Annotated in this window: 70 protein-coding genes, 1 tRNA gene and 1 pseudogene; 7 read left to right on the top strand and 65 right to left on the bottom strand. The window is 33.4% G+C overall.

Annotated features, from left to right (window positions below):
* The 24 genes from QZZ51_RS04815 to QZZ51_RS04700 form a co-directional block, all read right to left on the bottom strand.
* The coding region (locus QZZ51_RS04815) for a hypothetical protein (protein ID WP_291866676.1) at positions 1 to 215 on the bottom strand (215 nt) is incomplete at its 3' end.
* A complete protein-coding gene (locus tag QZZ51_RS04810) occupies positions 212 to 580 on the bottom strand; it encodes a hypothetical protein (RefSeq protein WP_291866674.1) in 369 nt (122 codons plus the stop codon). The genes QZZ51_RS04810 and QZZ51_RS04815, both read right to left, overlap by 4 nt.
* Positions 565 to 1182 (bottom strand): hypothetical protein, encoded by a 618-nt coding sequence (locus QZZ51_RS04805; RefSeq protein WP_291866673.1) that lies wholly within the window; start codon positions 1180 to 1182, stop codon positions 565 to 567. Before QZZ51_RS04805 ends, QZZ51_RS04810 begins: the two co-directional genes overlap by 16 nt.
* A complete protein-coding gene (locus QZZ51_RS04800) occupies positions 1182 to 1829 on the bottom strand; it encodes a peptidoglycan-binding protein (protein WP_291866672.1) in 648 nt (215 codons plus the stop codon). The genes QZZ51_RS04805 and QZZ51_RS04800 overlap by 1 nt, the downstream gene beginning before the upstream one ends.
* 52 nt (positions 1830 to 1881) lie before the next feature.
* Complete coding sequence (locus tag QZZ51_RS04795; protein ID WP_291866671.1) at positions 1882 to 2064, bottom strand: hypothetical protein; 183 nt, start codon at positions 2062 to 2064, stop codon at positions 1882 to 1884.
* Positions 2065 to 2102: 38 nt separating this feature from the next.
* Positions 2103 to 2540, bottom strand: a complete 438-nt coding sequence (locus QZZ51_RS04790; protein ID WP_291866670.1) for a hypothetical protein — start codon at positions 2538 to 2540, stop codon at positions 2103 to 2105.
* A gap of 3 nt (positions 2541 to 2543) precedes the next feature.
* Complete coding sequence (locus tag QZZ51_RS04785) at positions 2544 to 5450, bottom strand: hypothetical protein (RefSeq protein WP_291866669.1); 2907 nt, start codon at positions 5448 to 5450, stop codon at positions 2544 to 2546.
* Between the two features lies 1 nt (position 5451).
* Complete coding sequence (locus tag QZZ51_RS04780) at positions 5452 to 6714, bottom strand: hypothetical protein (RefSeq protein WP_291866668.1); 1263 nt, start codon at positions 6712 to 6714, stop codon at positions 5452 to 5454.
* 5 nt (positions 6715 to 6719) lie between these two features.
* Complete coding sequence (locus tag QZZ51_RS04775) at positions 6720 to 7931, bottom strand: hypothetical protein (RefSeq protein WP_291866667.1); 1212 nt, start codon at positions 7929 to 7931, stop codon at positions 6720 to 6722.
* Between the two features lie 4 nt (positions 7932 to 7935).
* On the bottom strand, positions 7936 to 8187 hold the full coding sequence (locus QZZ51_RS04770; protein WP_291866666.1) for a hypothetical protein: 252 nt from the start codon (positions 8185 to 8187) through the stop codon (positions 7936 to 7938).
* 2 nt (positions 8188 to 8189) lie between these two features.
* Positions 8190 to 8768 (bottom strand): carboxypeptidase-like regulatory domain-containing protein, encoded by a 579-nt coding sequence (locus QZZ51_RS04765; protein WP_291866665.1) that lies wholly within the window; start codon positions 8766 to 8768, stop codon positions 8190 to 8192.
* A 7-nt stretch (positions 8769 to 8775) separates the two neighbouring features.
* Positions 8776 to 9177 carry a hypothetical protein gene (locus tag QZZ51_RS04760; RefSeq protein WP_291866664.1) on the bottom strand — a complete coding sequence of 134 codons (402 nt, stop codon included), beginning with the start codon at positions 9175 to 9177 and terminating at the stop codon, positions 8776 to 8778.
* 4 nt (positions 9178 to 9181) lie between these two features.
* The gene (locus QZZ51_RS04755) at positions 9182 to 9568 is read right to left on the bottom strand and encodes a hypothetical protein (protein ID WP_291866663.1); all 387 of its coding nucleotides are present in this window, start codon (positions 9566 to 9568) and stop codon (positions 9182 to 9184) included.
* Positions 9569 to 9572: 4 nt separating this feature from the next.
* Positions 9573 to 9926, bottom strand: coding sequence for a carboxypeptidase-like regulatory domain-containing protein (locus QZZ51_RS04750; RefSeq protein WP_291866662.1), 354 nt, complete (start codon positions 9924 to 9926; stop codon positions 9573 to 9575).
* Positions 9927 to 9929: 3 nt separating this feature from the next.
* Complete coding sequence (locus QZZ51_RS04745) at positions 9930 to 10415, bottom strand: hypothetical protein (protein ID WP_291866661.1); 486 nt, start codon at positions 10413 to 10415, stop codon at positions 9930 to 9932.
* A 1-nt stretch (position 10416) separates the two neighbouring features.
* Positions 10417 to 11130: a hypothetical protein gene (locus tag QZZ51_RS04740; protein ID WP_291866660.1), complete on the bottom strand. Its 714-nt coding sequence runs from the start codon at positions 11128 to 11130 to the stop codon at positions 10417 to 10419.
* Positions 11131 to 11132: 2 nt separating this feature from the next.
* Entirely contained in the window at positions 11133 to 11630 is a 498-nt protein-coding gene (locus QZZ51_RS04735) for a hypothetical protein (RefSeq protein WP_291866657.1), read from the bottom strand.
* Between the two features lie 3 nt (positions 11631 to 11633).
* The gene (locus QZZ51_RS04730; protein ID WP_291866655.1) at positions 11634 to 11825 is read right to left on the bottom strand and encodes a hypothetical protein; all 192 of its coding nucleotides are present in this window, start codon (positions 11823 to 11825) and stop codon (positions 11634 to 11636) included.
* Complete coding sequence (locus QZZ51_RS04725; RefSeq protein WP_291866653.1) at positions 11800 to 12813, bottom strand: hypothetical protein; 1014 nt, start codon at positions 12811 to 12813, stop codon at positions 11800 to 11802. The genes QZZ51_RS04730 and QZZ51_RS04725 overlap by 26 nt, the downstream gene beginning before the upstream one ends.
* A gap of 14 nt (positions 12814 to 12827) precedes the next feature.
* Entirely contained in the window at positions 12828 to 13184 is a 357-nt protein-coding gene (locus QZZ51_RS04720) for a hypothetical protein (protein WP_291866651.1), read from the bottom strand.
* A 22-nt stretch (positions 13185 to 13206) separates the two neighbouring features.
* Complete coding sequence (locus QZZ51_RS04715; protein WP_291866649.1) at positions 13207 to 13554, bottom strand: hypothetical protein; 348 nt, start codon at positions 13552 to 13554, stop codon at positions 13207 to 13209.
* A gap of 80 nt (positions 13555 to 13634) precedes the next feature.
* Positions 13635 to 14234: a hypothetical protein gene (locus tag QZZ51_RS04710; protein WP_291866647.1), complete on the bottom strand. Its 600-nt coding sequence runs from the start codon at positions 14232 to 14234 to the stop codon at positions 13635 to 13637.
* Between the two features lie 79 nt (positions 14235 to 14313).
* The gene (locus tag QZZ51_RS04705) at positions 14314 to 14763 is read right to left on the bottom strand and encodes a hypothetical protein (protein ID WP_291866644.1); all 450 of its coding nucleotides are present in this window, start codon (positions 14761 to 14763) and stop codon (positions 14314 to 14316) included.
* A 23-nt stretch (positions 14764 to 14786) separates the two neighbouring features.
* The gene (locus QZZ51_RS04700) at positions 14787 to 16490 is read right to left on the bottom strand and encodes a hypothetical protein (protein WP_291866643.1); all 1704 of its coding nucleotides are present in this window, start codon (positions 16488 to 16490) and stop codon (positions 14787 to 14789) included.
* A gap of 299 nt (positions 16491 to 16789) precedes the next feature.
* On the opposite strand from QZZ51_RS04700, the gene QZZ51_RS04695 reads away from it, so the two are divergent.
* A complete protein-coding gene (locus QZZ51_RS04695; protein ID WP_291866641.1) occupies positions 16790 to 17212 on the top strand; it encodes a hypothetical protein in 423 nt (140 codons plus the stop codon).
* Positions 17213 to 17245: 33 nt separating this feature from the next.
* On the opposite strand, the gene QZZ51_RS04690 is transcribed toward QZZ51_RS04695, so the two are convergent.
* The 14 genes from QZZ51_RS04690 to QZZ51_RS04625 all read right to left on the bottom strand — a co-directional run bounded on the left by QZZ51_RS04690 (position 17246) and on the right by QZZ51_RS04625 (position 22900).
* On the bottom strand, positions 17246 to 18109 hold the full coding sequence (locus tag QZZ51_RS04690; RefSeq protein WP_291866638.1) for a tyrosine-type recombinase/integrase: 864 nt from the start codon (positions 18107 to 18109) through the stop codon (positions 17246 to 17248).
* A 299-nt stretch (positions 18110 to 18408) separates the two neighbouring features.
* On the bottom strand, positions 18409 to 18642 hold the full coding sequence (locus tag QZZ51_RS04685) for a hypothetical protein (RefSeq protein WP_291866636.1): 234 nt from the start codon (positions 18640 to 18642) through the stop codon (positions 18409 to 18411).
* A 38-nt stretch (positions 18643 to 18680) separates the two neighbouring features.
* A complete protein-coding gene (locus QZZ51_RS04680) occupies positions 18681 to 18950 on the bottom strand; it encodes a hypothetical protein (protein ID WP_291866633.1) in 270 nt (89 codons plus the stop codon).
* Positions 18951 to 18975: 25 nt separating this feature from the next.
* Positions 18976 to 19140: a hypothetical protein gene (locus QZZ51_RS04675; RefSeq protein WP_291866631.1), complete on the bottom strand. Its 165-nt coding sequence runs from the start codon at positions 19138 to 19140 to the stop codon at positions 18976 to 18978.
* 60 nt (positions 19141 to 19200) lie between these two features.
* On the bottom strand, positions 19201 to 19476 hold the full coding sequence (locus QZZ51_RS04670; protein ID WP_291866628.1) for a hypothetical protein: 276 nt from the start codon (positions 19474 to 19476) through the stop codon (positions 19201 to 19203).
* 187 nt (positions 19477 to 19663) lie between these two features.
* The gene (locus tag QZZ51_RS04665) at positions 19664 to 19918 is read right to left on the bottom strand and encodes a hypothetical protein (RefSeq protein ID WP_291866626.1); all 255 of its coding nucleotides are present in this window, start codon (positions 19916 to 19918) and stop codon (positions 19664 to 19666) included.
* Between the two features lie 2 nt (positions 19919 to 19920).
* Positions 19921 to 20115: a hypothetical protein gene (locus tag QZZ51_RS04660; protein WP_291866623.1), complete on the bottom strand. Its 195-nt coding sequence runs from the start codon at positions 20113 to 20115 to the stop codon at positions 19921 to 19923.
* Between the two features lie 16 nt (positions 20116 to 20131).
* A complete protein-coding gene (locus QZZ51_RS04655; protein ID WP_291866621.1) occupies positions 20132 to 20419 on the bottom strand; it encodes a hypothetical protein in 288 nt (95 codons plus the stop codon).
* Between the two features lie 237 nt (positions 20420 to 20656).
* A complete protein-coding gene (locus QZZ51_RS04650) occupies positions 20657 to 21085 on the bottom strand; it encodes a hypothetical protein (protein ID WP_291866619.1) in 429 nt (142 codons plus the stop codon).
* A gap of 6 nt (positions 21086 to 21091) precedes the next feature.
* Positions 21092 to 21349 (bottom strand): hypothetical protein, encoded by a 258-nt coding sequence (locus tag QZZ51_RS04645; protein ID WP_291866616.1) that lies wholly within the window; start codon positions 21347 to 21349, stop codon positions 21092 to 21094.
* 269 nt (positions 21350 to 21618) lie between these two features.
* The gene (locus QZZ51_RS04640; RefSeq protein WP_291866613.1) at positions 21619 to 21801 is read right to left on the bottom strand and encodes a hypothetical protein; all 183 of its coding nucleotides are present in this window, start codon (positions 21799 to 21801) and stop codon (positions 21619 to 21621) included.
* Between the two features lie 302 nt (positions 21802 to 22103).
* Complete coding sequence (locus QZZ51_RS04635) at positions 22104 to 22259, bottom strand: hypothetical protein (RefSeq protein ID WP_291866602.1); 156 nt, start codon at positions 22257 to 22259, stop codon at positions 22104 to 22106.
* A gap of 285 nt (positions 22260 to 22544) precedes the next feature.
* A complete protein-coding gene (locus QZZ51_RS04630; protein WP_291866610.1) occupies positions 22545 to 22748 on the bottom strand; it encodes a hypothetical protein in 204 nt (67 codons plus the stop codon).
* A gap of 2 nt (positions 22749 to 22750) precedes the next feature.
* Positions 22751 to 22900: a hypothetical protein gene (locus tag QZZ51_RS04625; protein ID WP_291866608.1), complete on the bottom strand. Its 150-nt coding sequence runs from the start codon at positions 22898 to 22900 to the stop codon at positions 22751 to 22753.
* Between the two features lie 112 nt (positions 22901 to 23012).
* Here QZZ51_RS04625 and QZZ51_RS04620 point away from each other — a divergent pair, with 112 nt between their 5' ends.
* Positions 23013 to 23498, top strand: a complete 486-nt coding sequence (locus tag QZZ51_RS04620) for a hypothetical protein (protein ID WP_291866605.1) — start codon at positions 23013 to 23015, stop codon at positions 23496 to 23498.
* A 245-nt stretch (positions 23499 to 23743) separates the two neighbouring features.
* Here the strand turns inward: QZZ51_RS04620 and QZZ51_RS04615 are convergent, their stop codons facing one another.
* The 7 genes from QZZ51_RS04615 to QZZ51_RS04585 form a co-directional block, all read right to left on the bottom strand.
* Positions 23744 to 23986 carry a hypothetical protein gene (locus tag QZZ51_RS04615; RefSeq protein WP_291866604.1) on the bottom strand — a complete coding sequence of 81 codons (243 nt, stop codon included), beginning with the start codon at positions 23984 to 23986 and terminating at the stop codon, positions 23744 to 23746.
* A 266-nt stretch (positions 23987 to 24252) separates the two neighbouring features.
* Positions 24253 to 24408 carry a hypothetical protein gene (locus QZZ51_RS04610; RefSeq protein WP_291866602.1) on the bottom strand — a complete coding sequence of 52 codons (156 nt, stop codon included), beginning with the start codon at positions 24406 to 24408 and terminating at the stop codon, positions 24253 to 24255.
* Positions 24409 to 24688: 280 nt separating this feature from the next.
* Positions 24689 to 24877 (bottom strand): hypothetical protein, encoded by a 189-nt coding sequence (locus QZZ51_RS04605; protein ID WP_291866599.1) that lies wholly within the window; start codon positions 24875 to 24877, stop codon positions 24689 to 24691.
* 131 nt (positions 24878 to 25008) lie between these two features.
* Entirely contained in the window at positions 25009 to 25182 is a 174-nt protein-coding gene (locus QZZ51_RS04600; RefSeq protein ID WP_291866596.1) for a hypothetical protein, read from the bottom strand.
* A 214-nt stretch (positions 25183 to 25396) separates the two neighbouring features.
* On the bottom strand, positions 25397 to 25735 hold the full coding sequence (locus QZZ51_RS04595; RefSeq protein ID WP_291866593.1) for a hypothetical protein: 339 nt from the start codon (positions 25733 to 25735) through the stop codon (positions 25397 to 25399).
* A 247-nt stretch (positions 25736 to 25982) separates the two neighbouring features.
* A complete protein-coding gene (locus QZZ51_RS04590; RefSeq protein WP_291866590.1) occupies positions 25983 to 26162 on the bottom strand; it encodes a hypothetical protein in 180 nt (59 codons plus the stop codon).
* Positions 26163 to 26266: 104 nt separating this feature from the next.
* Entirely contained in the window at positions 26267 to 26536 is a 270-nt protein-coding gene (locus tag QZZ51_RS04585; RefSeq protein WP_291866587.1) for a hypothetical protein, read from the bottom strand.
* A gap of 132 nt (positions 26537 to 26668) precedes the next feature.
* Between QZZ51_RS04585 and QZZ51_RS04580 the strand changes: the two genes are divergently transcribed.
* Positions 26669 to 26881 carry a hypothetical protein gene (locus QZZ51_RS04580; protein ID WP_291866585.1) on the top strand — a complete coding sequence of 71 codons (213 nt, stop codon included), beginning with the start codon at positions 26669 to 26671 and terminating at the stop codon, positions 26879 to 26881.
* A 258-nt stretch (positions 26882 to 27139) separates the two neighbouring features.
* On the opposite strand, the pseudogene QZZ51_RS04575 reads toward QZZ51_RS04580, so the two are convergent.
* The 14 genes and pseudogenes from QZZ51_RS04575 to QZZ51_RS04510 form a co-directional block, all read right to left on the bottom strand.
* Positions 27140 to 28195: pseudogene (locus QZZ51_RS04575) on the bottom strand (nucleoid-associated protein).
* 51 nt (positions 28196 to 28246) lie between these two features.
* Positions 28247 to 29086 carry a DNA adenine methylase gene (locus QZZ51_RS04570; protein WP_291866583.1) on the bottom strand — a complete coding sequence of 280 codons (840 nt, stop codon included), beginning with the start codon at positions 29084 to 29086 and terminating at the stop codon, positions 28247 to 28249.
* A gap of 1 nt (position 29087) precedes the next feature.
* On the bottom strand, positions 29088 to 29507 hold the full coding sequence (locus QZZ51_RS04565) for a hypothetical protein (RefSeq protein WP_291866580.1): 420 nt from the start codon (positions 29505 to 29507) through the stop codon (positions 29088 to 29090).
* Between the two features lie 10 nt (positions 29508 to 29517).
* Complete coding sequence (locus QZZ51_RS04560) at positions 29518 to 30003, bottom strand: hypothetical protein (protein ID WP_291866577.1); 486 nt, start codon at positions 30001 to 30003, stop codon at positions 29518 to 29520.
* Positions 30000 to 30362: a hypothetical protein gene (locus tag QZZ51_RS04555; RefSeq protein ID WP_291866574.1), complete on the bottom strand. Its 363-nt coding sequence runs from the start codon at positions 30360 to 30362 to the stop codon at positions 30000 to 30002. Before QZZ51_RS04555 ends, QZZ51_RS04560 begins: the two co-directional genes overlap by 4 nt.
* Positions 30362 to 30688, bottom strand: coding sequence for a hypothetical protein (locus tag QZZ51_RS04550; RefSeq protein WP_291866570.1), 327 nt, complete (start codon positions 30686 to 30688; stop codon positions 30362 to 30364). The genes QZZ51_RS04555 and QZZ51_RS04550 overlap by 1 nt, the downstream gene beginning before the upstream one ends.
* Positions 30689 to 30771: 83 nt before the next feature.
* A complete protein-coding gene (locus QZZ51_RS04545; protein ID WP_291866568.1) occupies positions 30772 to 31068 on the bottom strand; it encodes a hypothetical protein in 297 nt (98 codons plus the stop codon).
* Positions 31061 to 31237, bottom strand: coding sequence for a hypothetical protein (locus tag QZZ51_RS04540; RefSeq protein WP_291866565.1), 177 nt, complete (start codon positions 31235 to 31237; stop codon positions 31061 to 31063). The genes QZZ51_RS04545 and QZZ51_RS04540 overlap by 8 nt, the downstream gene beginning before the upstream one ends.
* A 38-nt stretch (positions 31238 to 31275) precedes the next feature.
* A complete protein-coding gene (locus QZZ51_RS04535; RefSeq protein ID WP_291866562.1) occupies positions 31276 to 33009 on the bottom strand; it encodes a hypothetical protein in 1734 nt (577 codons plus the stop codon).
* 52 nt (positions 33010 to 33061) lie between these two features.
* Positions 33062 to 33370, bottom strand: a complete 309-nt coding sequence (locus QZZ51_RS04530; protein WP_291866559.1) for a hypothetical protein — start codon at positions 33368 to 33370, stop codon at positions 33062 to 33064.
* 17 nt (positions 33371 to 33387) lie between these two features.
* A complete protein-coding gene (locus tag QZZ51_RS04525) occupies positions 33388 to 33816 on the bottom strand; it encodes a hypothetical protein (RefSeq protein WP_291866555.1) in 429 nt (142 codons plus the stop codon).
* Between the two features lie 10 nt (positions 33817 to 33826).
* On the bottom strand, positions 33827 to 34141 hold the full coding sequence (locus tag QZZ51_RS04520; RefSeq protein WP_291866552.1) for a hypothetical protein: 315 nt from the start codon (positions 34139 to 34141) through the stop codon (positions 33827 to 33829).
* Positions 34142 to 34345: a hypothetical protein gene (locus tag QZZ51_RS04515; RefSeq protein ID WP_291866549.1), complete on the bottom strand. Its 204-nt coding sequence runs from the start codon at positions 34343 to 34345 to the stop codon at positions 34142 to 34144. It abuts the gene before it with no gap.
* Positions 34346 to 34416: 71 nt separating this feature from the next.
* Entirely contained in the window at positions 34417 to 34662 is a 246-nt protein-coding gene (locus QZZ51_RS04510; RefSeq protein WP_291866546.1) for a hypothetical protein, read from the bottom strand.
* Positions 34663 to 34984: 322 nt separating this feature from the next.
* On the opposite strand from QZZ51_RS04510, the gene QZZ51_RS04505 reads away from it, so the two are divergent.
* Complete coding sequence (locus QZZ51_RS04505) at positions 34985 to 35473, top strand: helix-turn-helix domain-containing protein (protein ID WP_291866543.1); 489 nt, start codon at positions 34985 to 34987, stop codon at positions 35471 to 35473.
* Here the strand turns inward: QZZ51_RS04505 and QZZ51_RS04500 are convergent.
* From QZZ51_RS04500 to QZZ51_RS04490, 3 genes are read right to left on the bottom strand one after another with little or no spacing between them, the layout of a single operon-like run.
* Positions 35465 to 35716 (bottom strand): hypothetical protein, encoded by a 252-nt coding sequence (locus tag QZZ51_RS04500; protein WP_291866538.1) that lies wholly within the window; start codon positions 35714 to 35716, stop codon positions 35465 to 35467. The genes QZZ51_RS04505 and QZZ51_RS04500 overlap by 9 nt on opposite strands.
* Entirely contained in the window at positions 35700 to 36278 is a 579-nt protein-coding gene (locus QZZ51_RS04495) for a hypothetical protein (RefSeq protein WP_291866537.1), read from the bottom strand. The genes QZZ51_RS04500 and QZZ51_RS04495 overlap by 17 nt, the downstream gene beginning before the upstream one ends.
* 34 nt (positions 36279 to 36312) lie before the next feature.
* Positions 36313 to 36462 (bottom strand): hypothetical protein, encoded by a 150-nt coding sequence (locus QZZ51_RS04490; protein ID WP_291866535.1) that lies wholly within the window; start codon positions 36460 to 36462, stop codon positions 36313 to 36315.
* Between the two features lie 278 nt (positions 36463 to 36740).
* Between QZZ51_RS04490 and QZZ51_RS04485 the strand changes: the two genes are divergently transcribed.
* The gene (locus tag QZZ51_RS04485) at positions 36741 to 37169 is read left to right on the top strand and encodes a hypothetical protein (RefSeq protein ID WP_291866532.1); all 429 of its coding nucleotides are present in this window, start codon (positions 36741 to 36743) and stop codon (positions 37167 to 37169) included.
* On the opposite strand, the gene QZZ51_RS04480 is transcribed toward QZZ51_RS04485, so the two are convergent.
* The 3 genes from QZZ51_RS04480 to QZZ51_RS04470 all read right to left on the bottom strand — a co-directional run bounded on the left by QZZ51_RS04480 (position 37166) and on the right by QZZ51_RS04470 (position 41181).
* Positions 37166 to 38389, bottom strand: a complete 1224-nt coding sequence (locus QZZ51_RS04480; protein ID WP_291866531.1) for a hypothetical protein — start codon at positions 38387 to 38389, stop codon at positions 37166 to 37168. The two genes, QZZ51_RS04485 and QZZ51_RS04480, sit on opposite strands and share 4 nt — an antisense overlap.
* 116 nt (positions 38390 to 38505) lie before the next feature.
* Positions 38506 to 38579 (bottom strand) — tRNA-Arg (locus QZZ51_RS04475).
* A 517-nt stretch (positions 38580 to 39096) separates the two neighbouring features.
* Complete coding sequence (locus QZZ51_RS04470; RefSeq protein WP_291866530.1) at positions 39097 to 41181, bottom strand: thioredoxin domain-containing protein; 2085 nt, start codon at positions 41179 to 41181, stop codon at positions 39097 to 39099.
* Between the two features lie 608 nt (positions 41182 to 41789).
* Between QZZ51_RS04470 and QZZ51_RS04465 the strand changes: the two genes are divergently transcribed.
* Positions 41790 to 42362: an RNA polymerase sigma-70 factor gene (locus QZZ51_RS04465; protein WP_291866528.1), complete on the top strand. Its 573-nt coding sequence runs from the start codon at positions 41790 to 41792 to the stop codon at positions 42360 to 42362.
* A 110-nt stretch (positions 42363 to 42472) separates the two neighbouring features.
* A partial coding sequence (locus QZZ51_RS04460) for a hypothetical protein (protein WP_291866525.1) occupies positions 42473 to 42849 on the top strand: 377 nt, incomplete at its 3' end.

Genomic DNA, 42849 nt, shown 5'->3' with positions numbered 1-42849 from the left:
GGAGCTTTTATTGCTTGTCCTGGTTGTGCAATAATATCTTCCCCGTTATGAATTTTATCTCCTCTAGACGCACCATAAGCCCCTGAACCATGTACATCGTTTCCCCTTATTTTTTGATTATAAATTAATGGGGAAAAAACAGATTTGGTTTTGGTGATTAAAAACAATACGCCTAAACCTATTGCAGCTCCTATAGCTATTGGTTTAGTTTTCATGCTAATTGGGTTTTAATATTATTTAATATTCTTAAACTTTTTTTTCTTGCACCTTCATGTGAACCATACAGGGCTATGTATGCAGAATTACCAATGCTAGTTTTGTTTATATCCTTATAAATATTAGGGTCGTTTGGGTCTAAATTGGATAATTGCTCTGCTAACCATTTATTGTCCCGAGCATTCTCTACCGTAACCGAATCGGCAAATTTGGCTTGGTGTTCTATTGGCATAAAGGCTATTGCTTTTTCGGCTAAACCTATTGCGTTTTGCGTTGGGGTAAAAATCTTATTTACCGCGGCAAATACTATAGCCGTAATCCCTGCCTGAATAGCTATTGCTTTGTAATCTAATTTTTCTGCCATAATCCTTTTTTCTTTTCTAAAATGAGGGTTTTAGTTTTTCCGCATGCATTGAATGTGGTAACTTTTATTTGTCTACGCCCTAAGAATCTAGATTTTAAAAACAACCATTTCCATTGCTTCCTTTTTACATGCGATACCGTTTGCGTTTCGCTATTAAACTCCCTTTCTAATATGTTTACAGACAAATCTTTACCATTGTAGCTAACTTGCCCATTAATCGTTAGGCAGTTACTTTTATCGGTGAAATCTTGTGTAATGGCCACGGAATTTTCTATGCCTTTTAAAACAGTTTCTAAACTAATTTTGTTGTGCGTAGAATCTTTGTAGTATATTTTCTGAATTACAATTTTTTCTATATTTTTTTGTTTGATGCTGGCACTATCTAACACCTGGTGTAAGTATGCAAATCGAGTATCTATTTGCGTTAAAAATTCTTTCTGACCTATTCTTAGATTTACAATTTGTGCATCTTTCTCTTGTAGTAATTGAAACTGGTTTGTTTTTAATTCTTTAATGTAGTTGTTTTTATTAGCTCTACTGTACCCTAAGTAACCACAAGCTCCTAAAAGAATTATTATAATATATATGCTCCAGTATTTCATTATCTCATTTTATTATAGTAGTACCTAGTCATGCGAATACGCTCCTCTATGCCGTTGAGTCCGCCATTAATTGCTTTGGTTATTTTTACTATAGAATCTCTATTTATGTTATTTGCTAAATTCCAAAGTTTATTTTCTTCAAAAAAATATTTAGCAGAGGTAAAGTAAAAACTGTAAGCAACTTTTTCAGGATTTTCTAAAATAGTAACATCTTTTATCCATTTTGCAAACTTTTTGTAATTAAAAAGTCCTGTTAACTGTATTGCTCCACGACCTCTATATTTCCATCCATCGCCATAGTTGGTGTTTCCAAGTTGGTGAGATGGGTTTCTGTTTTTATCCCAATAGACTTTATTGGCTATTTTTTCTTGATTGGCTTTATGCCCCCAGGTTCTCCCATCTTGGTAGGCCTGTACTTTGTTTTTTCGGTAATACGAAAAGGTCTTTATTAAGCCAATAGCGGAATAGTTAAGGTTTTCTGTATCGTACTTAAATCCATTAGTTTCGTGGTGTAGTTGTCCTAGAAAATGTGCTAACTGAATTTTTGAAACCCCAAATTGAGCTTGGAAAGCTTTTAGGGTGTTTTTACCGATTATCCCGTCTGGAACTAATCCGTTTTCTTTTTGAAATTCAACTATTTTTCTCATTTTTAAAGGGAATTAAAACCCTTCTAGATTTTTACCAGAAGGGTTTTGTTATTTACTTGCTATCTCCTAATGCTGTATCGGTTTTGGTTCTTAAAAAACCAAAAAGAACACCAATTATTGTAATAATCCAAGTGGCATTTTCTCCTGTTATTACATTAGTCCAGTCAAAGCTTTCTACAACTCCAAATAGTGCGGTAATAATTGCTATTAGTAGGGTTCTCCATCCTTTTTTCATAATTTTAAAATTTAAGTGTGAATATTTATTTACTATTTTTATTTCTTATTAATAATAACTTCTATAATTTCTATTTTCCCTAAAACATCTCTCTGCTTATCTACCAAGCTGCGAACCTCTGTATTTAATTTTTCTATACTTTTTGAGTTCTGCGTAATTTCATTTTTGGTTACTTGCAGCTCCGAATCGTGTTGTACTTTTGTATATCTTGGAGATTCTGTAAATGCATCCATTTTTTTTCCTAGAATAACCTGGTTTTTCTGTGTCTGATTAACCGCATTGGCTATGTTGTCTATTGCGTTGTCTTGGTCTTTGTCGTTACTCCATACGCTGAATGCAGAAGTGATAATTCCGATTATTAGCACCCCTATTAATGTTGTTATAACATTTTTAGAGTTAAATGTAATCTGACTATTTTCCGACTTGTTTCCCATAGCCTTTAATAGTTTTAAAATTTCATCCTGAGAATCATCCATTATTTAATCTCTTCTACTTAATATTATTCTACGTTGTACTTCTTTTGATGTTGTTGTCGATTGTGAATATACTTTTGTATATCCATTCCATTGTGCCGCCCTGTGAGCTTGATATGCTTGTAATGCCGTGTATCTAGCCGTTGTGGCTCCTGTTGTGTTCGTCGACTGGTCTACATAAAAAGTATCAAAATCGTAGACATCTAATACATCACTGTGATTAAGTGTTAGTCCTCCGTTCAGTAATTCCCACTCGTCTTCTAATCCGTCATTATCCGTATCTAAATAATTCGGAGCGGTTGAAAAAGTAGGTAGTCCTATGGTCTGACTTTCGTTATTAGCATAGCTTCCTGTTCCATTATTCGCATCATCAACTAAGTGTTGGTCAACAGCATCTAATCCTTCTAGATTGACTCTAGCACCTGCGTTTTCTAAAACATGAGACTTAACTAAATTAGAATTTAATGGTACATAAGTACTTGCATTTATTCTGCTAGAAACTAATGCATTAGTCGCTTCTGTATTTAAAGGCGCTGCATTATTGTTGAATAAGTTATCTAGATTATATAGCTGACTACCTGTATAGTCGGTATCCCCAGATGGCGCGCAATTACTAGTGCTGCAATCTAAAAGTTCTATAGTAGCACTTGAACCTTGCGTAGCCCAACCATCCTCATATACATTACCTATTACGTCTATAACATTTTTTGCCGTAGCTTGTAGCCCGTATGTATGTCCGTAGATATAATTATTGATAAACTCATAGCTATTATCTTGACCTATCGAAGACCTCATATTACGCTCTGAATTGTTGATATATGCGTTGTTAATGAATGACGCATTAGAGAATCCACGCCCATACGCAATACCACCTTTTGCGTTGAATCCTTCACCTATAATACTATTTTGAAGCGTAAAATATTCTAAAGTATTAAGTAAATCTCCTGCATTTAAGTTAACACCAAAACTACCTGAATTATCTCCCCACGTAAATGAACATTGATTGATTGCGTATTGACTTCTATTTGCATTCTGATTTGTTCCTCCTATCCTGAACGACTGTACATGTGCGGCATCCGCACCGTCGCCCCCTCGGAACTTCATGTGTTGCATAATAAAGTTAGAAGACCTTACATTAGTCTCGTGATTATGTACCGTTATTCCGTTTCCCGTAGCACTTTGCCCATATATTGTTATATTATTAACACCTGTTGAAAAATATAATCCTGAACCTAAATTTATTGTTCCGTTCGTCCTGAAAAGTATATTTCCGCCTTGTCCCGAATTTTCAATGTCTTGCTCAATTTGTCGTAGACTTCCTGCTCCACTATTATTTAGATTAGTAACAAAATAAACAGGTAAACCCCTACCTCCTGTTGCATTCTTGCCCCATCCTTCCGCAGTAGGGTACGCCTTTATATCTTCATCTGTAAGGTAGATCGTTGGCTTTCCTGTAGTGTTTTGAGCACTAAAAAAGTTTGATTCTTGTTCCAACCAAAACCCTCCTTTTATATGATTCTTCCAGTTCCCATCATCTGTTATTTCTGCGTAACCATCGCTATCGATTCCTTTTGCCGCATAGCCGACCGATTGATTATAAGTATAAAAATCTTGTAAACTCTGGTCTTTATAAAATAGGTTTGCTATTGCAAAAGTCGTAGAGTGCCTTCTTTTTATTCCACCATCTAATGCTTTTCCGTCGTTATAATACACATCATTCCAACCGCCATTTGCAGTATTTCTATAGAATTTAGAAATAGCCGTAAGCATTAATTTTAATCCTTTAGGTGTGCTTCCGTTCGTTGTACTACCTCCTGCATAAGTTACTGAGTGATTACTGCTACCATTTAATATTCCATCTGTTGTTTCGTAATCATAAAGTAAATCAGTAGTATTCTTCATAGCATCTCTATGAGCCATCCTTGTTAATGCCCCTGCTGTTACTGTACTATAACTTATACCTAGTTCCCAATCAGTAGTACTTGTTTCATAATTTCTATAGAGTTCCCAAAATATTCCGTTTGTAAAAACACAAATTTTCATTATTGTTTTAAAATAATCTTTACAATAAGACTCTAAAGAACTATCATTGTAATGTATAGCGTAATTGTGTAGAAAATCTAAACTCTCTGCAAGTCTATTATTTCCGCCATTTTGAATCCAAGTTACTCCAAAATCAGGGTTGTTAACACCAGAAGAATTTTCAATAGGATAGCTGTTATTGCTGTTTCCATCCCCTATTAGATTACCATTTCCGTAATATGCTCCAGACTGCCAACTTGCGCCCCAATTATTTATTAGTTCTGTCTGAACTTTTGGGTATAGCCAATTTCTGTAATTTTGAAAAAAGGTTGTTATTGCTGATTCCTCAAGTGTTGACAAGTTCGTTACATCACTTTTTATTAAAAAGTAAGTGTCTATTAATTTATTAAATTTTGAAGTAGTAATAAAAAAAGGATTAACACCTATACGCACGCCGTTATTCCATCTTGTTGTATTTGTGAAATCAAACTCTGCTTGGCTAGTTAGCCATTTAATTTCAGCCATAACCGCATCCATACCTACAACATCATTTTTAGCTTTAGAAATAATACCTTTGATGTGCATGTCTTCGCCTGCACGGTCTGGCTCCATGGCAAAAATTTCAGCTATTGTGTAACTTGTATCGTATTGATTAGGTACAGTTTCCTGTAGCTTGTGAAAATTACTAAATCGGTTAGCTGTATTGTCTACATCGAACGCACTAATAACAGTATTAATTCGTGCGTAATCATCTGCAAATCCTGTTCCTGTTATATAACCGTTATCGTATCTATTCGCTATCTCTGTAAGTGCTGCATCTGTCATATAGAATGACTGTGCGTGTGCAGTACATACTAAAAGAAATGCTATTGCTATTAGTATCTTCTTCATATTATTGTGCTTCTGCTGAAATTATAAATTCCATAGTATCTCCTACATTTCCGTTAGTATTCCCCTCTCCGTATATCTGAATATGAATTACCCCAGAACCGTCTACTGCTACTATACTTTCTTTTATATCTCCTTGCCAATTTGTGTTTGCCAAATCTGTATAATTTGTAAAGCCAGTTCCTCCAGATATTATACGTATACGTCCTTCCGTTCCTACCGTCATCCTATAATCGAACACGATTTTAACGGTTCCAGTTGTAGGAACATTAAAAGTTATACCTACCCTATCTGCTCCTCCTGTAGCGTTGCTAGTAGTTGAGCCTACATAACTTTTACCATAACCGTTGTCTGTATTAGCTACACTAGATATTGTTGCAGTTCCGTATAACGCATTAACAACATTAGCTGTCGATACTACATTATTAGACTCGTCAGGAGGAAAAGAAAAAGCCATGCCATTAATTAGCTCTGAATTTGCGTTGCTGTCATTCGGATGCGACAATGAGGACGACACAATATCGCAAGTGCTATCTACTCTGTACGTAGTACCGCCCAAAGTTTCTAAAGATATGTTCGTCTGGTCTGTAGCGCTGCATACTAAGTGCTGATTAGCTGCTATTTCTGTTGTAATATTATTAAGCATGCCGTTACCTTTTAAGGTATATCCAACATCTGCTTTTATAGTTAATGTTCCTGTTCCTAATTTATCAAAGTACGCTTGTTTTGTCGTTGTTACACCTGCTCCTAAACTTAGTTCTGTTGTACCTGTGAACTCATTAGTTACTACATTTCCTGCATCATTGTAATTCAAATCAGCAACTTGTATTACCCCTGCTGTTATTGTTCTGTAGGTTCTTTCGCCTGTTTCTGTTCCTGAACTTGACGGAAGAGCTACGTGTGTTAGTTCTCCGTTTGTCAGCATAACTATATTTCTAATTTCAGAACTACCAAGATTAAACTTAATTTTTCCAGATGTTCCACCTGCTCCGCCTGTTAAATCAATATCATTTCCCACCATTTTTAAAGGCTCTGTAGCGGTATGATTTCCTAAGTCGTCATTTGTATCACTAACCTTCGCATCATTTAACGCTGTTCTAGATTCTATGTTTGAATTGATAGTGTTTTGGTCTGTTGGCAGGTTGGTTAGCTTTGTTTCTTGTGCTGTTGTTAGGCTTGTGCCAGATTCTGGTGAACCAACTCTTATAGATTGCGAGTGGGCAACTATAGAAAATAATAGGGATATTACAATTAAAAATTTTCTCATTTTTTTTAGTTTATTAAGTACGTTCCGGTTACTGATACATTGAAGTAATCGTTAATACCTCCTGTTTTTTGCTGAAAACCTGTTCCATTAAAATTAGAGGTTATAGAATACCCTGTTACTGCATTAGCAGTTGAAGGGTTTCTGTTTGTGCCAAATTGTAATGCTCCTCCAGTTAATGCGGCTTTAAAGTCTATTATATCTGCATGGAATGGAGTGTTGTAATCTGGTCCCCAATTAGAATCTAAATATTGAAAAGAAACGTCGAATATAGGGTAGGTAGGGTTGTTAGAGTTAGATTGTGGTAATCCAGAAATTCTAAAAGGTGGATTACTGCCTCCTAAATTACTATTCCCTGTTTTTTTGATTCTTAATTCCATATTAAAATGATATAGTTTACCAATTTGGTAGTAGTACGAATTGTTTTGTATAATAGTGTAGTCCGAATTTGGAATAGTAATCGCTATTGTTCCTTCTGAAGGTGTTATTCCAGAACCTCCCGTTGCTCCTGTTGCTCCTGTTAGTCCTTGTATTCCTTGTTCTCCCGTTGCTCCTGTTGCTCCTGTTGCTCCCTGTATTCCTTGTATTCCTTGTGCTCCCTCTAGTGAGGTTAACCAATCTTGTTCCGTGCCTACAAATCCATTATTAACCGCTATTTCATACGCACTAAGTCCGCTACTTGTTCCTATAGGTGCATCTGTAGGGAACTCTAGCCTTGTGATTGTAGTTGCTGGTAAGGCGTTTAGCTCTGCGGTAGTTCCTACTGCTATTTCTATTGTATTTTTAGGAGAAATAGGACTAACGGTAATATCATCATTTCTAGTGGTGTCTAAATTGGGAAATGTGTTTAAAATATCATTCCAATCTATAGTGTTTATTCCTGTAGTTGTTGCACTTATTGTACCGTTAACATCATTATAAACAAAACTAACACCTGTATGTGTGCCGTTTTGGAACGCTAAACCTAGAATGTCTTCTACTTCTTCTTGCGTTAAATTCCCTGTATTAAGGTTTAATTGAGACACTAAATTTGCTAAAGAAATTTCAGTAGAAAAACCTTCGCTATCTAATACAAGTAGATTAGAGGTTAAAGGAATCGCTGTAATTTCGGTGGTTCCTAAAACCACAATACCGTTATGAAATGTTTTGGCTTTTTGCTGGCCAATGGCGCAAGAAAAAAGAAAAACAGTTGCTATTATTGTAAATAAAATTCTTTTCATAATATTATAAATCTGGAAAATTCTGTGGGTTAATAGAATCTGATATATCATAATCTGCTTTTGCTTCTGAATTGCCTCCTTTAAACTTAGACCAACCAGATAATACGTCATCACCAATAGGACCCATTACCCAATCGTTCTTTTGGATTTTGTTTTTATCCTGGTTGCCGTTTGCTTTTAACACATGTTTATCATCTATAATAACAAGTTTACTAGAGCTGCTATAACCGCCTGTTTTTCTAACCCTACCTACCATGATTACGCTTCTTTATTTTTAAAAATCATTGCCCCTAATGCAATTACGGCTACAACAATGCCACTTGCCGCTAACGGATTATCTTTTACCCAATTGGTTGGGGTAGATAAGTTGTTGTCTGTATTTATTCCTCTCCGCAAAAGATTAGCATTTATATTTTGATTTCCTGTAGCTATGCCTGCTCTAGTGGTAACTACTTTCGTTTGTGCTGGTCTAACGGTAGCATTAAACACATCTCCTAAAGTCTGAAAAATATTATCTAGATTAAAACTAGAATTTTTAGGTATTTTTGGGTAGTGCTGTTCTCTTGGGGAAACTATAACGCCTTCTAACTCGTTTACATTTTCAGACAAAGAATAAGTCTTATCACCCATGTAACGGTCTAGCCTAAAAATTTGACCTGTAAAACCAATATGCGAAATCTCAAAACTTTCGTGTAAATTTCCGACAACAGTAAACCAACCGTTTTGGTCGGTTACTACACCTCTTTTTGGATTGCTATTAATGGTAATTACATGCGCTTGGTACAATGGTTGTCCGCTTGCATCTAAAACCCTACCTCTATGTGTTATTCTTGCCATAATACTTTTATTTTTTAAACAAATAAACACCTACTCCAACCGCTACTACCGCTATTGCTCCGCCTATAAGCAACTTGCTATTGTCGGTTTTTTGCGGAGGAGTATTATTTGCATACTGGTATCCATTTTGCCCATTAATAACTTGTTGTTGCGCTTGTGGCTGTAGGTTTACATTATTGCCAGAAGTGCTAGTTCTATACCCTTTATTTTTATTAATAAGTGGCCCCACATACCTATCTGCAGTATTAATTATATTACCAATTGTTGCCCAAAAATTACTACCTCCTGTATTGGTTGGCCCTGGTATGTAACTAGGCGTGTTAGCCGTTGGCAACGTATTAGTAAATGTTACTACTGGTGCTGTATATGTTTGTACTTTTCTTAAATCGTTTGGGTCTTTATAGCTCATTTTATTATTTTTTTACAACGTTTATAAATACTATACCAGATAGTAGTGCAATAGCAGCTAGCCAGTAAATTGTTTGTGGGCTAACTACACTTCCTTGTAATGGCTTAGTAACTGGAACATCAATTATATTTTGTGTTGGCGTAGCATTATTTACTGGTGTTGTTGTATGGGTGGTTTCTGGTACTGCATTTGGGTCTGGCTTTACATAATAACTAGGGTCTAATTTAGGTTCCGGATACGCCCTACGGGTTGCCGACTTTACCCTAAGGCTGCCTGCATCTACTCTTACCTTTGTTTTGTCAGGATTTTTACTCCTTCTAACAGGGGCAGTCTCCGAAACATTGCTTCGAGAATTTCTGTAGGACGGATTAGAACCTCTTGTTGTTGACATTTTTTTATTTGTTAGTCAGTTTTTTATAACCAAAATATATTGCTACTGCTCCAAAAATTATCCCTAAGTTTTTGCTTAAAGGGGATTTAGCTGTTACCACTACTTCATCTAAAGCAATTCCTTTATTTTTTAGCGTATATATTCTATCTTCCATATTAGAAGCTAGAGTAATTGTCTTTGTTTCTTTTCCCATATAGCTTAACACCCATTTTTCACCAGAAGAACCCTGTATATGAAAATTGCCGTTAAAATCTGTAATTGTTCCTCTAACATTTGGGCCTTGCAAATACACATTAACCCCAAGTAACGGTTGTCCGTTTTGGTCTTTTACAGTTCCTTTATGTGTTATTTGTGCCATTTGTTATAGGATAACTTTTACTGGTTTCTTTTTCTTTTTATTATTGGTTAGCAAAACCATACCGCCAAATACTACCGCTGCTATTGCCCAACTACCCATTGTTGTTAATCCGTTGCTTAAAAAAGATATAGGGGTATTTTTGGCTTCAGCAGGAATAGTAGTGTCTATATATTTTCTTTTACCTGGTTGGGTTTCTGCGTATGCTTTTTGCTCGCTTACTATAGTGTTAATTTCTTGCAACTCTTCTGGAGTAATTACTTTGTGCTGCATTACTGGCGCAGGGGCTAAAGGAACTTTGCTAGGGGCTATTCTAGGGTCATCTTTAGCGACTATAATACCATGTACAATATCGCCACCCGTAATAGAATCTATTTGGCTGGGCGTTAATTTAATTGGCGTGCGAGAATTTCTAAAATCCGCATATTTATCTATAGTTGCTTGCGATGGCTTGCCTAAGTAATTAATATTTTTTTTTTGGCATGTACACATACTACTTGTTTTTCTTGATTATTTTACGAACTAATAAACCAGCTACAACTAGCCCAAGAATCCATTTTCCTGTATTATTAGCATCTACTGTTTCTTCTGTATTTTCTGCCGTACCACTACCGTCTACAACACCTGTTTGTGCCATTGGGTCTGCTGTGTCTGTAGGTAAAATTGCATCTGCTGGGTTGGTAGCTGCTGTGTTAATGTAGTCTGTTGGCGTAGCATTATTTACTGGTGTTGTTACAGGTGCTGTTACCGTAGGGTTTGTTACAACTGTATTAACTGGTGTTCGGGGTATTGTTGTTGTATTCGTATTTGTAGAGCTTCTAGGAACTGTATTAACTGGTGTTCGGGGTGGTGTTGTTGTATTAGTAGAACTCCTAGGTACAGTAGTTGGCTTAGGAGGCGTGCTCGTTAGCGTAATAGGTTGCTCCGTGCCTAAATGGTCCATTTGTACCCCTTTTGGTCTTGTTCTTACAACTGGTTTAGGGGTTATAGTTGCTGTTGTTCTAGAAGGAGCAACAGTTCTTGTTCTTTGATTGCTTCTTGTAGAACTGCTTCTAGGCTGCGAACCAGATGTTGTTCTAGGTGTAGAGGTAAAACTACTTCTTTTAATTACTCCGCCACAATGACAATTATACTCCTTATCGGAATACGAGCCTGCCCAATTTTTGGCGTTTAAATATGCTTCTAATTCTTTTGCTGACCTACCCATAATTAAATTACATTTGGCATTACCTGTTTTAATTTTAAAATCTCATCATCTTCTAGTTCTGAATACAGCCAATAGCTTAAAGATTTTTTTGGAAATGGAAAATATGCATCTCCAAAATCATCATATCTTGGCTTTCCGAAGGAATTACTTATCATAGAAAAATCCTTTTTGTTTTTTCCTGTTAAAAGCTCGTATATTCTATTTTCATTAGTACCGTTCCATACTACCATTGCTTGATGTAGTGCGGCCGCAATAACTTCTGCTTGATTTTCAGAAATTGTGGCTCCATAAGGAACACGGTTACTTTTATCTAAATTTCCTCCTCCAGAACTTGTGTCTGGTTTTAAATATTTAGTTATTTGGTAAACAGCAAAAACAGAAAGAAGTCCTAAACCTACATATAACGTTGTGTTTGGGTTGCTGGCTATTGCCTTGCCCGTGTTTTGAAGCGCATTTTTCGTTGTAGTAGCTACTTTTGTTATTGCTGTAGATTTTGCCATTTTCTAGATAAATATTTTTAGCTTCATAAACTTTAGATTATTTCCTAAATAACCTCTTGCTTTTGCGCTTTTTAAAAGGGTTTCTAAATTCTTTAGTTCTGTGTCTGTAAGCGTATTAATTGTTTCCATACAATTTTTACGCTTAAAGTCTACCATAGGACTTGTTTCTTTAACCGTTACCGTTTGCTGTGGCATATTCTGTAATGTTTAGTTGGTTTAATTTTTGGGCATATTCTGGTGTTGCTGCTAACAAGAAAATAGTTTGCTCTATCAATGGCAGCATATTTTCTGTAATTGCTTCATCTTCTAAATACCCTATAATTTTTTGTTTTTCTGGACTAGCATTACTTGGAGCTGCTAAACCTGCTTGTGGCTGTTGGGATTGCATGCCCTGCATAAATGCTGGAGCTAGTTCTAATATTTTTTGAGCGCCATCACCATCTAACCAAGTTTTTTTATTTAATTGCTCGGAACGTATAGCGAGGTCTAGTTCTTGCTTGGCTAAAAATGCCGAAGATTCTAACTCACGGTTACGTGTAGTAAGGCTATGCACTTCATCTTCTAACCTTCTTGCTTTAGTTCTGTATTCTTCTGCTCTTTCTGCATTTTTCTTTAGCTCTATAAATTCCGCTAAACCCATTCCGGCAGCTAATGCGGAATTTGCTGCACCACCAACGGACCGCATTGCTGCTGCTCCTAATCCAAAGTCTTGTTGTGGCGCAAAATTTTGTTGCTGCTGCATTGGAGCATGGCTAACTATTGGTGCTGTATGTAAAGGTATTTGGTTGTCCATAGGTGTTATAGTTTTTACCACTTCTGGTTGCACTACAACTTGTGCGTTCTGGTGTTTTGTTAAAAGCTCATATCTACTAGTTACATTGTAAGTTGTGTCTACATAATTTGGCTCTGTTGCTGTACCATTGCCACCAGATAGTTTTCTAAAAAGAACTTTTATATTCTTTAAGCCAAACTCCACTATCATAGCATCTACCCATTTGGCTATAGTACTATGCGTTGTAGTCATGTCTTTTAAAGAAAACAAAGAGGGTTTGGATTTTCCTTTTTGTACCACCCAAACGTTTGTGTCTAAATTTTGTATGCGCAATACTCGCTTAGAATCTCCTCTTAAAAAAGATTCCCAACTTTGTACTACATCATCAAAACTCTTAGGTGTATTTTGCATTTGTTAAGGGATTATTAAGAACAACTACCGCCGTAACCTTGGCTTTGTCCTTGGTTATTTTTTGAGGCACCTTCTGTAGAGGTGTCTATTTCTCCTACGACCATACCGTAGTTAAGTACCAGTTTATTCAATTTTTGTTCTCCAGTTGCTATATCTATTTCATCTTTGAACTTAATATTGATTGTTCCACTTAGCACCATGCCTTCAAATTGTACCGGATAAATATCTCCTGGTAAAACTTCCTGATGATTTATAACAACCGTAGATTTTCCCTCATTAAAAAAATGAGGATTCATCATTCCGTTTAACGAATAAGAATTATCTGTTTCGGTTAAAATTAATGTGGTTAACAAAACTTTTAATAAGCTCATAAAATGAATAGTTAATTATTATCTACTGCTGAATTATGTAATACAATACTTGTGTTTTTAATCCTCCTGGCAAGGGGTTTTCAGAAGATAGTCTTGTAGTTATATTACGATTGCAATTAAAGCTCATAGGCCTAAGGGAATCAATCCATTTACCAGCAGTTGTTTTTTTCGATAAACGAAAATCGCTACCTTCAACTATTTCATTACCACCATCTAAAATTGTTAAGTTTACAATCTCATTTGGTTCTGGAGTTGTTGTTGTTATAATCGTCATTCCAATACATTTTCCATAAGGCAAAGAAGTTTTTACTTCTGCAAAATTTTGATTTGGTTGGATGGTTAGATTTATTGTTTTATATACAATATTCATTGTGCTTATTTTTAAGAATTAGTAACAAAAAAACCCACCCAAATAGGTGGGTTTTTTAAATAAAATGTACTTTCTAGATGTTATTTCTTTCTTGTTACTAAAGCAGCAATAGTAACGTAGATGTAAGGAGTAGTAGCAGCTCCTTCTGCTTGCATTGCAACGCCGTCAGGGAAAAGAAGATTAATTTCTACATCTTCATCATCAATTAAATACCTTAAGCTTTCTAAGTTTAAGTAGTCTGCACCAACTTCTGTAGCAGTCCCAAAAGTTGCAAAAGAGGATACACTTTTACGTAATACAACGCGTCCTTTTTGAACTATTTCAATATCTGCATTAGATAAAGGTGCCGGCAAAGCTTTATTATAGTTAATAGAACCTGGCGATGCATCTGCAGCCCCTTCTCCATAACGGATTGCTATTCTACTAAATACTGCGGCTCTATTTTGGTCTAACTTTCCTCTAGAATCGAAAGAACAAACACCATCTAATTGTATAGAGTTAACATCTAACAACTTAACTCTTGTATTGCCTAATGCAATTTTTTTCTTTACATATAAATCTGCTGGGTCTAAGAATACACCGCCCTGTGCTCCCATTGCTTGTATTAAAGAAGTGCTAAAAAAACCTACTATTGTTTTTAAAAATTCTACTACGGTCAAATGACCTATTAAATTATTCATTTTCTTATTTTTTAAGATTGTTTAAAATTATTTTCATGGTAATGGCAACAATTCTATGCTTCTTAAAAAAAATTATATATTATACTCCAAATTGACCACTTGCAGGGTAGGGGTCAGGATTTCCTAAATATTCTGGCTCCTGATAAACAGCCTCTTGCAATTGCCTTGGGTCGTAAAAACTAGATGGACTAGAAAGGCCTACGGCTTTGCTTGCGAACTCTTTTAATTTAGATGGCTCTCCGCTATCTACATACTTTTCCACAATCGGCTGCACCGTTTCGAGGATTACTTCACCTGCTTGTTGTACAGATGCCCCTATTAAGGCTCCTCTTGCAGCTTCTGCTCCTGTTGTGGTTCCTGTAATAGATGCTGCTCCTAATGCTGCAACTACTGCAATTCCTAATTTTCCTAATTTTCCTCCTGGAACAAGTGTTGCAACACCTTTAGAGAACATTGCCCCAGGTATAGCAGAACCTACCAAAATGGCAGTCTTGCTAACTTTCTTTGTACTTGGTGTACTGGTTTTCATATTTACTAATTTTAATTTATTAACTAACTATTTTTATACATATAGGCACCACCTGCTAAGGCTGCCATAAGTACTATTCCTATTTTACCCATGCCTGCCTGTTGTACTACAGGGGTAATATTTTTGTTGGTTCCATCGTATGTTGTGGCTACGGCTTTATTAATTTGGTCCGTGCTTTTAGCCGATGGGTTTAATTGTATTTTAAATTGCTCTACTTCTTTAGATAAAGAATGTCTTCCTGTGTGTTTTTCTGGAGGGTATTTAACCGTCTTTGTTCCTGAATTTGCTAATAAATGTCCGTATCTGGCTATACCTTGCTTAAAGTGGGATACTATTTCTTTCTTTGATTCGTCTAAGGATTTAACGAGAAGAAATAATCCCTTTTTAGTACAGTCTTTGGCGGAAGAACTTAGCCAATGCCTTTCTGTGCTGCGAACAGAATAAAAGAACTCCATCCACGCATTTATTGCAGTTTCTATCTCTGCAATTGTCCCTGTTTCCATTTTGTAAAAAACAGATGCGGCTTCCGATTTTAAATACTCTGCCTCTATAGCTACCGTTTGTTTAGCTCTTTTTTCTGTCCAAGAAGAGCCTATGCATTTAAAACCACCAGAAAACCATTGTCCCAAAACTTTTTCGTACCATGCCGATGGCACTAACGCTAGTACTGCTGTAATACCGTATGTATACGGTGCTGCGGCAATACCTATAGATTTTATAGTAGAAGAGGTTGCTCCTGTTCTTCCTATTTGTGATAACCGCTGCTCTCTTGTGCCTTGACTTACAAGCATTTGGTTATTTTTTGCTCCTTGCACACCAGAGGAAACTACCCCTGTTGCTGCATTAGCCCAATCGCCACCTTTAGAGCCAGACCCGCCAGAGCTTCCAGACCCACCAAAAGAGCCGGCTGCACTAGAACCAACTACAAAAACATCTTTCCAAAACTCAGAAGCCCCTAATCCATGTGAGTAGTTTAAGGGTGCTCTTAACATTTCTCCGCCACGCATAGCTGTTCTATCCGATTCTCTAGAAATTCTTTGTAATGTTAGTGGTATTCTTGAGGGTGTGGTTGTTGTTCGTTTTGGAGAACATGAACAAGATCCTCCAAGTCCATTTTGTCTTGGTGCTGCTCCTTGCAATCCGTAATGTGGTAAACTTACTTTACTCATTAATTCATCACTTTTTTGTGTGAAACGAACTTCTTTATTATCGTGTACCGTAGCATCTATTACTAGATAATCGCTAGGGTTTTCTACTTTTAAACTCTTTTGGTTTCTTGGAACTACGATGTAGACATGGGTCCAATGTTTAGGGTTAATTCCGTCTTTACTAACTAGCCAATTTGGATTTGGCTGTTTTACTCTTCGGAAATAATGTTTAATCCCTAAATTGCTTAGAATGGTACTTGCAAAAATGCTGTAGCTCTTACAATCTACCCCTTGTTCTCTTGTTGCCCAACTGCAAGCTGGAGACCTTAAATTTTGTTTCTTGCCATCTAACTCGTACTGAATATGATTATACAAGAATCTGTAAATTAAAGCCGCTGTTTGCGCTAGCTCTTTGCCCGAAAAAAGGGATAATGCTAAATCTTTTGTTTGATCAACATTTTTAATTGCCCATTTTTTCATTTGGCGCACCGTAAACAAAGTGTCCGATTCTCCAAGATACCGAGGAGCACAACTGCTTTTTTTAAAAAAACGATTGTACTGCGCTCCATTTTGAAGCATTCTTTTAGCCTGTTTGTTAACTATTTCGTAACTCAACCTTTCAATGATCTTTGTGCTTGGTTATTTTGGAAGAAGCTAGGAGTGTAAACCTGTCTAAGTTTTACACTCCAATAGCTTTGTAGTCCAATACCATAAACCAAAGATGTTGATAATGCAAGTGGTTAAAACCCGTTTTTGTTGGGTTAGGCTCGTTTTTCTTGGGTTGGATGCGTTTTTGATGTTTGCGGTTAAAATTTGGGTTTAAAATTTGCTTGTTTTAGTATTTTTGTTGTAAGGATATTCACCAAAACCACCGTAGTATGATTTTAAAATTTAATTCTTACCGAATTGCAAAGCAGAAACTTTTACGCAAATTTCCGTCTATGGGGAAAAAAGAATTTGCCAACCTTATTAACCCTATTATGGCAGAAAAAAGAGGGGTTCCTATAGATACGGTTAAACATGTTCAATTTATTAGAAGTAATGAGGTTATTGCTTTTTTAGAAAAGATTGGGGAGCCGCTAGAGGGGTATGGAAAATTAATTGTAATAAACACACAAGGAACAGATAAAAAGACACTTAGAACTAGGCTTTCTGTGGTTTGCCAGCCAGAATTTGTACAAATGATTAATACTATTATTAGCGAAAACAGAAATATGTTACGTGCTAGGTCTTTGCAGAAGAAATATTTACACCCGAAAGAGGTAGTTACTTTTTTAACCCAAATAGGGGAGGTGTATTAGGGTTAATTATTTACAGAATTATTTGTTTTTTTATTAAGCTGCAATGGTTTTTCTGTTATCTGTAGTATATGGTATTAAATATCTTTCTTTTATATTATTGTCTGCGGATACCATGGCGTATTCTAAAGAATCGGTTGTTAAATGCAGATAACGCTCTGTAGTTTCTAGTTTTTTATGTCGTAATATTTGTTGTACAAATTTAATATCCATTCCGGCTTCTAACCAATGGGTAGCCCTGGAATGTCTTAAATCGTGTACTCGTATATTTTTTGTAATATTTGTTTTTATTAATGCCTTTTTTAATATTTTACGAATACTAGAGGTGCTGTATTTTGGTGCGTTTTGCCCCTCGAATAGATACATTTTTGGTTTGTATTTTATATAATACTCTCTTAGTAGATTCTTTGTTGCTTCTGGTATTGGTACATATGCGGTTTTATTGCCTTTACCTGATACTATTTTTATTACATTTTTAGTCTTGCCAATATCGACCACCTTTAGATTAATTACTTCACCTATTCTAAGCGCACAACTATACAGTAATTGTATTATTGCTTCATGCTTTAAATTTGGAATATTAGATATTACCTGCTGAATTTCTATTTCCGATAGAATATTTGGGATGAAATCGGACACTTTAGGCTGTGGTATCTTTTTTATAGCTCTAGAATTTAATACCCCTACAAAAAAATGGTTCAATGCTCCATGCGCTTGCTTTATAGTCCTTGCCGCTCCCCTTCTTAACATAAATTGTATTAATTGCGGTTTTGTAATACTTTTTGGTTTTGGGTATTCTTCTAAAAACCGAACTATTATAGAGGTGTATTGCTTTACCGTTGTTTCCGCTTTTCCTGTTATTAACAAGTAATTTTTGTATTCCGATATGTAATTTTCCATCTTGCTTTAATATGTTTTTGAGTTTATTTGCTATTTATCTGACTCTTAATGATTTATTTTTAAAAAGGTGTGGATATAGGGGAGTTATATGCAATTAAAATGCTATACAATTTTTACAGTTCCCTGTATTTTTATCAATGTTCTGGCACTTGCTAAAATTACTGCCTTTATAGCATTTTAACAGTACACTTCGCTTTAATTCGCTAAACTCGTTGTTACAGTTTTCTATTTTGGACTTTGCTTTCATAATGGTATTTTAATATTTACACGCTTCGTCATATAACATAGTATAACAAAAATTAAGGCTCTCCGTCTTTTTGCCATTGTTCAAACTCTTTAATAAGGTCTGTGCTTAACTCGTCAGCAAGTCCGCAAAGCTTATCTAATAAGGCTTGTTCATCATCAGTCCACATTTTATTAGGTCTGTACCCTAACTTTGTGATTAGGTCTATAAAAGCCATTTCTGTACTTACTTTTATCCTTGTTTTTAATGGTATGTTTTTAACCATTTCTGTCATTGCTTTGCTTCTCATAATCCTTAACTTTTGTTATACTTATACGTTACCAATAATTAAGGTCTGTAACCTCTATGTAAGGCAATTTCTAAATCGTTAGAGCTTATAAATTTTTTCGGGTCAGGTACATAACACCAACATATTAACTTCATACTTTCATCCCCGAAATGAGTCCATTCACTACTTTCAAAATCGTAGTAGCCAAGGTTCTCGAATACGTGGTTATTATCGGTTTTATCATAGACAAGTACTGTCTTACTGAAACTTGGGTCGTCTACGCTTTTTTCAGGTAGCTCATTCATTGGAAAAAATTTATAATCTGGCATATCTATTATGGTTTGTGATTAATCATTAACTATTGGTAACATTGGCTATATCAAATTTTTTAACGAAAGTCTGTGCTTCGTGTATAATTTCGTCCATTTCTTCAATAGTACAGGTAAGATTATGTTCTTGGCTTAAAAAGTTAAAAAAGTCTTGATACAAATCTGCTTGTTCTCTTGCTATCTTATTCATTTGTCTAGGTTTATTTTATTCGTTAAAAATCTTGGCATAGCCTTGAGCGTTAGCAAACATTTACTGTCCGTCTAAGTCTGCTGTTAATACCATAACATTGTGAGCCATCTCTAAAGCTGTTTTCATTGCGTTATCCGTTGGTTCGGTTGTAAAACCTTTTGTTAGTTCAAATACATTGCTTGCTTGCCTTCGCATTTCTAAACGTTTGCTAACAAGTGGTATAGATAATTGCTTTTGTTCGCATTCATTCCACACCTGTAATAAGGCTTGTTTTACACTTACACTTTCTGGGTAAGCCGTTTGTTCCTGTATTTCTTTAATTCTGTCTGAGTTCATATCGTTTATTTATTAAGATTTGTAATTAATTTAACGCAACTATCCATACCACAAGCCCGTTCTAGATGAATATTTTGGGCGATTAATTCGAGTACGATTAACTGCTTAAAGAGCCACGCCCAAAAAACTCACAAGAACACGTTGTATAAGTAAAAAAGAAAAGCCACCTGTAAGGGCGTGATTACTCTTATAAAAACTGGTTGCGCTCAATTTCGTTAAGTCTAACTACTTTTATTAACTCAATAGCTGCTAGTAGTTCATCAGCCGTTATGCCTTTTGTCAACTCTTCAAAAAGTAAATCCTCTTTCTCTCTACTAGCTTTACTTCCGTTTATAAAAGCATCAACAAAAGGGTGAGTTTGATTCGTATGTACAGCAAGAGAACCGGGGGAAGTAAACTCACTTTTATTAAATAGCTCCCTAATTAAATTAGATAGTTTCATAATTACAATCTACTTATTTTAATAAATTCCGTTCTGGTAAACCTCTTAACAACCCCATTCATATAAGAAAAATAAACCAATCCATTTGTGTCAATCCCATATTCCACACAATCTGAATTTAATTCACCCATCTTTTTATATAATTTATTTGCTTCATCGATTCTAAACGGATTTTGTTTGTTGATTTTTGCTTTCATCTTTAATTTGTTTTTATTATAAATTATCAAACTCTTCTTGATTAAAAAAAACAGGCTCATTCCTAATTATATTAATCAAATCTTTTATAGCTTTTTCAAATGGTTTAATATCTTTAATTTTTACATATACGTTTTTTTCATGGTCTTTAAAAATATTACCACTCCCTCTGTCAAAGTAACAACCCCTAAAGTTAAAATGATAAATAGGTTGCGATGTGCCACAATTAATACCCATTTTTACAACAACCTCTTCATCTCCTTTTTGTGTATCTGCTATTAATTTTATTTCTTTTATAACTACCATAGTTTTAATGTTTTTATTATTTCCTATACCCAAAGATAATGTTTTTATTAATACTAGTCAAGGAAAACATTAAAAATAATTGTTAAAATTAAAGTTTTTATTAAAAATATTTGTGATACCCTATATTTTGCTACGCAATTCGCATTCCTTTTTTCTTTTCTACTCATACAACATCACCGTTCTAGAGAATGAAAATAAAAAATAGGCGCTCACTGTTGCGTCTAGTACGGTGATTAATTACCTTTTTTTAACAAGTACTATATCATAACCTAAATTATTAACTGCATTTTCTACATCTTCTATTTTAGAAATAAAAGAGGGGTATTGTGTAGTACTGTGAACCTGACTCTTACCCCTAGCTCTCGCAATGTCAGCTTTCGAAGAAGCTTCTATTAAGTCTTTAATTGTATTGTAATTACGACTATTATTGTCTTCACTATCCTTTAAAATCAACTCAACCTCTTCACCAGCCCATTGATTTGCCCAACTTTGCAATGTCTCTAAATCTGCTGACCACATTTGACCCGTAAACGAATCCACACCCGAAGCTTTTGATTTTTCAACATAATCCGAGTTTTTGATAACTTCATATTCTACCTCGATGCCCGATTCTACATTTCGCGCTACTCTTTGACCGCCGCCTTTTATTACATATATATCTTGCATAATCTCTTAGTTTAATGTTGTTAAAAATTCTTCAAAAGAGATTTGTTTAGTCGTGTCTGCATAAGCTTTGAAGTTATTCGTTTGCATAATCAATTCGGCTTGTTTATAAATCAATAAGTCCTTTAAATTATTTATACAACCCTCTGTCTCAGAAACATTAAAATCATTCATATTAAAGCTTTCGCTTGCAGCTTTTTTTAATTCGTTTATTTCAGTTTGAACTTGTTCGATGTTTTTTCTTTTTAAAATTTTTTGAAGTATCATAATTTATAGTTTAAAATCTCAGCTTCTTTGCTTTCGATATATCAAATATATGATACATTATTCACATATCAAAATATTGATATAAAATAAGTAAAACTTTAACATTTGACTCAATTTGGTTTTTGCAAAACCACGCCTATTTTTTATTTTAACTCTCAAGAACACAACCTATAATTAAGCCGCAGTTTTTTTATGGGTAGGGCGGCTAAATCATAGCCGCGGCCGTTGGGTACAATTGCCTTCGGGCGTAGAAAAGAAACAGTTAAAAATTAATTCGGTACACATTCGGGAGCTTTTAATAATTTAACATCAGTCCGGGCAAACTCCCAATAACCATAAGTATAAGCATCGAGTTTAGATCTTCTAGCTAAACATTTTTCACATCTATAATTATAGCTTCCTTTCGAAGTTTCATTCCAACGATGCTTATACTTATTCCTTGTCTTTTCCATAATTTTTAAATATTTCTCTTTTTTCTACTCAATTGTACCCAACGTCTGCTGTAAATAAACCCGTTCAATCGTTGGTCTATACTTTTATATTCGTCGCTTTCCTCAGTCAACTATTCCCAACAATATGTATAGCGTATCAGGTTTATTTATGGCTCTCATGAGGTTTTCAAAGCACTAAGAACATTACTATTTATTTCAGTTAGCAACTAACAGTTGCGTACTCGATTATCGATTAAATAAACCTCACACGCCATACACAGCAGACGTTACAGGCTAATTGACCTGCGGCACGTTATTTTCCGCTATAAAATAGTAACCTCTTTCGATACTAATTCGATACACTCTACTTTAGGGTATGCATTGCCCACTTCGGACATAGATTTAGCGACTACGTAATTAATGACGGTAAAATCGCCTAATTGATTTGAATTAATTATTTTGGTTTTGTAAAGGTTCATAGGTTACTATTTTAAGACTCCCAAACAACTCAATTAGCCTGTAACGCCACCGCTTAATGTGCCGTTAGATGGGAGTAGGTTTATATTTATTTAATTCTGTGTTAACCGCAAGTCAACTACATGTAACATTGTTTAAAGCGAATGCGGCACATTAAAAGCTCCCGTGGGGTGGTTTAACCCTATCGTGTTCTTGTGTTTATTTCAGTTAGCAACTATTAGTTGCGTACTCGATTTTCGACTAATGCACCCCACTCGCTTTACACGGTGGCGTTAGCGGTAATACTGTCAATTTATAAAGTTGGCTAGTATCATAAGAAAGAACAGTTCTAATATGTTCATATCCGCTATCGGTTGCGTAAACCATTTTGTTATACTATTACCGCTTTGATTATCGCCAGTCGAGCAGCTAACAATAAGTACTACCGCTAACAATATGTATAACCCATACTTAGGCTTGTGCTTTTTCTGTGGTCTAGGTGTGTTTGCCATAATTAAATATTTTGCTCTTTTATTCTGTTTTCCTGAAGTATTGTAGCAGCCCTTAAAATACCTAGTATTTCGTACTGGTGCATACCTTCTGTGGCTAATGTAAACTGACCATCCTTATCTGTTAATTTTATTTCAATCGTTAATTTTTTCATAGGTAAAATATTTAATTATTTAAGTTCGTTTTGTTCTCAATGTTATGCGACTATCAGCCGTACGGGTCATACATTTGCCGTTAGCAACCATTTACCACTCACACTCTGAAAAATGATTGAATTACAAAAAGAAGATATTCCTATTTTAGATTTTATAATTAATGAATTACAGGACATTTGTTTGCACTCACTAAATCGTGAATATTTAGGAGAAAAAAAAGTCTTTAATTTTGGAAAAACTGAAACCATTGGAGATTTTGCCTTTAATGAATCAGATATGAAAGAGTTTGAAAGGTTAGTTTCAATTATTGAAAAATATGATTGTGCAAAAGTAAATCCTGTTGGATTTGAATCACCTCTATCTGTTTCTAAAAATTCTAAAACCTTGCAATTTATTAAACAAGGTGGTTTCAGAAAATTATATGAAAATTTAGAAAAAGAAAAAGAACGTGAAAATATTGAATTTAAATTAGCTGAATCAAATATTAAAGCGAATGAATTAAACGAGAAAAATTCTAAAAGGAATTTGTTTTTTGCAATTTTAAACATAGTAATTGGAATTATAAATATTTATATATTAGTGAGAACATTAAAGTGAGTTGAGTAATTAATAAGAATATTTGAGAGTAAAACAATAAATTTTGAGAATTGAATTTTGAATTTTTCATAATATTTTGAGTTTTTAAATTAATAATCTGAATAAAAAACGGTTGCCAACACCGTATAAAATTAATGGCTAGTTAGAGCTTGCTTACGAAAATCCTCGCGGATTTTCTATCTGGTGCTTATTTATTAAATTAGGTGCTTAAACACGCCACTAATCATACACAAATCCGTTATGTGTCATTCGCCCCTAACTACTAACTTTCCACAATCAAGGCACGTTAATTCATTTAGGTTTTCAATACCACGAGAGCAATTTTTATGCTCACACTCACTTAACCCTAAATGTATTCTGTATTGCTTAATTCCCCAATATAGATTTGTTTCTGCCTCTTTTCCTCTTGGCTTATCCCCACTTAGAAGTACTGTTTTTATAAAATCTATTAAGCCTTTTTCATCTAACCCATTTTTTAAATTATCCATCTATTTTTGTTTATTTTTTAACCGTAAAAACGCCACATAACAAAACCTATATTTAATTGCTATTTAAGGTCTTTATCTACTAAGTTTTCTATATTCTGAATTTCGCTATCTAATAAAATTAAGTCCTCTTGGTTTGTTAAGAAGTCTATTAATGAAGGGTATTTACTTTTGTACATTTTATATCTATTAAGTTATTTTTTTATTCATCGCAACTAAACATAGCTCAGGCGTTACAGGCTAATTGACCTGCGGCACGTTATTTTCCGCTATAAAATAGTAACCTCTTTCGATACTAATTCGATACACTCTACTTTAGGGTATGCATTGCCCACTTCGGACATAGATTTAGCGACTACGTAATTAATGACGGTAAAATCGCCTAATTGATTTGAATTAATTATTTTGGTTTTGTAAAGGTTCATAGGTTACTATTTTAAGACTCCCAAACAACTCAATTAGCCTGTAACGCCACCGCTTAATGTGCCGTTAGATGGGAGTAGGTTTATATTTATTTAATTCTGTGTTAACCGCAAGTCAACTACATGTAACATTGTTTAAAGCGAATGCGGCACATTAAAAGCTCCCGTGGGGTGGTTTAACCCTATCGTGTTCTTGTGTTTATTTCAGTTAGCAACTATTAGTTGCGTACTCGATTTTCGACTAATGCACCCCACTCGCTTTACACGGTGGCGTTAGCATTAATTACAAGCCAAGTTCGTTTTTTGAACGATCAGGTTCCATACCATCTAATGTGTCTGTAAAATAGGTTTCTAATTTGTTAGCGTATATTTCAGAGCGTTTAAGTTTAATCCGAAAGGCTTTAGCTTCTTTTTTACCTTCTTTGGTTTTTATGTGTTTTTTTAATTTATCAAATTCTTCAAGTGTAGTCATAATAGTAACTAATGCTAACAAAGCCTATAAATAAAAGCCCTGTTAAGGTTTATTGTGTGAATCGAACTTTCTGTTTTGGGCTTCAATTCATAGCCCAAGCGTTGGTGGTAATGACCTAAAGGCACGCATTGCTACACAACTAAAACCCACTTTAATTGCTCTATTCTAAGTTTTTCACTATCGATTAATTCTTTGTAAAAGACTTGGTCGGTTGTTGTTTCAGCTTTCAATTGGCTATCGAGCAATTGACTAACATTATCTTGTAGTAACTTAATTGCTTTCTTAATCTGTATTTCTGTTTTCATTTATTAAGGTTCTAATTGTTCTCGCAACGCTCATTCCCCACAACGGTCTGGGTATGGCAACGCATCGAGATAGTTATTTTTGTATTTATTAAATTAATTCAATCACTTTAGGCAACTCCACACAACAAAGTATATGTTCCATGATGCGTAGCCAATCTTCTTACTCGGTATGCTACGCATCCCAGAAGATATACCCAGACCGTTATCTACAACACTAGAATATAGCTTCGATTTGCTTTATTATATTGTTTGCTGCTCTAATATAAGTCGCTCCGTGGTCTGATGTTTGTAAATCTTTTTTAAGGTATTTGACAAGACCTATTACTCGTTCGTTCTCTACAACAAGTCTATCAATGTCAAGTGCAGGAATATCGTCAACACTTCCGTATTTTTCCAACAAAGGCTCTACTTCTTCGTTGATGTCGTAACCTTTTTCTAACAATGTTACTGCGTTTTTTAATTGGTCTTTACCTATAGAGTAGGGAAAAGGTATGTTAACTCTTCCAAGATTACTTTGTGCATTCTGTAATGCTTCTAAAATTGTTACTGCCATCTTGCTATTTATTTAAGTTATAGCGTTTAATCCTCAACGCTAAAAAAGGGTTTATTTTTTGTGTGTTTATTAATCTTATTTTTTACTCGATATTATTACTCATTTACGGCTTCAATTTTTATATCAGGCTTTACTGGGGGTGCAAAAAATAAACAGTTAAAAATTATCTCTTTTAAGAAACACCATTGCATATAACGCAATTAAAGCGATTAACATTAGAACTACTTTGTAATCTTCTACCATATTTTTAACTATTTATTTTTTCTTCCAAACCACAAGCATATTCAACAAGTTCGTTATTAGCTTCTACCAATTCATCTATCTTATCCATTAAAATATTTATGGTTTCTGCCATTTTCTTTTCATTTCTATTGTTGAAAATTCCTGTATTATAATGAAGTCTCTTGTTTATTTTATTTAGTATCATAATTTTACTATCGTAATTTTCCCTCGCTTAAAAAATAAAAGAAAAGGGTCTGTTAATAATTCAATGTTTTCGGCTTATCATAACTACTAATCATACGCTCAGCGTTACTCGGTCGCCTCTTTCATTAACTTTAGTAAATCTGTTTTTTTTACTTCTAAAGATTTAATAACCATTTCTTCTATAAAATTTAATATTTTAATTCTATTATCATTCGTCAACTCCAAACCTACATTTGTTACATTAAAATAGTTTGAGTCATTTATTCTTAAAATTCCAGTAAAGGATTTATTATTGTTTATTTTATGTAAAATATTTTCACACTCTTTTATTACTTTGCCTAATTCTCCAATTTTTAAAGCTGTATTTGTTTCCATTTTATATTTATTTAATATTGGTGTTATTTAGACTTTTGCAAAGTCACGCCCTTTTTTATATTTGGCAACACATGCCTATAATGGAATAGTCTCTAGTTTTATTTTATATTTGCTTCACGTAAATAAAATAAAATGTCAGACGAATATTCTCCTACTTACACCAATGAAGACCTTAAAGATATTATGCAGTCTAAAGGTATTCCTAGGGGTCTTTTAGAAATTAAAAATTTAAGGGCAGTAACTGATTTATGTTTAGAAACCACTAAAAAATTAAAATATCAAAATCTAACTAATCTTAGTTTACGCTGTTGCGGGGTCTTTAATAACATTTTTCATCACCAATAATTATAATAACAGTACCAAAATAGCCCTAGAAGAGTTGTAGAAACTATAAATTGAAAAAGATAGTTTAAGTAAGGTCTTTGAAACATATCGTTACGAAACAAACACCCGACTACTCTAAATAAAAAATCAATTAAAAGAATTAAAGCAACAACCAAAGAAGCGAGAAAAATTTTGAATTTTAAAATTTGGCTTAATTCTATAACTTTTAGAAGTTGGTCTGTTTCTTTTTTTAATGTCTGTTCCATGCTTAAAAAGTGTTTAGTTCTTTTCTTTATTAAAATACACTAGGTAGTAGTACATTTGTTTTTCTTCGTCCCATCCTTTTTCTATAAATTTAGAGGCAGATTCTGGGTTAATAAAATCGAGTTTTATTTTAATATTTGTATCTAACTCAATAACACTTTTTATCTTTTTTCGAGCATCGGAAACGGCCTTGTTAGATATATTAAATTCTTGCACCTGGTCTAATTTATACTTAGGTCCTTTTTCTATTTTATAGTTATTAAACTCTGGTATTAATTCTGGGTTTTACATCACTTCAATTAAGAAACTACTTTCTTGAAACTCGTCATTTTTAGCAAAGTGGTTAACAGCCCTATTCATAAAGAGTACTTCTTCTTGCTTATCCTGGAATGGACGTACTACGTCTTTTGCAAAATCTTGACATAGTTTTATGTAGTTTTTAGTATAGAAGTTTTCATCGGCTAGGGTTGTGGTTCCTAAAAAGTTTTCTAACCAATACTTGGTGTCGTACCTATTGCTGTCTATAGATAGTATTTTAAAACCTTCTTCTTGTTCGGTGTTAAATATTAGGCATCCTTTATCTAACTTGTTTACATTTATTCCCTGCTGTATAATTAAATTTATACTCTCTGGGGTTTTGTTAAACTGAAAAAAATCTTGTTTTAACTCGCTCTTAAAAATACCTATGGCATTTACCTTTTGGTTATCTAAAAGTATTCCGGTTAAATAGGCAACATACAATTCACCGCTTTTTATGTGCGGATGGGTAGACTGTTCTTGTAAATGGGTGGCTATTTTTTTAGAGTTGGCATGTATGCTACTTGGGCACTCAAAAATATCTTTTGCTATTTGGTTTAGTACATTAAATTCTAAATCTACCTCGTGCGAAAATTTATAGTAACACTCTTCTTTTTCTCTAAAAGGTTTAAAAAAGTATTCTTTTATTAACCCTTGTATTTCATCATTTAACCGTTGTGGTGCATTGCTTATAAATAGTTTTTCGCCTTTGTTTTTATTGGTTACTTTATGAATAGATAGGCTTTCTATTATTGTTGGATATAAGTTTATCATTTTAAAATTGATTTAATTTATAGGTACTCTTTTAAGTTTTCCCCTTCGCTTTTATTTAAACATGCTATTAGTGGGGTTTTCTTTATCGTAATTCATCCAAATAACTTCTTGTACTTTTTTGGTTCTTATGTTATTTTTTCTAGATTTTAATTTTACTTTCCTCCAGTCTTTATAAAGGTTATTCATTAAGCTACAATCGTAACCGCTTACCATTGCTTTACCTTTTATGTAATTTAATTTACTGGCTAGTTGTTCGTGATTTTCGTCCGTGAATTCAAATTTATAATCGTTAAAACTGGCTCTGCTTCTTTTAGAATATGGAGGGTCTACATAGAAAAGAGCTTCAGGAAAATCGAGTTTATCTATACATTTTGCATAGTCTAAATTGGTTATCTGAAAGTTATTCCGAATAACATTTGCTACATAGTAAAGTTTAGTTAATGCATTGTTCCATCTCGATACGGTTTCTCCTCTACGGCAATTAACCTGAGATTTAGCCATGTGAAAACCCTTATTGTTTCTTTGCGCTCCTAAACCAAAAAAAGATTGACGTACCCGTACATAAAACCTACGAGCTTGTTCTATTTTACAGGTAGATGGTTCCCAACAATTATGGTATTCTCTTTCTGAACATGGCGTAAAATATAATTTTTGCATGAGTGCGTCTAAATGGTCCCGTAGTACCATAAAAAAATTAGTAATATCTGTGTTTAGCTCATTAGCCGTAATTATACCATTGCCTTTAAAATTAAGAGACACGGAAAAACTACCCCCAAATAAATCAATTAGGTGAGGTACTTTTTTTGGGAACTCCGCATATATTTCTTCTAAATAAGTAAACTTACCCCCGAAGTAATTGTATGCTATTATTTTACTTGTATTGCCGCTCATTTTACAATTCTTCTGGTTCTACAACTTCAAAACCGTTAATCTCTATTTCTTTAACCCAATCTTGCATTTTGCGTACTAATAAGGGGAGCGCATGGGTTGGGGTTCTGCCTAGTAAATATTTTAAAAGAACCGTATGGTTATTATATAGATATAAATGCCTAATTGCTATTACGTCTTTTTGTACTTTTTTGTCATTTTGTATCCACTCTTTTATCCTTTTTTTACCATTATGCACGGCTATATGGTCTCTTTTTATGAATACAGATAGCTCGTTTAAATTTCCTAATTCATACTCATAAGCTAAATAAGAAAATAGGTGTCTTCCGTATACCGTGTTTCCACGGGTTCCTAGCAACATTTCTTCTACGGTTTGGTTTAAGTAAGTTGCTATTATCTGGAGTAATATTTTTGGTTCTTGCATAGTGGTTGTTTTAATTTGCTAACCCAAATGGCATGCAGGAAACAAAGGTTTTTTCTGTCTCCACAAAAATCATTTTATTGGGGTCTTGGTAGTAAATTTGTGGGTCTTCTTCTTCGATAGTATTTAGTAGAAGTTTTAATATTGGACCATTAAAACCAATATTCATAGGTTGGCCTTGCAGTTCTATTGGAATTACTTCTTTTCCTTTATTATTTAAAAAATCGTTGTCGGCAGTTATAGTAATATCTTCTTTAGCTATCTCTATGCGTATGGTTTGACTTTCCATAATGCTATAGATAGCAGATAAACGGTCTATTTTTTGTAAAAAATCTTTCTTATTAACTTTTATATGTTTATCTCTTGTAATTGTATCTAAAACGGCTCTGTAATTTACATAAGTGGCGTTCGATAGGCAGGTTGTTATATGGGTGTTACCACCTAAAATCTTTAGATTTTGATTAGAAAAGCCTAAAGTAATATCTTCTGGGTTATTCATACTAATTGACTGTCTATTTGTGCTATTAAATCTCTATATCTGGTTTGTATGTATTCATCTACAAGGGTAGTATAATTCTCTTGTAGAGCTGCTAATCCTATGAGTGCAAAATGAGGTTCTAAAGACAACTTTTTATTCTTTTTTAACTCCTTTTCTTTAGTGGTATACGTTTTTTTATTTACCTCCTTGCATAGTAACTTGTACATACTAATTGTTAGGGAATACTCTTTTAGTATGCGCTGTACTTTTGGGTTTGAAAGATGCATTACTCTTTGTTTTATGCCATATTGGTTAACGGCTTCTGCTAGTATTTTTTTATCTAAATGGCTTATTTGGGTTAACTCTATTGGTTCTAACATTATACATCCATGTTTAAAAGAGGTTGCCCATTTGGGTTACTGTAGATAATTATTTTTCGGCTGTTGGCTAGTAGTGTAGATTCTTTGGTGGTTTTTTTAAACCTCTCTAGCATTTTATAAGCAACTTCTTGTACAGATAGCTTATTATCTTTTACAAAATTGTAGCGTGCTGGGTTAGCTAATCTTCCCGTTTTTGCAGAAAATTCTTTACCCTGGTCGTTTATTAATAAAAATACTAATTTGTATTTACTGCACTTATGGCAGAAACGAGAAATATTGGTGTTGCCGCAAGGGCAACGCTTTGTTTTTTTCTTGGTAGTAGACATATGTGGTAAAGGTGTTTATCCTGGTACTATTTTTAACAACCTATTAGCGGTAACTAACAGGTTATTACGGTTTTATAAAAATACTAATTATTATGCTTTTTATGTAATTTTTCTGATAAAATTTTGTGATTTTTCTTAAAATTTTCAAATTTTTTGTTAGCAACAAATTTGTTTTTGGCTTCTATAAATAATGGTCCAGAATACTCAAACGGATAAGAGTTTTCTTTTTTTGCTGCTATATTCTTTTTGTAGGTATCTACGTTATCATTTTCTTGCTGCTTTTTTATATGCCATAAATAAATATTACGGGCTATTTCTGCTACTATAATAAATAATGCTATGCAATTAATTAATGGCCAAGGTGTGTTTAAATCATTCATTTAGTTGTAGTTTTTTAATCTTAATTTCTAATTTTAATTTTTCTATTTTCAAGGTTTCTATTTCCTTATCTCTTTTGTAATCAATATAACCTGCTATTAAAAAAGATAAAACAATTAGGCTTAATGAATTAAAAAACCACCGTTCTATTTTCTGTTGTTTTTTACTCATAATTATAGGTTTTGTACTGCTTTCTGGTTAATTAGTGGTTAAATTAAATTGTGTTTGTAGTTCTCTACATGCTTATGAAAATCTTGTTGCATTTCTCTAGGCATATTATCTCTTACATATTGGAAAAGGGTTTGGTAATCTGTTTTTCCGTTAAAGAACCGGGCAATATGGGTATTTAACTTGCGTAGGTTATTAGCGTATTCTTTACTTTTTACTGCTTTTTTGGTAGAATCGGACTTAATTTTTTCGGCAGCTTGTATTTTTTTGGCAGAGTTTTTAGCCACTTGGTTAAAATGATACCCGAATGTTCCAGGAGTATTATTTTTTGGGTTTAAGTATACATTTGGAGCCGGAACAACAAATTTTGTACGTCTGGCCACATACAGCGCACCAAAAGATTTGTCTTTTATGGCAAAAAGGATGCATTTGTAACGAAAAAGGGCTTTGTCTTTTTGTAGGTAATGACCATTTTTATTCATTAACTCAGTACTCTGTAACCATGTTTGAATAGAAGTATACCAAGCACCTGCGAAAATGGCAGAAAAATGCGCATGGTTTTTATACATTTTAGAAAACTGCTTAAATAAATCTTGGATTAACAGCTCCCTAAATTCCGACCTACTTAATAATCCATGGGTAGCCTCGTATTTTAAGGCATCACTTGGTAAAGGGTCCGCTTTCTCATATTCTTTTTGGGATAATTTTTGCGCCAGTTTATCTGGAGACTGTATTTTTTCTTGTAAAAACTCGGAATTTTCGGCGGCCTTAGTTTTTTTCTTTGTTGGGGGTGTTGGTAATTTTGCCATCTTGCCTTTTGGTGCTCCAGTAAAATTATCCGTAGGATAAGCTGTGTTCAAATTAGTTTTTTCTAATTTGTCCTTATCTAGAGATGTGAAGTTATGAACATCTCTCTTTATTATTGTTTTACTAATTGCTCTAGTAGGTGTTACTGTATCCCCTAAAACTTCTGGTTTAAAAATTTTAACTAGCTGATTATCAGTGCATGTTAATTTTTGTTCAAAATCATCGTGAACGCATAAAATTTGAGTATTTACATGGTGTTTTGTACCTCTTTGGCTGCCTCTAAATTCATTGTTTAATAGCACACCTGCTTCTATTAATCTTTCTTTATGGTTTAGGATAGTATCGGCACAATAGTTTATCATAGGAAGCCCTAGACCGTCTTTAGTGTTTTCTAAATGCTTGGTATTAATTTCCATTTTATACACCGGACGGCAATACTCTTGTTGGTTTAGTTTTTTGTTCTTACTAACCTGGAATAATTGGTGTGCATACTCCCATAACATAGTACGGAATACTTTTTCCGTGCTTTGCTTAATGGTTTGTATGCGTTTCATGGGTAGAATAGGAGAGCCGTAACGGGTATTATAGGCTTCTACCTTTTTATTGTATTCCCAAGTATTAGGGTTGGTGTTATTTTTAACGTAACCCCATTTTATAAAGTGTATATTTTCTTGCTTGGCCTTGGGTTGGTTTTCTGCCCATTCTTCAGAGGCTTGTTGTTGTTTTTTAATCTCTTTATTGGCGGCTCTAACCTTTTGGTTATAACTGTTGGTGTATAAAGTGTATGCGTGTAGGGTGAATTTTTGAGCTTCACCCGTTAAAACAGGGTGAACCGCCCAAAGGTTGTAATCTTTGTCTCCAGAATTTTGAATATGCACTTTGGCATTGAAACTCTTTTCTACTCCTGGGAAGTTTCCTATTAATTGCCCTGCGGTTTGGGTTACTTTACTTTTTCTTGCTATACTCATATAGTGGTGTTTGTGGTGTGGTGGTGTTTATCCTTGGGGTGATTATTTGTCTTTAATCTTTATCGTATTCCGCTATTCCATTATCTGTTGTTTGCAATAGTATTACTTCGTCATCGTCGTAGTTAAGTTCATCTGAATGCCCCATATGGGAGTCAATAAGCTGGGGAATTTTTAAGCAAGATATATAGCCGTCTTTCTCTTGATGTTTGTTTAACTCCATTAGGATTTCAAAATCCTGTCCACTACAATCAATTTCAAAAGAACATTGAAAGTTTTTAAAATACATTTCATCATTATCGTTCCATTGTCTTTTTCTCGTCTTTACAAAAACACTTATTCTATGGTCTTTTAATTTTTCCATTTTTTTTTCATAGTTATTTATTCTAAAGTATTAATGTCAATTGCTAAATCGTGCTTTATAAGTCCTCGAACATCAAAATGCCATTCCATAAGTTGTAGAACAATCCAATAACTAAGATTATGTACGTAAATGTATTTTCCAGAAACATAATCAACAAAACCGTTTTCTTCGGCCATTATATAGGGGGAGGTACTTTGTAGTATGCTTATTGGATGAATCTTTTTTCCATCAACCTCGAATATTTTTTTTAAATCTGATAATGGCCTTAAAATTGGTTTGTAAATAAAACTCCCCTTTTTATAGTAATTCAATACCGTTTTTACGCCTACCCAATTATTAGATGCTCCTTGCCCTAGGTTCATTATTTTAGCTGTTTTAGAAACAGAATCGTACACTTTTAGTTTATAAGGCGTGTATGGGATTAAATGTTCTGGTAGTAGTTTCATATTCCAGTAATTAATAGTTATGTATTACAATTTCAAAAATATTATGTGCTGTTTTTTTAATAGGTTGGGTTAATTGCACCTTATTAAATAGTTGTTGCAATTCGCTATTAAAACTAGTGAAAGCAGTTTCGGGGGTTACTGTTTTTACAACTAGTAAAATTGCACCCTCTACTTCCTTTGCTTTAAAAGATTGAACAAAGGAAGATTTACCAATCTCTAAAAATAATAGGTGGTGCTTTTGTGGTATGTTTAAAAGGTCGGGAGTTCGCAAACCGTTACCCTCCCTTAACCTTTGTTTTTGTTGAAAAATATTAGTAGCGTTCATCTATTTTATAGTGATTAGTTCTTGCAGACTCTTAAATTTTTGAGGCTTCCGTTGCGCCTTAACCCTTCTTAACCCATTTAGGTGGTTAACTAGTGTTTGAATAGATATTTTAGCCTCTGGGTAGTGGTTTTTCATATCTTGTAATTGCGCAATATGAGCGGAAATTTGCTCTTTTTCTTTGGTAGTACTGGTGGTAACTGACATACATTTTAATTTTAATTAAACAATAAAAAACCCCGTACCTTAATTAAAAGGTATGGGGTGCAAAACAAGTGTTAGCTTGCCTCTTGGTATTTTTGACCACTCTCTATTAACATAGGAATAGGGGTTGTCTGTTGTAATTCGGTTGCTACTTTTATTACGGAAGTAATCTCATAGCGTAATATTTTTTTACCTTTTCTAACAAAAGAAAAACGACCCTTGTTTTGATTAACCCAAACATACGTGCGCTTTACAATCGCTGCTGCCTGTGCAGAGCTTATGTAAATTTCAGCGTTTCTTATTTGGCTAAGTGGTATCACTTCTTTTTTTTCGCTATATTTACACCGCAAAGGGCTGTGGTGGCCTAGCGCAAATACTACGCTATAACCTTTACAGGTTTGTGGTGTGGTGTTTATCCTTAAAGGCAGAGGTGGTACTCTGTCTTTTTTTTGCAATATTTTCAGCTTAACTAATCCTTTAAATAGCTCGTTAAGCTTATTTTTTTCTTAACGTCTATTTTATTTGCTATTTTAGCTTTAAATAAGAATTAATGGTTTTGGCAACTTTTAATATTACTGTAAATTTATATAGTTATATTGGAATTACAAAGAATTAATCGAAAAAAAGATTCAAACACCTTCTATGGATTACAACTTACCACATAACATAAAGGTTATACTTACAATTCATAACTTAAAACAACCAGATTTTGGAAAAATGATAGGCAACTCTTCTGGTTCATCTGTTAGTAGTTGGGTTAGTGGAGTGGTTAAACCGTCTATTGAGAAAATAATGATGATTTCAGAGAAGTTTAATATTTCTTTGGATGTGTTAGTTTTTGGCGAAGTTGGAATTGAAAGTTCGCAATACGATAGTTTTATAAAGGATAATCACCCCGATTTGGTGAATGAGAAGGAATTACGAGAGTGGAAGAATAACAGCATAAAGCTAGATGATTCTATATTAGAAGATAAAGAGACGCTGGGAAGGCTAATTGTGTTTTGGCTAAAACACCACGAAAGATTAATTGCAGAAGATGAAGTTTATAGAGGTTTTGCTGACTCTATAGGTAGAGAATATCTAATTAGAAAAGAAAATGAAGCTTTAAAGAAAAAAGCTAATTTAATTTAGTTTTTCTAATTGTAATATCCCCGTAGTTTTTTGTTCTTTTTCGGAAAGAGCAATTTTATTGTCTAGTTTGTAGTCTACAGTCCTCTGCAGGACTTCTATTTCTTTAAACTTCCTGTTTCTTTCATTAACCATTTCCTTGGCTATATTGTACATGGAGTCCTTGTTAATCACTTTATGAATCTTATGATTTCTAGGGCCTTTAAAAAAAACCTGGCTAATTAACCTCTTAATCTTTGTAATCATCTATTTTTTGCGCTGTTTTTTTAACACTTTTTTCTGCTTTATCAGAACTTTGTTTTAAGAATTCTTCGTGAGCTTCGTCATATATTTTACTGCCTTCAATCTTTTCTTTATACTCTTTAAAATCGCTATTTCTAGTCATAGCGTAAGACAGTAGAGAGGTGTATTGTCCATGAAATTCTAATAGGTAATCAAAAAATGAGTTTTTTAATTCTTTTATGTTTCTAATCTCTCTAGTAATAAACAGGAGCATAGTGGTAGAAATAATTGTAGCAAAAAACGCTATTAAAATAGCAAAAATAATTTCATAGGATTTAGAAAAATATGCTGCTGAAGTAAATATCCATGAGGTAAAGAAAAACCCCACCGCCATTTGGGAACCTGCTATTAATCTAAATAATTTTTTAGAAAAACCATTTTTAGAATGAAACCTTGTACTAATCCATAATAAGGCCCCCATGCCAATCATAGATATTTCAACACCAAAATTATATAGAAAAATGGACAACCATTTAAAGCCGAAAAAATCCCCCTTTAAATCATTGCCCATGTAAAAAATATACATAAATCTGGCTGAAATAGCAATAAAAGCTATAATGCTAATTATCACTGCAACCTGTACATTGCGCTTTGTCTTTGTCTGGTGAGAGGATTGTTGGTTTTTCATTTTCTAACGGTTCTGGGGTGCAAGCTACAATTGTTGTTGTAATAGTTACAATTCCGAATACCAATAATACTACTTTTTTCATTTTAAAATAATTTTTAAGATTAATATTATCTTAAAAATACCCTAAAAGGAATAAAAAGTAAGTAAATACATGCCCGAGTTATCAAAGCTATATTTAATTACAATTTAACTGCAATTTATTGTATTCAAATTAAAAATACACCTACAAAAACCTCATAAATTGTAAGGTTCTCCTTTTTATCGGTAAAAAGATACTTATTATCGATGTAATACAAATATTATACATAAAACATGTGATTAATATATATTTGTAAGAATGATGTATTAATTTAAAATACTATGAAAAAAATTTTACTATTATTTGTTTGCGTTGTTAGCTTTTATTCTTGCGATAAGGAAGAAGAACCGCTAGATTTATTTAATGAGCCTATTGCACATGAATTTTTGCTCTATTCTGCTACTGTAAATGGAGAGGAAATTACTCCAGATACTTGTGCGCAAGGAACAAATTTAGATTTAAACTTTGCAGGTACAGGGTTTTACACTATATATGATTGGGATACTGAAAATGGTTGCCATGAAACAGGAGTAGCATCTGTAAGCTGGAGGGAGATTAGTGGCGGCAGGTATAAAATAATATCGGGATTACCTTTTTTAGGAGAGGCCATTCCGGTTAAGGAAGCTTATGCTGTAGTTAAGGGAGAAGAACTAACACTTACCTTTAATTACAAGGAGTTAGATTGTACAGTAGTTTACCGTAGAAATTAAGTTAAGGATTCTTCTGTTGTATCAATAATTTTTAAATGCGCTTTGTCTTGTACAGGGTAAGGAAAGTCATTAGCATATAGGCTAGTGGTTGTTTTGCGTTTATGACCCACAATTTGCCCTGCTATTCTCTCATCTATTAATAGTTGTTGCGCTCGGTCTATGAATGTATATCTACCAGATTTTGGCTTTAACCTAACACTTAAGCATAACCTATCACTAAAAATCTTCATGCGTTCGGAAAAATTAGTACTAAAAGTGTCGTAATTTTTTGTTTTATAAATTGGCACCAAATAGGGCTGACTTGTATAATTTTTTAAAATCTCCCAAGCCTCTGAAGGAATTATATTATTACAAGATGTTTTAGAGCGCCCTTTGTTTCTGTTAAAAACTATACGGTTATTAATAACGTGTTTATCGTATCTTAATTTTGCTAGCACCTCTGGGTCTATTCCTCCTAAATAGAACATGAGCAACCAATAATTACAGTAATTTATAAAACCACCATTACCAATACTCCTAGCTGCTTTTTTGGTGGTTGTTTTTATTACCTGGTTATACTCGTTTTTTTGTTGGTAGTATAAAGTATGGTCTTTCCTAAATTGCTTTAGTTTTTTTATGTCTTCGGTAGTGGCAACGGTATTTACTTTATCCGGGATCTCTATGTTGATTCCTTTAAATGGATTAGGGGCGTTACTTAATTTTGTCCATACCGATTTTAAACTTCTAATATAACTATCTACACCAGCTGGCTTATTTCCTTTTTTTAGTAAACTCTGTGAATATTGGAAAGAGGTTTCTTTTGTAATTTCTGTAAAATAAATGGATGGGCGGAAATTGTTAAATGAACGAACAGCAGACCAATCTGTACCTCTATATTTTTCAGGAAACAAATTCATAGCTGCGGTGTAGAATACTTTACTATCCTTTTTAAAGAGAGCTGCCTTAATTTCGTTTTTAGAAATATTTTTTAATCTAGACTCTTTTATAATATTTTTTATTCTGGATTTAATAGGGTCTAAAAAGTCGGATAAAAAATAATAATCCGGATGAGACTTTTTAGGCTCCGACAAATTATTATTCCAATGTGCTGGTTTAGAATAATACCCCGTTCGTAATGCCGTTTTCTGGAAAGAAATAACAATAGGATAACCCTCTTCTGTTTTCCCTGAACTCCTTTTGTCTAGTTTAATATTTATTTTCATCCTAAAAATAATGCGCATAAAATGCGTATTTTATTTATCAAAACTAAGGTATTTGGATAAATAATAGAATATTGCCGTAAAAAAAATAAGTGTATAAATTAAAAAAGCCCCTGCTTAAAGGGGCTTTAGGAGAGTGATCGCACCAGGATTCGAACCTGGGACCGTCTGCTTAGAAGGCAGATGCTCTATCCAGCTGAGCTATGCGACCATTCTTTAAATGGTGCGGCGAAGTTACTAAAAATATAGATTCTGAAAAGAGAAAATCATCAAATAATTTGTACTTTTTTTAAAGTGGCGATTTTATTTTCTGGAATGAATTGTTTTTTACTCATTTTCAGGTAGTTATACGGGCTGGGTAAGGTTGTCCTTTTGAACAATTTTTAGGTGTAAAAGAGTTTCATTGGTTTTTTAACTGTAATGCCTGCGTTTTTACAACTTAAGTTTGCTAATTATAGGGCTAAAACGGATAGTATTTTTAATTTTTTAAATGATTTCTTCCTATTCTCTTTAGTCTACGATCTAACAATAGGAGTTTTTTTATCGTGTTTTAATCATGTGGAGGTATAACTCGAACAAGTATTTAATATGTTTGTATTGCTAATGGTGATATTAGAAATTTTACGAATACTTAATAGCAAAGTAATTGTAACTAGTATTTGGATTAAATTGGTCTTTGGCTAGCTTTTATATTTGCATGTATGGTCTCTTATAATCATGACATTATTTTAGAATCCATTAAGCTGTTTTAAGGCTTCTTCTGCAGTTGTTACAGGAAGCTTACAAGAATTATCTCTGCATACATAAATATAGGTGCCATCGGAAACATATCTTCCTTCAAATAGCGGTAAACTACTTTCTGTACTACTTCCTGTTATGAGTGTATTAGGAATGTATTTACGATGTAATTCTTGGGTTAAGGATTGTGCTTTTGCTCCAACGACCGCTATTTCATAATAAGTGTAGGTAGTATGTAGAAAAACAGAATTCCACTTGGCATAACTAGAGGCATTGGGGGTAATCATTGGTAGCATAGCAGATAACATAGATTTGGATTTATCTAGAAACGTTTTGTCATAATTTAAATGACCTAGCCTAAGAAGGTTGTACGCCATTACAGCATTAGGAGAAGGAATTACTCCATCATTCGTTTTTATAATTTGAGCAATTAAATCTTTGTTTTCATTAAAACGATACATACCAGATGCTTCATCATTAAAACGTACCATAGCTTTTGTATTAAGACTATTAGCTAAGTCTAAATATTTAGTATCTAAAGAAGCACTATATAAGTTTAAAGAAGCATCAACTAAAAAAGTGTAATCTTCTAAAAAGCCCTTATATTGTTTAGAGTTTGTTTTATAGGAATGCCTTAATTCATTTTCTTTAAGGCTATATTTTTTTATGCTATTTAATGTGTTTGTGGCCATATCTAAAAAAGAGGTGTCGCCAAAGGCATTGTATGCATCAATAAACCCAGATATTAATAAAGCGTTCCAAGATGTAATTATTTTGTCATCTAATCTTGGTGCAATTCTTTTTGTTCTTTCTGTTAAAAGAAGATTCTGCCATTTGTCTTTAGAAATTTGTAGGTTACTATTTGTAATTTTGTTTGTAGTACAAAATTCTGCATCTGTAATATCTCTATGTAAAACATAATTTTTATGCTCCCAGATATTTTTTGGTTGAATACTGAAGTAAGATTGAAATACATCAAATTCAGAGCCCAATATATTTTCTAATTCTTCTTTTTTCCAGACATAATATTTCCCTTCTTCTCCTTCACTATCAGCATCTATGGCAGCATAATAAGCGCCACTAGGATTTTTCATGTCGCGTTCTAAGAATTCTATTGTCTTGTATACAACTTCTTTGTAAATAGGTTCTCTATATGCGCCATAAGCTTTAGAGAAAACACTTAATAGCTGGGCGTTATCATATAGCATTTTTTCAAAATGGGGAACTTTCCAATTAGGATCCGTACTATATCTATAAAATCCGCCGCCAACAAAATCATATATTCCACCAAAAGCAATCTTGTTTAAAGTGTTTTTTATATGATTTTCAGCTTCCTTGTCTCCTGTTAAGATGGCATAATCTAGTAAAAAATTAAGATTACTTGGTAACATAAATTTTTGTTGCCCTTGGTCGCCCCCTTTTTTTGTATCCCATAATTTTTTCCAATTTTCTACACTTTTATTTACGACCTCTTTTGTTAGAGATTTATAATTGGTAGAAGGGGTTATAAGGTTAGCCTCTTGAATACCTTGCGAAACCATATCGGCATATTCATTAGCTTTTTTTGGGTCGTCTTTGTAAAGAGAACTTACTTTTTCTAAAACTTTAATCCACTGTTCTTTGCTATGGTAAGTTCCTCCATAAATAGGTTTTCCATTGGGTAAAGTAATAACATTTAATGGCCATCCTCCATTGCCTTTTATAAGTTGTAATGCGGTCATATATACTTGATCCACATCTGGTCTTTCTTCTCTATCAACTTTAATGTTTACAAAATTGGCATTCATAATTTTAGCAACTTCTTCATCTTCAAAAGATTCTTTTTCCATTACATGGCACCAATGACAAGAAGAATACCCTATACTAACAAGGACTAATTTATTTTCTTTTTTTGCATTTTCAAGTGCAGTGTTACTCCAGGCATTCCAATTTACGGGGTTGTGCGCATGTTGTAGCAAGTATGGACTTGTTTCGCCAATTAAAGAGTTGGTAAATTTATGTTCTTTTTTTTGTGCTTTTGTATTGTTACAGGATAATATGGTTACAACTAAAAAGCTAAAAAAAATGATTTTCACTAAGGATTTGTTAGGCATAGAGTATGTGTAAATAAGAGACTAAAATACAATATAATTATCTAAGTAATGTTTTAAGATAGAATATGGTTAAGGCGTTAATGAGCAATGTTATTAAACAATGTAGCTTTTTTTTCTTGTAAAATATATCCTTTTTTCCGCAGAATTAAGTTGGCGCGACTAAAGTTAAATCTTTTTAATAGAGCCTTTGGAAGGTTATAATAGGGAGCAATAATTTAAAAATCAAATAAGGGTTAAAAAATAGAAATAGTAATATGATGAAAAATTTACCAATTCATATAACAATATAAACTCAGAGCGTTATATTAAGAACCCTGAATCGCTAGATTTAGGCCAAAAAATTATATCCGGAAGCATTAAAATGATTGATGAGTTGAGTTTTTAGAGTTTTCCATTCTATACAACATCAAAGAGTTTTTAACTCTTAAAGCATTGTCCTCCATAAAGCAAGGAAAAATAAAAACACTTTTGTTGGTGTGGTAAATCATTACTGTAATAAACAAGAGGTATAATTGAATTAATAATTACTTAACGAAGAAATTAGTATTCCGTTAATCTCTTTTTCTAATTTTCGCAAAAATTCTATTAAAGTGAAATTAAGTGATGTAAGCGACGCTAAACTATTAATATTGATAAAAAATAGAAATGAGTTAGCTTTTAATAGGCTATATGATAGGTATTGGAGAAGACTTTTTTCTTATACCTTAAATATTCTTAATGATAAAGGGTTAGCAGAAGATGTAGTACATGATATATTTACTAATATCTGGATTAAAAGAGAGTCTTTAGATATCACCTCTTTTGAAAATTATTTATTCGTTTCAGCAAAAAACAAATCAATTTCTCTATTTAGAAAGGTGCAATTTACAGAGTTAGATGAAGATATTTTAACCAACCTATCGTATACTCCCGAGATAGATAATATTATAAATGGGAGAGATCTAAAGTATACTATAGAAAATGCAGTTAAAGATCTTCCAAGTAGATGTAGAGATATATTTTATATGAGTCGTTATGATGATTATTCTAACGCAGAAATTGCGGATTACTTTAAAATTTCGCAAAGAACAGTAGAAAATCAACTTTACTTAGCTTTAAAGCATTTAAGGGCCGTAATCAATAAGACTATCAATATTTTACTATTCCTTTCCTTTTTTAAATAGATTACCTCTTTGTTTCCTCAATGTTATCTGTTGGTTAAATAAGCCTTTTTTCAATTTTTTCTATGTGAGAAATCTAATAGGCTTGCGTCTTTCTATTGTAAAAAGATATTATGACTAAAAAGGAATTTTTAGAACTAGCAAAAAAGTACCAGCAAGGAGAATGTTCTGAAAGAGAACAAAAAATATTATTCTCTTTTTGCGATAAAGCACAGTTTAAAGATTTATTAAGCTCTTGGAGTGTTTCTAAAGAAGAACAAACTAGAATAGATGTTTTAAGAAGAATAAGATTAACAATAAGGTCTTCTGAAAAACAAAGTACAAGAAAGTCTAATTATTCAAGAAAAAGAGCTTTTGCAGCGGTTGTTATAGGACTTATAGTAACTAGTTGTTTTTACATGCAATATTCTTCAAACACAAAAACAGTACGACCTATAAACGCAATAACCTTAGAGTTAGAAGACGGATCAATAGAGATTATTAATGAGAA

The organism is Maribacter sp. (assembly GCF_016744255.1).
Classification (GTDB): Bacteria; Bacteroidota; Bacteroidia; order Flavobacteriales; family Flavobacteriaceae; genus Maribacter_B.
Note: the sequence above shows the minus strand (reverse complement) of the source record. Positions and strands in the feature narration are given on the sequence as shown.

Coding starts and splice junctions, on each gene's coding strand:
- QZZ51_RS04810 (WP_291866674.1), bottom strand. CDS start 580: ATGGCAGAAAAATTAGATTACAAAGCAATAGCTATTCAGGCAGGGATT.
- QZZ51_RS04805 (WP_291866673.1), bottom strand. CDS start 1,182: ATGAAATACTGGAGCATATATATTATAATAATTCTTTTAGGAGCTTGT.
- QZZ51_RS04800 (WP_291866672.1), bottom strand. CDS start 1,829: ATGAGAAAAATAGTTGAATTTCAAAAAGAAAACGGATTAGTTCCAGAC.
- QZZ51_RS04795 (WP_291866671.1), bottom strand. CDS start 2,064: ATGAAAAAAGGATGGAGAACCCTACTAATAGCAATTATTACCGCACTA.
- QZZ51_RS04790 (WP_291866670.1), bottom strand. CDS start 2,540: ATGGATGATTCTCAGGATGAAATTTTAAAACTATTAAAGGCTATGGGA.
- QZZ51_RS04785 (WP_291866669.1), bottom strand. CDS start 5,450: ATGAAGAAGATACTAATAGCAATAGCATTTCTTTTAGTATGTACTGCA.
- QZZ51_RS04780 (WP_291866668.1), bottom strand. CDS start 6,714: ATGAGAAAATTTTTAATTGTAATATCCCTATTATTTTCTATAGTTGCC.
- QZZ51_RS04775 (WP_291866667.1), bottom strand. CDS start 7,931: ATGAAAAGAATTTTATTTACAATAATAGCAACTGTTTTTCTTTTTTCT.
- QZZ51_RS04770 (WP_291866666.1), bottom strand. CDS start 8,187: ATGGTAGGTAGGGTTAGAAAAACAGGCGGTTATAGCAGCTCTAGTAAA.
- QZZ51_RS04765 (WP_291866665.1), bottom strand. CDS start 8,768: ATGGCAAGAATAACACATAGAGGTAGGGTTTTAGATGCAAGCGGACAA.
- QZZ51_RS04760 (WP_291866664.1), bottom strand. CDS start 9,177: ATGAGCTATAAAGACCCAAACGATTTAAGAAAAGTACAAACATATACA.
- QZZ51_RS04755 (WP_291866663.1), bottom strand. CDS start 9,568: ATGTCAACAACAAGAGGTTCTAATCCGTCCTACAGAAATTCTCGAAGC.
- QZZ51_RS04750 (WP_291866662.1), bottom strand. CDS start 9,926: ATGGCACAAATAACACATAAAGGAACTGTAAAAGACCAAAACGGACAA.
- QZZ51_RS04745 (WP_291866661.1), bottom strand. CDS start 10,415: ATGTGTACATGCCAAAAAAAAAATATTAATTACTTAGGCAAGCCATCG.
- QZZ51_RS04740 (WP_291866660.1), bottom strand. CDS start 11,130: ATGGGTAGGTCAGCAAAAGAATTAGAAGCATATTTAAACGCCAAAAAT.
- QZZ51_RS04735 (WP_291866657.1), bottom strand. CDS start 11,630: ATGGCAAAATCTACAGCAATAACAAAAGTAGCTACTACAACGAAAAAT.
- QZZ51_RS04730 (WP_291866655.1), bottom strand. CDS start 11,825: ATGCCACAGCAAACGGTAACGGTTAAAGAAACAAGTCCTATGGTAGAC.
- QZZ51_RS04725 (WP_291866653.1), bottom strand. CDS start 12,813: ATGCAAAATACACCTAAGAGTTTTGATGATGTAGTACAAAGTTGGGAA.
- QZZ51_RS04720 (WP_291866651.1), bottom strand. CDS start 13,184: ATGAGCTTATTAAAAGTTTTGTTAACCACATTAATTTTAACCGAAACA.
- QZZ51_RS04715 (WP_291866649.1), bottom strand. CDS start 13,554: ATGAATATTGTATATAAAACAATAAATCTAACCATCCAACCAAATCAA.
- QZZ51_RS04710 (WP_291866647.1), bottom strand. CDS start 14,234: ATGAATAATTTAATAGGTCATTTGACCGTAGTAGAATTTTTAAAAACA.
- QZZ51_RS04705 (WP_291866644.1), bottom strand. CDS start 14,763: ATGAAAACCAGTACACCAAGTACAAAGAAAGTTAGCAAGACTGCCATT.
- QZZ51_RS04700 (WP_291866643.1), bottom strand. CDS start 16,490: ATGCTTCAAAATGGAGCGCAGTACAATCGTTTTTTTAAAAAAAGCAGT.
- QZZ51_RS04695 (WP_291866641.1), top strand. CDS start 16,790: ATGATTTTAAAATTTAATTCTTACCGAATTGCAAAGCAGAAACTTTTA.
- QZZ51_RS04690 (WP_291866638.1), bottom strand. CDS start 18,109: ATGGAAAATTACATATCGGAATACAAAAATTACTTGTTAATAACAGGA.
- QZZ51_RS04685 (WP_291866636.1), bottom strand. CDS start 18,642: ATGAGAAGCAAAGCAATGACAGAAATGGTTAAAAACATACCATTAAAA.
- QZZ51_RS04680 (WP_291866633.1), bottom strand. CDS start 18,950: ATGCCAGATTATAAATTTTTTCCAATGAATGAGCTACCTGAAAAAAGC.
- QZZ51_RS04675 (WP_291866631.1), bottom strand. CDS start 19,140: ATGAATAAGATAGCAAGAGAACAAGCAGATTTGTATCAAGACTTTTTT.
- QZZ51_RS04670 (WP_291866628.1), bottom strand. CDS start 19,476: ATGAACTCAGACAGAATTAAAGAAATACAGGAACAAACGGCTTACCCA.
- QZZ51_RS04665 (WP_291866626.1), bottom strand. CDS start 19,918: ATGAAACTATCTAATTTAATTAGGGAGCTATTTAATAAAAGTGAGTTT.
- QZZ51_RS04660 (WP_291866623.1), bottom strand. CDS start 20,115: ATGAAAGCAAAAATCAACAAACAAAATCCGTTTAGAATCGATGAAGCA.
- QZZ51_RS04655 (WP_291866621.1), bottom strand. CDS start 20,419: ATGGTAGTTATAAAAGAAATAAAATTAATAGCAGATACACAAAAAGGA.
- QZZ51_RS04650 (WP_291866619.1), bottom strand. CDS start 21,085: ATGCAAGATATATATGTAATAAAAGGCGGCGGTCAAAGAGTAGCGCGA.
- QZZ51_RS04645 (WP_291866616.1), bottom strand. CDS start 21,349: ATGATACTTCAAAAAATTTTAAAAAGAAAAAACATCGAACAAGTTCAA.
- QZZ51_RS04640 (WP_291866613.1), bottom strand. CDS start 21,801: ATGGAAAAGACAAGGAATAAGTATAAGCATCGTTGGAATGAAACTTCG.
- QZZ51_RS04635 (WP_291866602.1), bottom strand. CDS start 22,259: ATGAACCTTTACAAAACCAAAATAATTAATTCAAATCAATTAGGCGAT.
- QZZ51_RS04630 (WP_291866610.1), bottom strand. CDS start 22,748: ATGGCAAACACACCTAGACCACAGAAAAAGCACAAGCCTAAGTATGGG.
- QZZ51_RS04625 (WP_291866608.1), bottom strand. CDS start 22,900: ATGAAAAAATTAACGATTGAAATAAAATTAACAGATAAGGATGGTCAG.
- QZZ51_RS04620 (WP_291866605.1), top strand. CDS start 23,013: ATGATTGAATTACAAAAAGAAGATATTCCTATTTTAGATTTTATAATT.
- QZZ51_RS04615 (WP_291866604.1), bottom strand. CDS start 23,986: ATGGATAATTTAAAAAATGGGTTAGATGAAAAAGGCTTAATAGATTTT.
- QZZ51_RS04610 (WP_291866602.1), bottom strand. CDS start 24,408: ATGAACCTTTACAAAACCAAAATAATTAATTCAAATCAATTAGGCGAT.
- QZZ51_RS04605 (WP_291866599.1), bottom strand. CDS start 24,877: ATGACTACACTTGAAGAATTTGATAAATTAAAAAAACACATAAAAACC.
- QZZ51_RS04600 (WP_291866596.1), bottom strand. CDS start 25,182: ATGAAAACAGAAATACAGATTAAGAAAGCAATTAAGTTACTACAAGAT.
- QZZ51_RS04595 (WP_291866593.1), bottom strand. CDS start 25,735: ATGGCAGTAACAATTTTAGAAGCATTACAGAATGCACAAAGTAATCTT.
- QZZ51_RS04590 (WP_291866590.1), bottom strand. CDS start 26,162: ATGATACTAAATAAAATAAACAAGAGACTTCATTATAATACAGGAATT.
- QZZ51_RS04585 (WP_291866587.1), bottom strand. CDS start 26,536: ATGGAAACAAATACAGCTTTAAAAATTGGAGAATTAGGCAAAGTAATA.
- QZZ51_RS04580 (WP_291866585.1), top strand. CDS start 26,669: ATGTCAGACGAATATTCTCCTACTTACACCAATGAAGACCTTAAAGAT.
- QZZ51_RS04570 (WP_291866583.1), bottom strand. CDS start 29,086: ATGAGCGGCAATACAAGTAAAATAATAGCATACAATTACTTCGGGGGT.
- QZZ51_RS04565 (WP_291866580.1), bottom strand. CDS start 29,507: ATGCAAGAACCAAAAATATTACTCCAGATAATAGCAACTTACTTAAAC.
- QZZ51_RS04560 (WP_291866577.1), bottom strand. CDS start 30,003: ATGAATAACCCAGAAGATATTACTTTAGGCTTTTCTAATCAAAATCTA.
- QZZ51_RS04555 (WP_291866574.1), bottom strand. CDS start 30,362: ATGTTAGAACCAATAGAGTTAACCCAAATAAGCCATTTAGATAAAAAA.
- QZZ51_RS04550 (WP_291866570.1), bottom strand. CDS start 30,688: ATGTCTACTACCAAGAAAAAAACAAAGCGTTGCCCTTGCGGCAACACC.
- QZZ51_RS04545 (WP_291866568.1), bottom strand. CDS start 31,068: ATGAATGATTTAAACACACCTTGGCCATTAATTAATTGCATAGCATTA.
- QZZ51_RS04540 (WP_291866565.1), bottom strand. CDS start 31,237: ATGAGTAAAAAACAACAGAAAATAGAACGGTGGTTTTTTAATTCATTA.
- QZZ51_RS04535 (WP_291866562.1), bottom strand. CDS start 33,009: ATGAGTATAGCAAGAAAAAGTAAAGTAACCCAAACCGCAGGGCAATTA.
- QZZ51_RS04530 (WP_291866559.1), bottom strand. CDS start 33,370: ATGGAAAAATTAAAAGACCATAGAATAAGTGTTTTTGTAAAGACGAGA.
- QZZ51_RS04525 (WP_291866555.1), bottom strand. CDS start 33,816: ATGAAACTACTACCAGAACATTTAATCCCATACACGCCTTATAAACTA.
- QZZ51_RS04520 (WP_291866552.1), bottom strand. CDS start 34,141: ATGAACGCTACTAATATTTTTCAACAAAAACAAAGGTTAAGGGAGGGT.
- QZZ51_RS04515 (WP_291866549.1), bottom strand. CDS start 34,345: ATGTCAGTTACCACCAGTACTACCAAAGAAAAAGAGCAAATTTCCGCT.
- QZZ51_RS04505 (WP_291866543.1), top strand. CDS start 34,985: ATGGATTACAACTTACCACATAACATAAAGGTTATACTTACAATTCAT.
- QZZ51_RS04500 (WP_291866538.1), bottom strand. CDS start 35,716: ATGATTACAAAGATTAAGAGGTTAATTAGCCAGGTTTTTTTTAAAGGC.
- QZZ51_RS04495 (WP_291866537.1), bottom strand. CDS start 36,278: ATGTATATTTTTTACATGGGCAATGATTTAAAGGGGGATTTTTTCGGC.
- QZZ51_RS04490 (WP_291866535.1), bottom strand. CDS start 36,462: ATGAAAAAAGTAGTATTATTGGTATTCGGAATTGTAACTATTACAACA.
- QZZ51_RS04485 (WP_291866532.1), top strand. CDS start 36,741: ATGAAAAAAATTTTACTATTATTTGTTTGCGTTGTTAGCTTTTATTCT.
- QZZ51_RS04480 (WP_291866531.1), bottom strand. CDS start 38,389: ATGCGCATTATTTTTAGGATGAAAATAAATATTAAACTAGACAAAAGG.